The sequence below is a fragment of the Pandoraea pnomenusa genome, from assembly GCF_040391475.1.
Classification (GTDB): domain Bacteria; phylum Pseudomonadota; class Gammaproteobacteria; order Burkholderiales; family Burkholderiaceae; genus Pandoraea; species Pandoraea pnomenusa_C.
The window spans coordinates 1-55,856 of record NZ_JBEBXS010000027.1; the positions used below are offsets into that span (position 1 = coordinate 1).

Annotated in this window: 53 protein-coding genes and 1 other RNA gene (1 of these 54 running past the window's edge); 11 read left to right on the forward strand and 43 right to left on the reverse strand. The window is 64.2% G+C overall.

The window, feature by feature from the left end; translation table 11 throughout:
- The first annotated feature begins 193 nt into the window (after nucleotides 1-193).
- Both ABWO90_RS21350 and ABWO90_RS21355 read left to right on the forward strand, forming a co-directional pair.
- Nucleotides 194-967 (forward strand): 5'-methylthioadenosine/adenosylhomocysteine nucleosidase, encoded by a 774-nt coding sequence (locus ABWO90_RS21350; protein WP_353193231.1) that lies wholly within the window; start codon nucleotides 194-196, stop codon nucleotides 965-967.
- A gap of 134 nt (nucleotides 968-1,101) precedes the next feature.
- Nucleotides 1,102-2,241 carry a hypothetical protein gene (locus tag ABWO90_RS21355; RefSeq protein ID WP_353193232.1) on the forward strand — a complete coding sequence of 380 codons (1,140 nt, stop codon included), beginning with the start codon at nucleotides 1,102-1,104 and terminating at the stop codon, nucleotides 2,239-2,241.
- Between the two features lie 74 nt (nucleotides 2,242-2,315).
- Here ABWO90_RS21355 and ABWO90_RS21360 read toward each other — a convergent pair whose 3' ends face one another.
- The 5 genes from ABWO90_RS21360 to edd all read right to left on the reverse strand — a co-directional run bounded on the left by ABWO90_RS21360 (nucleotide 2,316) and on the right by edd (nucleotide 8,265).
- Nucleotides 2,316-3,647 (reverse strand): THUMP domain-containing class I SAM-dependent RNA methyltransferase, encoded by a 1,332-nt coding sequence (locus tag ABWO90_RS21360; RefSeq protein ID WP_353193233.1) that lies wholly within the window; start codon nucleotides 3,645-3,647, stop codon nucleotides 2,316-2,318.
- Between the two features lie 49 nt (nucleotides 3,648-3,696).
- Nucleotides 3,697-4,230, reverse strand: coding sequence for a gluconokinase (locus ABWO90_RS21365; protein WP_353193234.1), 534 nt, complete (start codon nucleotides 4,228-4,230; stop codon nucleotides 3,697-3,699).
- A gap of 70 nt (nucleotides 4,231-4,300) precedes the next feature.
- Nucleotides 4,301-5,656, reverse strand: a complete 1,356-nt coding sequence (locus tag ABWO90_RS21370; protein ID WP_353193235.1) for a GntP family permease — start codon at nucleotides 5,654-5,656, stop codon at nucleotides 4,301-4,303.
- Between the two features lie 110 nt (nucleotides 5,657-5,766).
- Nucleotides 5,767-6,393: a bifunctional 4-hydroxy-2-oxoglutarate aldolase/2-dehydro-3-deoxy-phosphogluconate aldolase gene (gene eda, locus ABWO90_RS21375; protein WP_353193236.1), complete on the reverse strand. Its 627-nt coding sequence runs from the start codon at nucleotides 6,391-6,393 to the stop codon at nucleotides 5,767-5,769.
- A gap of 36 nt (nucleotides 6,394-6,429) precedes the next feature.
- On the reverse strand, nucleotides 6,430-8,265 hold the full coding sequence (gene edd / locus ABWO90_RS21380) for a phosphogluconate dehydratase (protein WP_353193237.1): 1,836 nt from the start codon (nucleotides 8,263-8,265) through the stop codon (nucleotides 6,430-6,432).
- Nucleotides 8,266-8,674: 409 nt separating this feature from the next.
- Between edd and ABWO90_RS21385 the strand changes: the two genes are divergently transcribed.
- A complete protein-coding gene (locus ABWO90_RS21385) occupies nucleotides 8,675-9,520 on the forward strand; it encodes a MurR/RpiR family transcriptional regulator (RefSeq protein ID WP_353193238.1) in 846 nt (281 codons plus the stop codon).
- 76 nt (nucleotides 9,521-9,596) lie between these two features.
- Here the strand turns inward: ABWO90_RS21385 and ABWO90_RS21390 are convergent, their stop codons facing one another.
- The 6 genes from ABWO90_RS21390 to ABWO90_RS21415 all read right to left on the reverse strand — a co-directional run bounded on the left by ABWO90_RS21390 (nucleotide 9,597) and on the right by ABWO90_RS21415 (nucleotide 13,714).
- A complete protein-coding gene (locus ABWO90_RS21390) occupies nucleotides 9,597-9,995 on the reverse strand; it encodes a MarR family winged helix-turn-helix transcriptional regulator (RefSeq protein WP_353193239.1) in 399 nt (132 codons plus the stop codon).
- A gap of 106 nt (nucleotides 9,996-10,101) precedes the next feature.
- Nucleotides 10,102-10,491 carry a DMT family transporter gene (locus ABWO90_RS21395; protein WP_353193240.1) on the reverse strand — a complete coding sequence of 130 codons (390 nt, stop codon included), beginning with the start codon at nucleotides 10,489-10,491 and terminating at the stop codon, nucleotides 10,102-10,104.
- Nucleotides 10,492-10,549: 58 nt separating this feature from the next.
- A complete protein-coding gene (locus ABWO90_RS21400; protein WP_353193241.1) occupies nucleotides 10,550-10,870 on the reverse strand; it encodes a DMT family transporter in 321 nt (106 codons plus the stop codon).
- A 618-nt stretch (nucleotides 10,871-11,488) separates the two neighbouring features.
- Nucleotides 11,489-12,469, reverse strand: a complete 981-nt coding sequence (locus ABWO90_RS21405; RefSeq protein ID WP_353193242.1) for an NAD(P)-dependent oxidoreductase — start codon at nucleotides 12,467-12,469, stop codon at nucleotides 11,489-11,491.
- 96 nt (nucleotides 12,470-12,565) lie between these two features.
- A complete protein-coding gene (locus ABWO90_RS21410; RefSeq protein WP_353193243.1) occupies nucleotides 12,566-13,180 on the reverse strand; it encodes a 2-hydroxychromene-2-carboxylate isomerase in 615 nt (204 codons plus the stop codon).
- 117 nt (nucleotides 13,181-13,297) lie between these two features.
- A complete protein-coding gene (locus ABWO90_RS21415; RefSeq protein WP_023597487.1) occupies nucleotides 13,298-13,714 on the reverse strand; it encodes a CopD family protein in 417 nt (138 codons plus the stop codon).
- Nucleotides 13,715-14,132: 418 nt separating this feature from the next.
- On the opposite strand from ABWO90_RS21415, the gene ruvC reads away from it, so the two are divergent.
- From ruvC to ABWO90_RS21430, 3 genes are read left to right on the forward strand one after another with little or no spacing between them, the layout of a single operon-like run.
- Nucleotides 14,133-14,675 (forward strand): crossover junction endodeoxyribonuclease RuvC, encoded by a 543-nt coding sequence (gene ruvC / locus ABWO90_RS21420; protein WP_353193244.1) that lies wholly within the window; start codon nucleotides 14,133-14,135, stop codon nucleotides 14,673-14,675.
- Nucleotides 14,676-14,723: 48 nt separating this feature from the next.
- Nucleotides 14,724-15,794, forward strand: a complete 1,071-nt coding sequence (ruvB, locus tag ABWO90_RS21425) for a Holliday junction branch migration DNA helicase RuvB (protein WP_353193245.1) — start codon at nucleotides 14,724-14,726, stop codon at nucleotides 15,792-15,794.
- Between the two features lie 39 nt (nucleotides 15,795-15,833).
- Nucleotides 15,834-16,820 carry an oxygenase MpaB family protein gene (locus ABWO90_RS21430; RefSeq protein WP_502922675.1) on the forward strand — a complete coding sequence of 329 codons (987 nt, stop codon included), beginning with the start codon at nucleotides 15,834-15,836 and terminating at the stop codon, nucleotides 16,818-16,820.
- An 82-nt stretch (nucleotides 16,821-16,902) separates the two neighbouring features.
- On the opposite strand, the gene ABWO90_RS21435 is transcribed toward ABWO90_RS21430, so the two are convergent.
- The 4 genes from ABWO90_RS21435 to tyrS all read right to left on the reverse strand — a co-directional run bounded on the left by ABWO90_RS21435 (nucleotide 16,903) and on the right by tyrS (nucleotide 20,302).
- Nucleotides 16,903-17,640: a histidine phosphatase family protein gene (locus ABWO90_RS21435; RefSeq protein ID WP_353193246.1), complete on the reverse strand. Its 738-nt coding sequence runs from the start codon at nucleotides 17,638-17,640 to the stop codon at nucleotides 16,903-16,905.
- A gap of 84 nt (nucleotides 17,641-17,724) precedes the next feature.
- A complete protein-coding gene (locus tag ABWO90_RS21440; protein ID WP_353193247.1) occupies nucleotides 17,725-18,351 on the reverse strand; it encodes a YbhB/YbcL family Raf kinase inhibitor-like protein in 627 nt (208 codons plus the stop codon).
- Between the two features lie 203 nt (nucleotides 18,352-18,554).
- Nucleotides 18,555-19,022 (reverse strand): D-aminoacyl-tRNA deacylase, encoded by a 468-nt coding sequence (dtd, locus tag ABWO90_RS21445; RefSeq protein WP_353193248.1) that lies wholly within the window; start codon nucleotides 19,020-19,022, stop codon nucleotides 18,555-18,557.
- A gap of 35 nt (nucleotides 19,023-19,057) precedes the next feature.
- Nucleotides 19,058-20,302, reverse strand: a complete 1,245-nt coding sequence (tyrS, locus tag ABWO90_RS21450; protein WP_353193249.1) for a tyrosine--tRNA ligase — start codon at nucleotides 20,300-20,302, stop codon at nucleotides 19,058-19,060.
- Nucleotides 20,303-20,502: 200 nt separating this feature from the next.
- On the opposite strand from tyrS, the gene ABWO90_RS21455 reads away from it, so the two are divergent.
- Complete coding sequence (locus ABWO90_RS21455; RefSeq protein ID WP_353193250.1) at nucleotides 20,503-21,873, forward strand: peptidoglycan DD-metalloendopeptidase family protein; 1,371 nt, start codon at nucleotides 20,503-20,505, stop codon at nucleotides 21,871-21,873.
- A gap of 134 nt (nucleotides 21,874-22,007) precedes the next feature.
- Complete coding sequence (locus ABWO90_RS21460) at nucleotides 22,008-23,162, forward strand: anhydro-N-acetylmuramic acid kinase (RefSeq protein WP_353193251.1); 1,155 nt, start codon at nucleotides 22,008-22,010, stop codon at nucleotides 23,160-23,162.
- Between the two features lie 168 nt (nucleotides 23,163-23,330).
- On the opposite strand, the gene erpA is transcribed toward ABWO90_RS21460, so the two are convergent.
- The 4 genes from erpA to rplM all read right to left on the reverse strand — a co-directional run bounded on the left by erpA (nucleotide 23,331) and on the right by rplM (nucleotide 25,845).
- Entirely contained in the window at nucleotides 23,331-23,696 is a 366-nt protein-coding gene (gene erpA / locus ABWO90_RS21465; RefSeq protein WP_058377438.1) for an iron-sulfur cluster insertion protein ErpA, read from the reverse strand.
- 97 nt (nucleotides 23,697-23,793) lie between these two features.
- Nucleotides 23,794-24,837: an N-acetyl-gamma-glutamyl-phosphate reductase gene (gene argC, locus ABWO90_RS21470; RefSeq protein ID WP_353193252.1), complete on the reverse strand. Its 1,044-nt coding sequence runs from the start codon at nucleotides 24,835-24,837 to the stop codon at nucleotides 23,794-23,796.
- 173 nt (nucleotides 24,838-25,010) lie between these two features.
- The gene (gene rpsI, locus ABWO90_RS21475; RefSeq protein WP_353193253.1) at nucleotides 25,011-25,406 is read right to left on the reverse strand and encodes a 30S ribosomal protein S9; all 396 of its coding nucleotides are present in this window, start codon (nucleotides 25,404-25,406) and stop codon (nucleotides 25,011-25,013) included.
- Between the two features lie 10 nt (nucleotides 25,407-25,416).
- Entirely contained in the window at nucleotides 25,417-25,845 is a 429-nt protein-coding gene (gene rplM, locus ABWO90_RS21480; RefSeq protein ID WP_010805091.1) for a 50S ribosomal protein L13, read from the reverse strand.
- A 653-nt stretch (nucleotides 25,846-26,498) separates the two neighbouring features.
- Between rplM and ABWO90_RS21485 the strand changes: the two genes are divergently transcribed.
- Nucleotides 26,499-26,921: an OsmC family protein gene (locus tag ABWO90_RS21485; RefSeq protein WP_353193254.1), complete on the forward strand. Its 423-nt coding sequence runs from the start codon at nucleotides 26,499-26,501 to the stop codon at nucleotides 26,919-26,921.
- Nucleotides 26,922-27,011: 90 nt separating this feature from the next.
- Here ABWO90_RS21485 and rnpB read toward each other — a convergent pair.
- From rnpB to pyrC, 3 genes are all read right to left on the reverse strand, one after another.
- An RNA gene (gene rnpB / locus ABWO90_RS21490) (RNase P RNA component class A) lies at nucleotides 27,012-27,420 on the reverse strand.
- Nucleotides 27,421-27,511: 91 nt separating this feature from the next.
- Complete coding sequence (locus ABWO90_RS21495) at nucleotides 27,512-28,366, reverse strand: DUF3025 domain-containing protein (RefSeq protein ID WP_353193255.1); 855 nt, start codon at nucleotides 28,364-28,366, stop codon at nucleotides 27,512-27,514.
- Nucleotides 28,363-29,400, reverse strand: coding sequence for a dihydroorotase (pyrC, locus tag ABWO90_RS21500; protein ID WP_353193256.1), 1,038 nt, complete (start codon nucleotides 29,398-29,400; stop codon nucleotides 28,363-28,365). The genes ABWO90_RS21495 and pyrC overlap by 4 nt, the downstream gene beginning before the upstream one ends.
- A gap of 195 nt (nucleotides 29,401-29,595) precedes the next feature.
- On the opposite strand from pyrC, the gene ABWO90_RS21505 reads away from it, so the two are divergent.
- Nucleotides 29,596-30,426: a class II glutamine amidotransferase gene (locus tag ABWO90_RS21505; RefSeq protein WP_353193257.1), complete on the forward strand. Its 831-nt coding sequence runs from the start codon at nucleotides 29,596-29,598 to the stop codon at nucleotides 30,424-30,426.
- A gap of 90 nt (nucleotides 30,427-30,516) precedes the next feature.
- Here ABWO90_RS21505 and ABWO90_RS21510 read toward each other — a convergent pair whose 3' ends face one another.
- From ABWO90_RS21510 to ABWO90_RS21540, 7 genes are all read right to left on the reverse strand, one after another.
- Nucleotides 30,517-31,242 carry an amino acid ABC transporter ATP-binding protein gene (locus ABWO90_RS21510; protein WP_353193258.1) on the reverse strand — a complete coding sequence of 242 codons (726 nt, stop codon included), beginning with the start codon at nucleotides 31,240-31,242 and terminating at the stop codon, nucleotides 30,517-30,519.
- Complete coding sequence (gene gltK, locus ABWO90_RS21515) at nucleotides 31,239-31,919, reverse strand: glutamate/aspartate ABC transporter permease GltK (protein WP_023597506.1); 681 nt, start codon at nucleotides 31,917-31,919, stop codon at nucleotides 31,239-31,241. Before gltK ends, ABWO90_RS21510 begins: the two co-directional genes overlap by 4 nt.
- A complete protein-coding gene (locus tag ABWO90_RS21520) occupies nucleotides 31,919-32,659 on the reverse strand; it encodes an amino acid ABC transporter permease (protein ID WP_353193259.1) in 741 nt (246 codons plus the stop codon). Before ABWO90_RS21520 ends, gltK begins: the two co-directional genes overlap by 1 nt.
- Nucleotides 32,660-32,778: 119 nt before the next feature.
- Complete coding sequence (locus tag ABWO90_RS21525) at nucleotides 32,779-33,690, reverse strand: glutamate/aspartate ABC transporter substrate-binding protein (protein ID WP_353193260.1); 912 nt, start codon at nucleotides 33,688-33,690, stop codon at nucleotides 32,779-32,781.
- A 165-nt stretch (nucleotides 33,691-33,855) separates the two neighbouring features.
- Nucleotides 33,856-35,142 (reverse strand): Glu/Leu/Phe/Val family dehydrogenase, encoded by a 1,287-nt coding sequence (locus ABWO90_RS21530; RefSeq protein WP_353193261.1) that lies wholly within the window; start codon nucleotides 35,140-35,142, stop codon nucleotides 33,856-33,858.
- A gap of 135 nt (nucleotides 35,143-35,277) precedes the next feature.
- Entirely contained in the window at nucleotides 35,278-36,234 is a 957-nt protein-coding gene (locus tag ABWO90_RS21535; RefSeq protein WP_353193262.1) for a LysR family transcriptional regulator, read from the reverse strand.
- A gap of 135 nt (nucleotides 36,235-36,369) precedes the next feature.
- On the reverse strand, nucleotides 36,370-38,274 hold the full coding sequence (locus ABWO90_RS21540; protein ID WP_353193263.1) for an ABCB family ABC transporter ATP-binding protein/permease: 1,905 nt from the start codon (nucleotides 38,272-38,274) through the stop codon (nucleotides 36,370-36,372).
- A 131-nt stretch (nucleotides 38,275-38,405) separates the two neighbouring features.
- Between ABWO90_RS21540 and ABWO90_RS21545 the strand changes: the two genes are divergently transcribed.
- Nucleotides 38,406-38,825: an acyl-CoA thioesterase gene (locus ABWO90_RS21545; RefSeq protein ID WP_353193264.1), complete on the forward strand. Its 420-nt coding sequence runs from the start codon at nucleotides 38,406-38,408 to the stop codon at nucleotides 38,823-38,825.
- A gap of 127 nt (nucleotides 38,826-38,952) precedes the next feature.
- Here ABWO90_RS21545 and ABWO90_RS21550 read toward each other — a convergent pair whose 3' ends face one another.
- The 14 genes from ABWO90_RS21550 to ABWO90_RS21615 form a co-directional block, all read right to left on the reverse strand.
- Nucleotides 38,953-39,720 (reverse strand): enoyl-CoA hydratase, encoded by a 768-nt coding sequence (locus tag ABWO90_RS21550; protein ID WP_353193265.1) that lies wholly within the window; start codon nucleotides 39,718-39,720, stop codon nucleotides 38,953-38,955.
- A gap of 180 nt (nucleotides 39,721-39,900) precedes the next feature.
- Nucleotides 39,901-41,100 carry an acetyl-CoA C-acyltransferase gene (locus ABWO90_RS21555; protein ID WP_353193266.1) on the reverse strand — a complete coding sequence of 400 codons (1,200 nt, stop codon included), beginning with the start codon at nucleotides 41,098-41,100 and terminating at the stop codon, nucleotides 39,901-39,903.
- A gap of 17 nt (nucleotides 41,101-41,117) precedes the next feature.
- Nucleotides 41,118-43,562 carry a 3-hydroxyacyl-CoA dehydrogenase/enoyl-CoA hydratase family protein gene (locus ABWO90_RS21560; protein ID WP_353193267.1) on the reverse strand — a complete coding sequence of 815 codons (2,445 nt, stop codon included), beginning with the start codon at nucleotides 43,560-43,562 and terminating at the stop codon, nucleotides 41,118-41,120.
- Nucleotides 43,563-43,579: 17 nt separating this feature from the next.
- Entirely contained in the window at nucleotides 43,580-45,367 is a 1,788-nt protein-coding gene (locus tag ABWO90_RS21565; protein WP_353193268.1) for an acyl-CoA dehydrogenase C-terminal domain-containing protein, read from the reverse strand.
- Between the two features lie 48 nt (nucleotides 45,368-45,415).
- Entirely contained in the window at nucleotides 45,416-46,009 is a 594-nt protein-coding gene (locus ABWO90_RS21570; RefSeq protein WP_353193269.1) for a TetR/AcrR family transcriptional regulator, read from the reverse strand.
- 201 nt (nucleotides 46,010-46,210) lie between these two features.
- Nucleotides 46,211-47,368, reverse strand: a complete 1,158-nt coding sequence (clsB, locus tag ABWO90_RS21575; RefSeq protein ID WP_353193270.1) for a cardiolipin synthase ClsB — start codon at nucleotides 47,366-47,368, stop codon at nucleotides 46,211-46,213.
- Between the two features lie 9 nt (nucleotides 47,369-47,377).
- Nucleotides 47,378-47,842 carry a dihydroneopterin triphosphate diphosphatase gene (gene nudB / locus ABWO90_RS21580; protein WP_353193271.1) on the reverse strand — a complete coding sequence of 155 codons (465 nt, stop codon included), beginning with the start codon at nucleotides 47,840-47,842 and terminating at the stop codon, nucleotides 47,378-47,380.
- Between the two features lie 219 nt (nucleotides 47,843-48,061).
- Nucleotides 48,062-49,864: an aspartate--tRNA ligase gene (gene aspS / locus ABWO90_RS21585; protein WP_353193272.1), complete on the reverse strand. Its 1,803-nt coding sequence runs from the start codon at nucleotides 49,862-49,864 to the stop codon at nucleotides 48,062-48,064.
- Between the two features lie 47 nt (nucleotides 49,865-49,911).
- Nucleotides 49,912-50,556, reverse strand: a complete 645-nt coding sequence (locus tag ABWO90_RS21590; protein WP_353193273.1) for a DUF502 domain-containing protein — start codon at nucleotides 50,554-50,556, stop codon at nucleotides 49,912-49,914.
- Nucleotides 50,557-50,607: 51 nt separating this feature from the next.
- Nucleotides 50,608-50,952 carry an FmdB family zinc ribbon protein gene (locus tag ABWO90_RS21595; RefSeq protein ID WP_353193274.1) on the reverse strand — a complete coding sequence of 115 codons (345 nt, stop codon included), beginning with the start codon at nucleotides 50,950-50,952 and terminating at the stop codon, nucleotides 50,608-50,610.
- 287 nt (nucleotides 50,953-51,239) lie between these two features.
- Entirely contained in the window at nucleotides 51,240-52,685 is a 1,446-nt protein-coding gene (locus ABWO90_RS21600) for a high affinity choline transporter 1 (protein WP_353193275.1), read from the reverse strand.
- A 423-nt stretch (nucleotides 52,686-53,108) separates the two neighbouring features.
- Nucleotides 53,109-53,804, reverse strand: a complete 696-nt coding sequence (locus tag ABWO90_RS21605; RefSeq protein WP_353193276.1) for a methyltransferase domain-containing protein — start codon at nucleotides 53,802-53,804, stop codon at nucleotides 53,109-53,111.
- An 85-nt stretch (nucleotides 53,805-53,889) separates the two neighbouring features.
- Nucleotides 53,890-55,449, reverse strand: coding sequence for a ubiquinone biosynthesis regulatory protein kinase UbiB (ubiB, locus tag ABWO90_RS21610; protein WP_353193277.1), 1,560 nt, complete (start codon nucleotides 55,447-55,449; stop codon nucleotides 53,890-53,892).
- A 3-nt stretch (nucleotides 55,450-55,452) separates the two neighbouring features.
- Nucleotides 55,453-55,856, reverse strand: the 3' portion of a protein-coding gene (locus ABWO90_RS21615) for a ubiquinone biosynthesis accessory factor UbiJ (RefSeq protein ID WP_353193278.1). It continues 250 nt past the right edge of the window; only the last 404 of its 654 coding nucleotides appear in the window; the start codon falls outside the window, past its right edge; the stop codon is at nucleotides 55,453-55,455.

A 55,856-nucleotide genomic window follows, 5' to 3' on the forward strand; every position in this document is an offset into this window, starting at 1 on the left:
TCTATCTCGACAAGACGATGATGGTGTTCGGCGACGCGAAGAAGGTCGTCGAAGAGATGGTCAAGGCCGTCGAGTAACCGACGCGTCGACGCGAGTCGACCCTCCCCCGGCCTGCGCGGCCGGGCATGACGCGGGGCTGCCAAGGCAGCCCCGCGCTACAATGCGCGCTTCTTATCGCCTCCGGAACTGCGCCATGAACCGCGCCACGACGCTCGGCATTGTCGCCGCCCTGCACGAAGAAATCGCCGATCTGCTCACTGAGATGGCGCCGGGCGCTCGCGTCGAACACATCGGCATGCGCGACTATTACGTCGGCAGCCTGTACGGGCACGACTGCGTCATTGTGCTGGCACGCGTGGGCAAGGTTGCGGCGGCGGCCACCACCGCGGCACTGATTCACCGGTTCAACGTCGACGAGATCGTGTTTACCGGCGTGGCGGGCGGCCTCGCCCACGGACTGTCGGTCGGCGACGTCGTCGTGGCCGACACGCTGGTGCAGCACGACATGGATGCCAGCCCCATCTTTCCCCGCTTCGAGATCCCGCTGCTCGGCCGTGTCTCGTTCGACGCCGAAGCCGTCCTGCGCGATGCGCTCGCGCAAGCCGCGCGCGAGTGGCTGATGAACGACATGCCCGACGAAGTGCCCGCAGCCCTGCGCACCGAATGGCATATGAGCGCGCCGCGCGTGCATGTCGGGCAGATCGCCAGCGGCGACCGGTTCGTCTCCAGCGCTGTCGAAGTCACCCGTCTGCGCGACGCGCTTGCGCAAACCCTTGCCGTGGAAATGGAAGGCGCCGCCGTAGCGCAGGTCTGCCATGAATATGGCGTTCCGTTCGCGGTGATGCGCACCCTCTCCGATGCCGCCGACGACGATGCGCATGTCGACTTCCCGCGCTTTCTGCGCGAGGTGGCCAGCCACTATTCACACGGCATCCTGCGCCGCTTCCTGCTGGCGCGTCGCGCTTAGGCCGACGCCACTGCGGCGCGCCGTCTCGCCCCGACGCGTCTGCGTTTCGAAAACTTCCCCGGGCAAACTCGACATCCTGCGTGTGAATCCGTCACGACAATGCGGGTTCCGCATTTGTCCGCAGGAGTTCGTCGATGCCTTTCGAATGTTCCCTCTCCGGTGCCGGTCCGGCAAACGCGCCCGACCTTCCGGGCCTACCGGGCATTGATCCGGTCTATCGCGCCATGAGCTGGCGCGACCTGATCCGGATCCGCACGCTCAGCCCCAAGTGCAACGTCACCAAGGCCGTGATTACGCGCGCTGCCGAGCATCCGGAGAGCGCACTCGCGCAGGAGCTCGCCCCCTATATCGGCAAGACGCTCACGGGTGCGCCCTCGCGTACCCCGCAGCAGATCATGGCGCTACAGCGTGTGGCCGTGCTCGAGAATCATGAAGTCACCATCGATGCCCTGCGCGACACGGGTCTGCCGCTCGAGATCGCCGTCGATCTGATGTGTCGGCTGCTGGCGCACCCGTCCGCATGGAGCATCGCCGACCGTCTGATGGCGACGCCAACGCTCGACAAATGGGCCCACACCGTCATGCATCGCAGCAGCGATGCCGGGGAAACGCATGTGGCCGACGACATCCTGACGTTGCGCGTGCTGCAGGCATTCGGTCACGACGTGGCCACGCCGTGGTCGTTCGACCTGACGAACAAATGGGTGTACTTCTACAACGCCACGCCGGGCGACACGCACAACCTCACGCGACTGCTCGATATCGCAACGATCGACCGGACGGACGATCTTCGATTGCGCCATGTCTGCCGAAAGGCGTATCAGGCGATCGCGCACACCCACCTCGGTGTCGGAGACAGCCTTTGGCCGCACTGGGCAAGGAATGGCAATCTCTGGGAAATCCAGCCTACGTCCCACGGCGGCACGCGTCACGGCTTTATCGTGGCGCATCACGGCGTGACGTGCGAGACCGAGCGATGGCTGCGAAGCGTCACGCCGACCGGCTGCCTGCTCGTCTCCGGATGCGCGCCGCGCCTCGGTCCCGGGCACGAGAGCGACCTGTCCGATCCCGAAAACTTCGTGGGGGCACCCGCTCGCCCACGCATTGCGCCGGACGTGCTGCGCAGACGTCGGGACGCCGTCGCGGCACACCGGCGCGCGACGGCGCGGGCGCGCTTGCCGCCACTGCCCCTGGCACAACTTCGACCGGAACCGGTGGCCCCCGAGGCGCCCGCTACGCCCGGCGAGGCCACACGACCGGACAACACGCCCTGACCCGGCGCCCACAATGCAAAAGACCGGCCAATGGCCGGTCTTTTTTCACAGGGCGTCGAACGTCGACGACCCGCTTACGCCTGCGGCGCGCCGTCGTCCTGACCGGCTTGCGTGTCCGCACGTTGCTCGCCGCCCTCGCGCTTGCGCACGGAACCCGCGATCAGATCGAAGCGGAACAGACGGCATTCGAGCGCACCGTTGTACAGCGGCGTGCGACGCGATTCGCGCAAACGCATCTGCCCCGGCAGACTCATGTCCGCAGTCAGCAGGAATGCGCTCCAGCCGGTAAAGCGCTGCTTGAGCGCGTCGCCGAACGCACGGAAAAACGCGGCGTCGACGCCGTCGGGTTGATTGCGCTGGAAACCTCCGCGATTGCCCTGCACATCGGGAGAATAGCCATCGTCGGCATCGCGCGGCGCGCGGCGGCCACGCACCTCGATACGCTCACCGTAGGGCGGATTCGCGACAATGATGCCCGGCCGATCGATCGGCGGCGACATGTCGCGGGCATCCACCTGCTTGAGGCCGATGTCGCCCACGCCGGCGCGTTCCAGATTGGCGCGGGCCTTGACCAGCATGTCGCCCGAAATATCGCTGCCGAAGATTGTCGACGGCACACCGCGCACGCGTGCATCGCGCTGGGCGTCCATCGCCTGCACCTTCAACGTCTGCCAGGCGGTGACGTCGTACCCCTTGAGCTTCTCGAAGCCGAAGCGACGCCCGGCACCGGCGGGCACGCCTTGCGCGATCTGGGCGGCTTCCGCGAGGAAGGTGCCGCTGCCGCACATCGGGTCGTACAGCACCATGTCGGCGGCCGTGTCCGCGCGCCAGCCTGCCAGACGCAGGATGCCTGCCGCCAGATTCTCGCGCAACGGGGCCGCGCCCTTGTCCAGACGCCAGCCGCGCTTGAACAGCGGTTCACCGGAGGTGTCGAGGTACAGGGTGGCGTCAGTGGCGGTCAGGAACGCGAACACGCGCACATCAGGCTGCATCGTGTCGATGTTCGGACGCGCACCGGTCTTCTCGCGCAGCCGGTCGCACACGGCGTCCTTGACGCGCAGCGTGACGAATTCGAGGCTGCGCACCGGCGCCTTGATGCCCGTGACGTCCACGCGCAGCGTCTGCTGATAGCCGAACCAGTCTTCCCAGCGCTGCGCCAGCGCAAAGGCGTAGATGTCCTGCTCGGTGCGGTAGCCTTGCTGCGCCACGCGCAGCAGCACACGACTCGCAATGCGCGAATGCAGGTTGGCGGCCATACCGGCTGCCCACGGACCGGCAAAATGCACGCCACCGGGCACCTGTTTACCGACAGACACCGGCGCCAGGCGGCCCAGCTCGGCAAGCTCTGTGGCAAGCGCCTCTTCCAGTCCGCGAGGACAGGGCGCGAAGAATTCGAAGGAAGCCATTTCGATGCGTACGGCCGGCACATGACGTGCCGGCGGAGGGAATAAAACGCTATTGTACGCGCGCTGCGCCAGCCGCCATCAACGGCACGCCGCCCGGGCAGGCGGCGAGTTTGTGCAGCAGCATTTCCACGATGGCGTCGGGCGATTCGCGGATGTCGATCACCAGCGCGTCGCGCGGCTCTTCGAGCGTATCGAACTGGCTTTGCAGCAGTGCCGGGTCGAAGAAATGGCCCGAGCGCGACGCAAGCCGCTCGCCGATCACCTCGGGCGCGCCTTTCAGATAGACGAACACCACATCGCCGTCGTGCTCGCCGAGCACGTCGCGATAACGCGAGCGCAGCGCCGAGCAGGCGAACACGTGATGACGCCCCGCCAGACGGCGCGCGACGATGGCTTCGCGAATCGACGCGAGCCAGGGCGCGCGGTCGTTGTCGTTGAGCGCTTCACCGCGCCGCATCTTCTCGATGTTCGCGGCGCTGTGAAACGAATCCGCGTCGGAAAACCCGCAGCCCAGCCGGTCGGCCAGCATCTGCCCGACCGTGCTCTTGCCGCTGCCCGATACGCCCATCACCACGACGATCATGGCTCGTCTCCTTGTCACCTGCCGACTTGCGTCGGCGTGTTGCCGGTGTTGCTCGCCCTGCATCGCGACCTCAGACCACCGTCGCGAGGCCGAGCGTGAACAGCAACGCCACTACCGAAATGATCGTTTCGCAAACCGTCCAGGTCTTGAAGGTCTGCGGCACGGTCATGTTGAAATATTCCTTCACCAGCCAGAAGCCACCGTCGTTCACGTGCGACAGGATCAGCGACCCTGCGCCGGTCGCGAGCACCATGAGTTCCGGCTTGACGGTCGAACCGGCGGCCGCCGCGATCGGGGCGACGATACCGCACGCCGTCGTCATGGCTACCGTGGCCGAGCCTGTGGCGATACGGATCAGCACGGCCACCAGCCAGCCCAGCAGCAGCGGCGAGAGGTGCGCGTTGTTGGCCAGGTCGACGATCGCCTTCGACACGCCGCTATCCATCAGGATACGCCCGAAACCGCCACCCGCCCCCACCACCAGCGTGATCGTGGCGATCGGCGCCAGACACTCGTTGGTGAACTTCAGGATCTGGTCGCGGTTGAAGCCGCGTTGCTTGCCGAACGTGAAGAAGCTCACGAGCGTGGCGATAAGCAGCGCCATGACTGAATTGCCGATCAGACGCAGGAAATCGTTGGCGAACGTCTTCGGTGCGAAGAACAGGTCCGCCCAGCTGCCGAGCAGCATCAGAATGACCGGCAGCAGAATCGTGAACAGCGTGATGCCGAAGCCCGGCAGCTTGTCCAGCGGACGGTCGCTGTCGACGAATTGGGCCAGCAGGGGATTGTCCGGATTGGGCACCACGTAACGCGTCATGAGCTTCGCGAACAGCGGGCCGGCAATGGCAGCGGTCGGAATGCCCACGATCAGCGCGTACATGATGGTATGACCGATGTCGGCGTTATAGGCCGTCACGGCCAGCAGCGCCGCCGGGTGCGGCGGAATCAGGCCGTGCACGACCGACAGACCCGCGACCATCGGCAGGCCGACGAGGATCATCGACGTGCCGGTGCGTTTGGCCACGTTGAAGGCAATCGGAATCAGCAGCACGAAACCGACTTCGAAGAACACCGGCAAACCGACGATGAAGGCGATCACGACCATCGCCCAGTGCACGTTCTTCTCACCGAAGAAGCCGATCAGCGTGCGCGCAATGCGCTCCGCGCCGCCCGACTCGGCCATCATCTTGCCGAGCATCGTGCCAAGCCCCACCACGAGCGCGATGTGCCCCAGCGTATTGCCCACGCCGGTCTCGAACGCCTTGACGATCCCGCCCATCGGCATGCCCACCGCCAGCCCGAGCACGAGCGAGACGACGATCAGCGTGATGAACGGATTCAGTTTGAAGCGCGCGATCAGCAAGATCAGCGCGATTACCGCGACAAGCGCGTACACCAGCAGCAAGTTGCCTTGCACCGCGACCATGGGGGTCTCCTCGTTTGGCTAGTTGGGCGGATGCCCGATGGGCTTGCGCCCGTTTATTGGAATCCTGCTTCCTGTTATTCGATGCAACCGGTATTGCCTTTGATCGGCGATCAGCCGCGCGGCAGTGCGCTGGCAGCGCGCGCCAGACGCGTGATGCCGCCCCAGTCCTTGGCGTCGACGAGCGCCTTGGGGGTGAGCCACGAGCCGCCCACGCACACCACGTTCGGCTGTGCGAGATACGACGGCGCCGACTCGGCGCTGATACCGCCCGTCGGGCAGAACCGCACCTGACGGAACGGGCCGTACAACGCCTTGAGCATGGGCACGCCACCGGACGGTTCGGCCGGGAAGAACTTCACCGTGTCGTAGCCGTCGGCCAGCGCCGTGAGAATGTCGGACGGCGTGACCACGCCCGGCAGCAGCGGCAGACCAGCCGCCTTGGCCGCCGCGCCCAGCGCGCTCGTGTAGCCCGGCGACACGCCGAAGCGCGCGCCTGCCGCAACGGCCTGCGCCATTTCCTCGGGACGCGTGAGCGTACCCACGCCCACGATCAGTTCGTCCGACAGGCCTGCCACGTGACGAATGACCTCCATCGCCGCCGGGGTACGCAGCGTGATCTCGAGCACCCGAACGCCGCCTGCGAGCAGCGCACGCGAGACCTGCTCGCCTTGCTCGATGTTGTCGAACTGGAGCACCGGAACCACGGGGCCGGCACGAACGATGTCATTGATGTCCATTACGTTTTCCTTGAATGCAGCGACGCGCGTGGCGCGTCACTCGGTACCGAAGAACACGGAAGCGCCGGTCTCCGCCGCGCCCACGGCCGCACGCATGTGGCCGAAGAGCACTCGCCCGGTGTCGTCGCCCGAGGGCGTGACGGGTGCGGGCTCGCGCGCCAACCAGTCCTGCGTGGACACGTCGGCATGCAGTACGCCGACGTTGGCGTCGAGTACGATCGGATCGCCGTCGCGCACGAGGGCAAGCGGACCGCCGCCGGTCGCTTCGGGCGACACGTGAATCACGGCGGGCACCTTGCCCGATGCGCCGGACATCCGGCCGTCGGTCACGAGTGCCACGGCGAACCCTTCGTCCTGCAAGACACCGAGCAGCGGGGTGAGGCGATGCAGCTCGGGCATGCCGTTCGCGCGCGGCCCCTGGCCACGCAACACCACGACCACGTCGCGACGCAGCTCGCCTGCATCGAACGCGGCCTGAACCGCTTCCTGCGAAGTAAATACGCGTGCCGTTGCGGCCACGCGCCGATGTTCCGGCTTGACCGCCGACACCTTGATGACGCCGCGCCCCAGATTGCCTTGCATGAGCCGCAGTCCGCCATCGGGGGCGAACGGCTCGGCATGGCCGCGCAATACGTCACGATCACCACTGTAGGCGCTCCCGGCGCGCCACGCCAGCCCTTCGGGCGAGAGCCACGGCTCGGCGCGGTAGCGCGCCAGGCCCGGACCGGCCACGGTTTTCACGTCAGCGTGCAGCAGGCCCGCGTCGAGCAATTCGCCGATCAGGAACCCCATGCCGCCTGCGGCGTGGAAGTGGTTCACATCGGCCTTGCCGTTCGGGTAGACGCGCGCCATGAGCGGCACCACGGCCGACAGCGCGTCGAAGTCGTCCCAGTCGATGACGATGCCCGCCGCCCGGGCCATCGCCACGAGATGCAGCGTGTGATTGGTCGAGCCGCCCGTGGCCAGCAGGCCGACGATGCCGTTGACGACCGCGCGCTCGTCGACCACGTGGCCGATGGGCGTGTACTCGGCGGTATCCGCGCCGATGGCGAGCACGCGCCCGAGCGCGGCGTCGGTCAACGCGTCGCGCAACGGGGTGTGCGGATGCACGAAAGCCGCGCCCGGCAGGTGCAGCCCCATGATCTCCATGAGCAACTGATTACTGTTGGCGGTGCCGTAGAACGTGCACGTACCGGCGCTGTGATACGCCTGCGACTCGGCTTCGAGCAGCGCGTCGCGGCCCACCTGACCGGTGGCGTATTGCTGGCGGATCTTCGCCTTGTCGTCGTTCGACAGGCCGCTCGCCATCGGGCCGGCCGGCACGAAGATCGTCGGCAGATGCCCGAACTGCAGCGCACCGATCACGAGACCCGGCACGATCTTGTCGCACACGCCGAGCATGAGCGCCGCGTCGAACATGTTGTGCGAGAGGGCGACTGCCGTGCTCATCGCGATGATCTCGCGCGAGAACAGCGACAGTTCCATGCCCGCGTTGCCCTGCGTCACGCCATCGCACATGGCGGGCACGCCGCCGGCGACCTGTGCCGTGGCACCGAGCTTGCGCGCGGCTTCGCGAAGGCGCGCCGGGTACTGCTCATAGGGCTGGTGTGCCGACAGCATGTCGTTGTAGGCCGTAACGATGCCCACGTTCGGACGCCGTTGCTCGCGCAGCATCAGTTTGTCGTTGGCCGGCATGGCGGCGAAGCCATGGGCCAGATTTGCGCAGGACAGCGCGCCTCGTTGCGGGAAGCGGCCCGCGCTCGCATCGATGCGCGCCAGATAGGCCACACGCGTGTCGCGGCTGCGCGCGGCAATGCGTGCTGTGACAGCCATTACGGCCGGATGCAGGGGCTTCGTTTGCTCAGTCGTCATGCCGATGAGGGGGATTGCAACGCGCCCAGGGCGGGTGCGATTGGGAGCGGAGTTTAGTAGAAATTCTACATCCCATCAATCCAAAAGCCATCACCTACGGGGTTTTACTTAGTAATTTCTTGTGGTTACGGGACTTTATGCCGTATTGAGAAAAGCCAATCCGTAATGTGAAATCCTGATTTTCTGTAGTTTTTGTACAAATCAGCCGGTATCGGTCACATTTCCCAAGGCCGTGCATGCCGCGGCGACAGGGTTTGCGGGTGCTATAGTGGGCGCAAGATGCCGGATTCGCCGCGCGCCCGACCAAAGCGGCGCGCGCGATTGCGGCGATACGGGGAAACGGCGGGGGAAACGGCGCGTGGCGATAGCCTGACGTCTCCCATCCGCCCGCTTTTGTTGGTGCCTGCCAATGCTTAACCGAATTGAAGCCACGCTGACCCAGTTGCGTCCGTCCGAGCGCAAGCTTGCGACCTATGTGCTCGACGCGCCTCGCGAAGTCGTCGACCTGTCGATGAACGAACTCGCCGAACGGGCCAACGTCAGCCAGCCGACGATCGCACGCTTCTGTCAGGCGGTCGGCTGCAGCGGCTATCGCGAGTTCAAGATCCGTCTGGCGCAGGGCATTGCGCAGGGCGTGCCGTTCGTGCACCGCGACGTGCGGCCCGACGAGCCGGTGCCCGGCATTGCCAGCAAGGTGCTCGACCGCACCATCGGCAGCCTGATGCAGGTGCGCAACAACCTCTCTCCCGACAGCATCGGACAGGCGATCGACCTGCTCGCCGGTGCCCGACGCATCGAGTTCTACGGCGCGGGCGCCTCCGGCATTGCCGCACAGGACATGCAGCACAAGTTCTTCCGCCTCGGCGTGCCTGCGGTCGCGTACAACGACCCGCACGTCTATGGCATGTCGGCCGCGCTGCTGGGCGAAGGCGACGTCGTCGTGGCGATCTCGAATACGGGGCGAACCCAGGATCTGCTCGAAGCCGTGCAGCTGGCCCGTGCGGCGGGGGCGAGCGTGATCGCGATCACGCACAGTAACTCGCCGCTCGCGCGTCAGGCGAGCGTGGCGTTGTTTGCCGATGTGGACGAAGACACCGATGTGTACTCGCCACTGACCTCGCGTATCTCGCACCTGGCCATTGGCGACGTGCTGGCCGTCGGCATGGCCCTGCGCCTCGGCGATCGCCTGCCCTCGCAGCTCGCGCGAGCCAAGGAAGTCATCAATCGGCGACGCACTGCCAGCGAAGGGAAGTAACAGGCCCGGGGAGAAAAGAAAAAGGACGAAGCCGATGCTTCGTCCTCTCTCACAATTTCGCGCCGCTGCCAGTCCGTTATTTCTGGCTCAGCAACTTCTGGCCGTCATGCGCCTTGAGCGCGACGTCGAGCGCCTTCTCGAAGTCGGGCTGGGCGCGCCCGAGGGCCGCGCGTCCTTCTTCCGTCAGCACCGTGTACACGCCGCGTTTGTCGTCGGGGCACAGGTCGCGAACGGTGTATCCGGAGCGCTCCAGTCGTTCGACCATCCGCGAGACCGAACTTTGGTTCAGACGCAGATGCGCGGCCAATTCCTGCATGCGCAACTCCGAAGCCGGCGTCCGTGCCAATACTTCCAGCGCGCGGTACTCCGAGAGTCCCAGCCCGTGCTGCGCCTGCAGCATCTTGCCCAAATCGGCCTCGACATTCGCCACGACCTGAATCACCCGGAGCCATGCATCGCTCTTCTTTGACTTCACTGCAAGGCACTCCTCTTGAATACGCGAGCGTTCATTCTCTCATATGCATGCCCATACAAGCAGATCAAGACGCGTGCATGCAGCGATGTCATCCGCGATGACGACCTTACACCGACACCCGAGGCTTGCCGGCCCGCACCGTCACACTGTCGGCAAGTTTCAGCCACACAACACCGCCGATAATGACGGCCAGCCAGAAGGCTTGCACCAGCGTGATCGGCTGATCGAGCAGCACACTGCCGAAGACGGCCGCGCCGACCGATCCGATACCGGCCCACGCGGCGTAGCCAATGCCCACGTCGATGGTCTTGAGGGCGACGCTCAGGGCGTACAACGTCAGCAGGAAAAACACCGCAGCCGCCACCGACCAGCTCAGTACCGAGAAGGCTTTGCTACCGGCCACGCTAAGCGCGTAGCCGATTTCGAAAGCCCCGGCCAGCAGGAGCATGACCCATGCCCGGCCATTGCTGGCGCTGGCTTCTTTGTTGATAGTCATTTTGGAATCCTTATCAATTAAATGACGAATTGACATATGAAAACAGTTTGTCGGGGCTTCATGCAGCGCCGCTAAGTCTCAGACCGACGACACCGACGATCACCAGCGCGATGCCGAGCCCTTTGCTCCAGGTCAGCCGCTGACCGAAGAACAATGCGCCGAGAACAACGACGCCCACACCGGCGATGGAAGTCCAGATCGCGTAGCCCACGCCAACATCGAACGTCAGCAAGGCCAGACTGAGAAAGAGTGTTGCGATGGCGCCGCACACCAGCGTGGCGAGTGTCCAGCCCAGACGGGTAAAGCCTTTTGCGTTGCCTGCGGAGATGGCGACTGCGATTTCGAAGATCACGGCAGCGCCGAGGTAGAGCCAATGCATGATGAATCCCTTTCGTTGATATGCCCTTGCGAGGGCGGTTGAAGAACGATGTTCAGATCCCGTAGGACGAACGCGAAGGTTCCCCCGCCACCTCGACGGCGAGCGGGTTGGCGGTCCGTTGCAGTTCGTTCATGAGAACCCCATTTACTTGCATGTGCATGCATAATAGTGAGCACGAATGCGGTTGTCAATGTATTTGCACGTGCATGAATTTTTATCAGGAAGATAGGTGGCTCAGAACTCGTCCAGACTGAAGGACAAGCCCGCGCGGCATCCACGCGCGACGTCCTGCGGCGCCTGATGGGCAGCCATCAACGCGCAGAAACGGGGGGCAGGAGGCTTCGGGGAGACGTTGGGGGAGACGTTGGGGGAGACGTTGGGGGAGACGTTGGGTGAGCCGGAGGCGAATGGAAGCGCTTCCCTCGGCGACGCGGACCCCGAGCGGAGCGAGGTCGCGCCGTCACGCGACGACTACGCGCCCTTGGGGAAATCGGAATTCGGGGCGACGCGGGCAAGATGTCGCCGTAGCGATCGGGAACGCCAGGCGAGTCTGTCTGCCGCCCACCCGGCAAAACGTGACGACAGACTCAGGCGTTGTCGTCACGTCCTGTCGCGCGATCAGGCTTTTCGCGCTTGCGGATTCACCACGTTTTGCAGCGGCTTGCCAGTCAACGCGGCGATCAGATTGTCTGCTGCGCACGACGCCATGGCATGGCGTGTCTCGTGCGTGGCCGACCCGATATGCGGTAACGCCACCACGTTTTTCATCTTCAGCAACGGCGAATCGACCGACACCGGCTCACGCTCGAACACGTCGAGCCCCGCTGCGCGCAGGTGACCCGACGCGAGCGCATCGATCAACGCGGCTTCGTCGATGACCTTGCCGCGCGCCGCGTTGATGAAGATCGCGCCGCGCTTCATCTGCGCGAACTCCTTCGCACCGATCAAACGCTCCGTCTCTGGCGACAGCGGCACCAGCGTCACCACGAAATCGGCCGCTGCGAGCAGATCCGGCAGTGCCCGATACTCGGCGCCGTAGGCCTTTTCTGCCGCGTCGTTGCGCGAACGATTGCTGTACAGCACCTTCATGCCGAAACCGAGCGCCGCACGACGCGCCACCGCGCCGCCGATGCGCCCCATGCCGACGATGCCGAGTGTCTTGCCCTGCACGTCGGTGCCGAAGTGCGCCTCGCCAAGACTCGCTGTCCAGCCCCCGGCCTTCACCAGTTCCGCAAGCTCGACCACGCGGCGCGCGCTCGCCAGAATCAGGGAAAAGACGGTATCGGCGGTGGTTTCCGTCAACACATCAGGGGTATTCATCAGCACGATGCCCCGACGCGTGAGATCGGGCACGTCGAACTGGTCGTAGCCCACCGAAATGGTGGCCCACGCCTGCAGCTTCGGCGCTGCATCGAGCATCGCAGGTGTCGCGTTCACGCCCACGCCGATGGCGCCCTGCGCACGACTCAGCGCCGCCGTGAATGCCGCACGATTGGCATCGTTCACACCGTCGAATTCCGAGAGCGTGAACGCCTCGGCCAACCGCGCACGCACGTCTGGCGGCACGCCCTTGTACAACACCACTTCCGGACGACTCATCCTGTTCACTCCTGGGGGTTGCCGTTGCCAGCACCCGCAGGCAACGGACGAAATGTTCGATGGCCCACTTTAGGCCCGGGCATTAAGCGCCATACGTCATGCGCCGCGCGCTTCGGCAAATGCGCGCTCGAGGAAGTCGAGACGGTCCTGCCCCCAGTACGGCTGTCCCTCGAAGACATACCAGGGTGCACCGAACACGCCGGCGTTCGCCGCGTCTTCGGTGTTGGCGTCGTAGGCCGCCTGCACGCTCGCGCCGTTCGATGCGGCGAGCAACGACTTGCCGTCGAACTTCAGGCTATCGGCAATGGCTTGCAGCGTGGCGTCGTCGGCAATGTTGCGCTCCTCGGCCCAGAGCGCTTTGGAGATGGCGCCGGTCAGCGCCAGCGCTTTGTCAGTGCCGAGTGCCAACTGCGCGGCGACGATCAGACGTGCCGCAGGATCGCCCGCCACCGGGAAGAACTTCGGCTGCACGTTGAGCGGCACATCGAGATACTTCGACCAGCGCGCCAGTTCGACCAGACGATACGCCTGACGCTGCGGCGGACGCTTGGCCAGCGGCAGACCGCCCGAGCCCGCGAAGATGCGACCGATATCCATCGGCTTGAGCTGGATCTGCACGTCGTAACGGCGCGCCAGTTCGATAAAGCGCGCGTGTCCCATGTAGACATAGGGCGACGGCGGGGCCATAAAGTATTCGCAGGTCAGGCTCACGGCAGACTCCTCTCGACGATTCACGATTGACGGTTGGCGCTCGGATCGGCGCCTGTTTTGCAGCGTTCATTGCGTTGCGACCTAAGCGGCAACGCAGGCATCGGATGCCTGGGACGCTCAGAACGGCTTGACGACGGCAAGGATCACCGCGCCGAGCAATCCCAGCACAGGGAATTCGTTGAAATAGCGATACCAGCGATGCGAATGGGTATTACGACCGGTTTCGAACTTGCGCAGCAAACGGCCGCACGCATGGTGATAACCGAGCAGCAGCACCACGATGAGCAATTTCGCGTGCAGCCAGCCGCCGTGACGGCCAATGCCGTAATACAGCCAGAGGATCAGTCCGAAAGCGAGCGCGGGCACGGCAAGTATCGTCATGAAGCGATACAGCTTGCGCGCCATGAGCAGCAGGCGTTGGGTGGCGGCGGGGTCGCTCTCCATCGCGAGATTGACGAAGATGCGCGGCAGATAGAACAGGCCGGCGAACCATGAAGCGACGAAAACGATGTGAAACGCTTTGATCCAGAGCATCGGGGACAGGCGACCCGCACGCAGGCCGTCGAATATTTTGAACAGCAAGCAATGTACAACAATCCGCCGCATCGCGAAGCGCAGTGCGCCGCGCGCCCGGCGGCACGGCCTGCGGCAAATCGACGCGATCGGCAGGCGCTGAGCCGGCGGCGTCTCGGCGAATGAAACGGCGCGCTTCGATGGCGACCGGATACGCCGACGATGTCGTGGCGCGCAAGGTCGCGCGACGATAACGGATCACGGCGGGAATCACGGCGAGAAGCACGGCGGGAATCAGGGCAGGAATCACGGCGAGAGGCGCGGCGGGAAGCGCGGCGGGAAGCACGGCGGCGACGCCTGCGCGCGGCTGTGCCAGAATACGGGCCATATTGGCTTCTTTGCCTGCATCGGCGTCACACGCCGGTCATGGGCCCAGCGCATGAGAATTCTTGGCATCGACCCCGGGCTGCGTGTCACCGGCTTCGGCGTGCTCGAAAAGCACGGCAATCGTCTGCAATATGTGACGAGCGGCGTCATTCGCACCGGCGAAGGCACCCTGCCCGCACGGCTGCGCATCATCTTCGAAAGCGTGGCGGAACTGGTCGACACCTACCGTCCCGATCAGGCGGCCATCGAAAAGGTGTTCGTGAACGTCAACCCGCAATCGACGCTATTGCTCGGTCAGGCCCGCGGCGCCGCCATCACCGCGTTGTCGGTCGGCGGGCTCGAGGTCTTCGAATACACGCCGATGCAGCTCAAGCAGGCCGTGGTCGGTTACGGGCGCGCCCGCAAGGAGCAGGTGCAGGAGATGGTCACACGCCTGCTCACACTCTCGGGCACGCCGGGCAAGGACGCCTCCGACGCCCTCGGCGTGGCCATTTGCCATGCCCACAGCGGCGAGACCTTCTCGGCACTGGCCGAAGTCTCCCCCACGCTCGCGGCCAAGGGCCTGCGCGTGCGGCGCGGACGGCTGGTCGGATAAGCGCCGCCGGGCCCGGGCAAGCAACGTCCGAAGCGCTACAATGCAGCCATGATCGAAACCGACAAACTCGCCGCCGAGCGCATCATTGCGCCGACCCCGGCCTCGCCCAACGAAGAAGCCTTCGAGCGCGCATTGCGCCCCAAGCTGCTCGACGAATACGTCGGTCAGCGCAAGGTGCGCGAGCAGCTCGAGATTTTCATCGAGGCGGCCCGCAAACGCTCGGAACCGCTCGACCACGTGCTGCTGTTCGGGCCGCCCGGGCTGGGCAAGACGACGCTCGCGCACATCATCGCCCGCGAAATGGGCGTGCATCTGCGCCAGACCTCTGGCCCCGTACTGGAGCGCCCGGGCGATCTCGCCGCACTGCTGACCAACCTCGAAGCCAACGACGTCCTGTTCATCGACGAAATCCACCGGCTCTCGCCGGTCGTCGAGGAAATCCTGTACCCGGCGCTCGAGGACTATCAGATCGACATCATGATCGGCGAGGGTCCCGCGGCCCGCAGCGTCAAGCTCGATCTGCAGCCGTTCACGCTCGTGGGAGCCACCACCCGCGCGGGCATGCTGACCAACCCGTTGCGTGACCGCTTCGGTATCGTCGCGCGTCTGGAGTTCTACACCGCCGAAGAGCTGTCGGGCATCGTACGGCGCTCGGCCGGGCTGCTCGGCGCGGTCATTGCCGACGACGGCGCGTTTGAAATTGCCCGCCGTGCACGCGGCACGCCGCGTATCGCCAACCGGTTGCTGCGGCGCGTGCGCGACTACGCCGAAGTGAAAGCCGACGGGCGGATCACCGCCGCCGTGGCCGATGCCGCGCTGTCGATGCTCGACGTCGATCCGGTCGGTTTCGACGTGATGGACCGCAAGCTGCTCGAAGCCGTGCTGCACAAGTTCGACGGCGGCCCGGTCGGTGTGGACAACCTCGCCGCCGCAATCGGCGAAGAGCGCGACACCATCGAAGACGTGATCGAGCCGTACCTGATCCAGCAGGGGTTCCTGCAACGCACCCCGCGCGGGCGCGTTGCGACACTGGCCGCATACCGCCACTTCGGACTCGCCGCGCCGGGCAGCACGCCGGACAGCGGCTCGCTCTGGTCGCCTGACGGCGCCGGCAAGTGACGCACGGTACGTCTACCGTTCAGCCGGATCGATAAGCGCATGGCCTCGCACGACGATCTCCCGACCCCGCCTCCGGCAACGCCCTTGCGTCCGGCCGGCCCGATCGTCGGCGTGTCGGGGCACGTGCGACACGCCATCGCCATGCGGCTCGTGAGCCTGACCTCCGGGCCCGGCGCACCCCGACTGAACTACGACACGCCAGCCGGCGACCCCGGCCTGTTCGGCCCCGAGGCCGCGTGCTGGCATGTGCACGGCGACTTCACATCGATGATGATTGGCGGCGTCAGCGCCCTGCTCATGCAGTCGCTGCATCCGCTGGCGATGGCGGGGGTCTGGGATCACTCCACCTTCCGGCAGGACGTCATCGGACGTCTGCGCCGTACCGCGACGTTCATCGGCGGCACCACGTTCGGCAATACGGCCGATGCCGAGGCGCTGCTCGAACGCGTGCGGCGCATCCATTTGCAAGTCACCGGCACGGCGCCGGACGGACGTCCCTACGCGGCTTACGACCCCGATCTGCTGACGTGGGTCCACGTGGCGGAAACGTCGAGCTTTCTGCGCAGCTATCTCGTCTACAAGGATCCCGCGTTTTCACGCTGCGACCAGGATCGCTACTACGCGGAAGTCGCACGCATCGCGGTGGCGCTCGGCGCGCGCAACGTGCCGACGAGCGTGGCGCAGGTCGACGACTATCTCGCCAACGTCCGCGCACAGTTGTGCGCGAGCGAACGCACCGAAGAAGTCGTTCGCGTGCTGCGCAATCTGCCGGCACCGTTTACGGGCGCGCGAGTCTTCAGTGGATTGTTGTTCCGCGCGGGGATCGATCTGCTGCCCGACTGGGCGCAAACGATGCTCGGCTTCGAAGAACGGTCGGCGGTGCGACGCCTGACGGTGCGGCCTGCCGTGCGCCACATGGCCCAGCTTGCCCGTTGGGCGATGCGCAACAGCGTCGCGCATCGCGCGCGTCGCCGGGCGTTGGCCTCGCCGGATGTCGCCAATGGGGAGCCGTCGCTGGAGCGTTGAGCGCCCGGTGCCCCGGCCACCCTCGCTGCACAACGATCAGAAGGTATTTATCGGCGTGTGCCGCGTGCGACGCGAAACGCCATCACACCACGCGCGGATCGACGCGATCCGACGCGCCCGACGCGCCCGACGCGCCCGACGTCGCGGATTGTCCCGGTTTGTCGTTGCTCTCGTCGCGCACGGCGTCGTCCAGATGCGCGACGTCTCCCCAGCTCACTACGTGCCAGCGCTCACCGTCAAAGGCCAGGCGATTCACGCTTGCGTTGAGCAACGGATACGATCGCGGCTCGGAGAGCGCCAGCCCCGTGGCCAGCCGGTAGCAGCAATCGAGCACGCCGCCGTGCGCCACGAGCGCCAGACGCTGGCCCTCATAGTCACGCAGCAGTTGTGCGACGAACGCGGTGATGCGCGTGTAGAAGCCACGTGTCGACTCCCCGCCCGGAATCACGAAGTCCGGATCGCGGCGCTGCCAGTGCGCGTAGTCCTGCGGAAAATCCGCCTGAATTTCGTCGGGCACACGCGTCTCGAACACGCCGTAATGGCGCTCGCGCAGTTGCGCCGTGCGCACAAGCGGCAAACCGCAGGCACGCGCGACAGGCTCGGCCGTCTGCACCGCGCGCTGCAAATCGCTCGTGAGCACGTGATCGAACACGCGTCCGTGCGCCGCCACCTCACGCGCAATACGCTCGCCCAGCAACACGGCCTGATGCTCGCCTTCGGACGACAGCGGAATGTCCGTATGCCCCTGAATCCGTTTGACGCGGTTCCAGTCGGTCTCGCCGTGGCGAATCAGGGTGAGGAAGGTCGTGTTGCCAGTCATCGATGCAATTGCGAAATACGCGGGTTATGAATATGACGAAGCACGTCCGGATCGACGCGCGAGCGCCGACACGGGCACTGCCGCTCAGGCCACTTTCGGATTGAGCGTGTAGGTGCCGGTCACGTGCGCGCTGCCGAGCACGTGCGGCTTGATCGCGGCGAGCACGTCGTCGCCACCGAAGCGACCGTCGAGCGGCAAACGCGCAATGTCCAGGGCATACACGGTGAAGTGATAGTGGTGGAGGATCGCGTCGTTCCACGGCGGGCACGGGCCGTCGTAGCCGTAGTAATCGCCCTGCATGGTCTCGTCGCCCGCGAACCAGGCGGTGTAGTCGTTCACGCCATGGCGCATGCCGTCGAGCGCATCGGGACCGAACTTGCCGCGCGGCGTGACGTGATTGCTGTGGCTGGCTGCCGGAATCTCCGTGGCCGACGCAGGCACGTCCACGAGCACCCAGTGGTAGAAGTCCACTCGCGGCAGATCGGCCGGCACTTCGCGGCCTTCCTTGTTCACGTCGTCGCCCTTGCTGGGCACGTCGCTGTCGGTACAGATCACGACGAACGAACGCGTGCCTGCCGGCACATCCGACCAGGCGAGATGAGGATTCTTGTTCTGCGACAGCGCAACGTGCGCTTGTGCGTCCGGCTTGCCGAAGGCGAACTGTGCATCCATTGCCGCGTTGTCGGCAAACGAGTCACTCCAGACTTTCATCGGTTTCTCCCAAGCAGTGTCATTTCGGAACCGGTCGACGGTATCACACCGATGCGAATCGCGTGCAGTAGCGAAGGCCGATCAGGCGGATTCCGGATAATTCCGAGCGATTTTCGGGATGCGTCGGGCATCCCGTGGAGACAAAGGACTCGGCGCCACTGCGCGCGCCAATGGTGCACAAGCGGCGCAGAGGTGCACCGGTTTCAGGCCGCGTCGGGCCGAGTTTGCAACCAGAATGTGACCGGCCCGTCATTGACGAGCGAAACACGCATGTGCGCGCCGAATTCGCCCGTTTCCACGATGGGATGGCGCACGCGCGCCTGTGTCACGAAGTGCTCGAAGAGTCGCTTGCCATCGGCCGGACTGGCTGCGGGGGTAAAGCTAGGACGCGTGCCGCTGTTGGTGTCGGCCGCCAGCGTGAACTGGGAGACGAGCAACAAACCGCCCGCCTGCCCGTTGCCGTCCAGGCTCGACACGCTGCGGTTCATCTTGCCCGCGTCGTCGGAGAACACACGATAGCCGAGCAGCTTTGCGAGCAGTTTGTCGGCGCTCGCTTCGGTATCGCCGCGCTCGGCGCACACCAGCGCGAGCAAGCCCGGGCCAATGGCGCCGACGGTGCGGCCGTCGACCGTCACCGCGGCTTCGAGCACGCGTTGGATCAGCGCGATCATGGACGCAATACGCCGGAACGACGCAACGCTGACACTCAGGCGAGCGTCACGCGCGCAAAGCGGCGCTTGCCCACTTGCACGACGTAAGTGCCCGCTTCGATCCTGGCGCCCTTGTCGGACACGGCTTCGCCATCGATACGCACACCACCCTGCTCGATGTTGCGGTTGGCTTCGGACGTCGACGGCACCAGACCGGCCTGCTTGAGCAGTTGGGCAATGCCCAGCGGCGCGCCTTCGAGGGAAACTTCCGGAATGTCATCCGGCACGCCGCCCTTGGCGCGCGCGTTGAAGTCTTCGAGCGCACGTTCGGCGTCGGCCTGCGAATGGAAACGGGCCACGATTTCCTGCGCGAGCAGCACCTTCACGTCGCGCGGATTGCGTCCGCCTTCCACGTCGCGGCGCAGCTGTGCGATCTCTTCGAGCGTGCGGAACGACAGCAGCTCGTAGTAACGCCACATCAGGTCGTCCGAGATGCTCATCAGCTTGCCGAACATCTCGCTCGGCTTCTCGCTGATGCCCACATAGTTGCCCTTGGACTTCGACATCTTTTCAACGCCGTCGAGCCCTTCAAGCAGCGGCATCGTGAGAATGCACTGCGGCTCCTGGCCGTATTGCTTCTGCAGTTCGCGGCCCACCAGCAGGTTGAACTTCTGGTCGGTACCGCCGAGCTCCAGATCCGACTCCAGCGCCACCGAGTCGTAACCCTGCATCAGCGGGTAGAGGAATTCGTGAATCGCGATGGGCACGCCGCCCTGGAATCGCTTGGTGAAGTCCTCACGCTCGAGCATGCGGGCCATGGTGTAGCGCGATGCCAGCTTGATCATGCCGTCGGCGCCCAGCTTCATCGACCATTCGCTGTTGTAGCGAATCTCGGTCTTCTCGCGGTCGAGCACCAGGGCGGCCTGCTCGAAATAGGTCTTGGCGTTCGACTCGATCTGCTCACGCGTGAGCGGCGGGCGCGTGTTGTTGCGGCCCGACGGGTCACCGATCAGCGACGTGAAATCGCCGATCAGGAAGATGACCGTGTGGCCCAGATCCTGCAACTGGCGCATCTTGTTGAGCACCACGGTGTGGCCGATATGGATGTCGGGCGCCGTCGGATCCAGACCCAGCTTGATACGCAGCGGCTTGCCGGTGGCTTCGCTGCGCGCCAGCTTCTGCAGGAATTCCTCTTCCACGAGCAACTCGTCGCAACCGCGCTTGGCGATCGCCAATGCGGCCCGCGTGGCATCGGTTACGGGGTACTTCTTTTCCGAGGTGAGTGCGTGTTCACTTGTCATAACATCATTGTCCAGACTGGTTCGGGGGTATGTCCCTATCCGGTCAGTAAAGGCGGAGGCAGCGGCGGGTCTGCTATAATCGCCGCTCAATTCTCGGCTCGGGCCGAAGCGACGCCGGGTTGCCCCGGAATTCCGGCAGGCAATCTCGAAGCGTGTCGCTCCGCCCGGGCTTTTTTGTAAGTTGCGCAGAATTTTACGTGATGTGGCCAAAACTCCGTGATTTTTTTGCGCGTGAACTGCTGACCCTGATCGATCCCACGCAGCCGAAGCACCGTCGCAGAAAGGTGCAAATCGTGGCAACGGTCGGTTCGGCCCTGACGTTGGGAATGGTGACCGCTTTCGGCGTGGCGCCCATGGTGCCCGAAGCGGCACGCAACGGTGCGAGCGTGACGTTGCCGCTCACCTTCCCCGACCTGGCCAAACAGATCCAGCAGCTCGACGCGCAGTCCCAGACCTTCATCCACCAGGTAGCGCTGCGGCGCGGCGAAACCTTGGGCGACATGCTTTCGCGGCTGTCGATCCAGGACCCCGCCGCCGAGCGGTTCATCCGCGATAACGCCGTGGCCCGGCGCCTGATCGGCGTGCCCGCCGGGCAGGTCGTGCAGGCCGAGACCGACGACGACGGCAAGCTCGTCTCGCTCTCCACCGTGCTCTCGAGCAGCGGCAACGGCGCCCAGCAACTGGTGATCGAGCGAAACGATGCCGGCGCCTTGCGCGCGCGCATGGAGCAGCTCGCCAACGATACCGAGTGGGCCATGCGCTCCGGGGCCATCGCGGGCAACTTCTTCACGGCGATGGACGACGCGGGCGTGCCCGATGCCGTCGTCGCGCAGATGGTGAACATCTTCTCGGGGGTGATCAACTTCCAGCGCGACGTGCGCCGCGGCGACCGCTTCCGCCTCGTGTACGAAGTGGTCAAGCAGCAGGATCGCACCGTGCGTACGGGCCGCGTGCTTGCCATCGAGTTCATCAATCAGGGCAAGACCCATCAGGCGATCTGGTACGCCGATCCGCACGGCGCGCCCGACGGCGCGTACTACGGTTTCGACGGCCGCAACCTGAAGCAGGCGTTCCTGCGCACGCCGGTCGAGTTCTCGCGCATTTCGTCGGCATTCGGCGGACGCGAGCACCCGTTCCAGCACAAGTGGAAGAAGCACGAAGGCGTGGATCTGGCGGCGCCCGTCGGCACGCGCGTGTTCGCGGCGGGCGACGGCGTGGTCAAGTTCGTCGGCACGCAGAACGGGTACGGCAATCTGGTCGAGATTGATCACGCCGGCAATTACCAGACGCGTTATGCCCACCTTTCCGGCTTCGGCCAGGGCCTGAAGGTCGGCACGCGCGTCACGCAGGGGCAGGTCATCGGCTTCGTCGGTCAGACAGGCTGGGCGACCGGACCGCACCTGCATTACGAACTGCGCCTGAATGGCGTACCGCGCAATCCGTTCTCGACGGACGTGGCCGCCGTCGCACCGCTCTCGGGCCCGCGCCTGAAGCTGTTCGACATGTACGCCGAAAACCTGCTCAAGCGCATCGACCTGATGCGCACCGTGCAAGTCGCCGAGCGCGATTGAGGTATGCTGGAGACCGCATTGCGCGGGGCGAGACGTGATGTCGACGTCGGCCCCGTCAGTGCGGTTTTGACTTCTCCGGCAGCCGTCGCCCGCTCTCGGCCGCTTTCGGTTTCTCGCACGCAAGCCCTCTGCAAATGACCGACCACGCTCGTCATCCTGCCGCTCTGGCATCCGCAGCCCCGTCCCATTTCATCGGCCTGATGTCCGGCACCAGCCTCGACGGTGTCGATGGCGTACTCGTCGATTCGACCGACGGGCGGGTGCTCGCCGAAGCTTATCTCCCCTTCCCGAACGATCTGCGCGAGACGCTGATGGTGTTGCAAGCGCCATCGGAGAACGAGTTGCACCGGGAAGCGCTGGCGGCCAACGCGCTGGTGCGCATCTATGCGGATTGCGTGCGCGACCTGCTGGATCAGGCCAAGCTGCCCGCCTCGGCGATCGCGGCCGTGGGCGCGCACGGACAGACGATTCGCCATCGCCCGGGCGAGTTCGACGGCATCGGTTATACCCGTCAGCTCAATGCGCCTGCGCTGCTCGCCGAATTGACCGGCATCGATGTCGTGGCCGATATCCGCAGCCGGGATGTCGCTGCCGGCGGTCAGGGCGCACCGTTGGTACCCGCCTACCATCAGGCGATGTTCGCCAGCGCGGGCGAGACCCGCGTCGTCTGCAATCTGGGCGGCATCAGCAACGTGACCATCCTGCCTGCCGCCGCATCGGGACAGCCGGTGTCCGGCTTCGACTGCGGCCCGGGCAACGCGCTGCTCGACGGCTGGGCCGCCTGGCATCTCGGGAAGGCTTACGACGACGGTGGCGCCTGGGGTGCGAGCGGGCGTGTGAGCGATGCGTTGCTCGCCGCCATGCTGGCAGCACCCTATTTCAAGCAAACGCCGCCGAAAAGCACCGGACGAGACCTTTTCCATGCGAAATGGCTGGAGGCACATCTGAGCGCGCATCCGGGGGTGTCGCCAGTCGATGTTCAAGCCACGCTCGTCGCGCTGACGGCACAGTGCGTGGCAGACGACGTGCTGCGCTATGCGCCCGACTGCCGGGGCTTCTACGCCTGCGGTGGCGGCACGCGCAATCAGGCGCTGATGCAGGCCATTGCGTCGCGTCTTCCCGGGATGACGGTCGCCACGACCGAAACGCTCGGCGTACCGCCGCAGCAGGTCGAAGCCCGCGCATTCGCGTGGCTGGCCGAGCGGTGTCTGGCACGGCAGCCGGGCAACCTTCCCTCCGTCACCGGCGCGAAGGGTCCCCGAATTCTTGGCGCCATCTATCCGCACTGACGAAACGGTCGCCGGAAAAGCAGTCACGCACTGGCGTGCCGGCACCGCCCGCTATTCCTCGCCCGACGTCCGTCGACGGCTAACGAAGGCCGTTAAGGAACGCCGTTAACGAGAAAAGGGCCCTTCCGGGCCCTTTCTCTTACCGCTGACAGTCGACAGTCGTGCCGCTCAGACCGAGAACGAGGAGCCGCAGCCACAGGTCGTGGATGCGTTCGGGTTCTTGATCACGAACTGCGCGCCGTTGATGTCTTCCTTGTAGTCAATCTCGGCGCCGACGAGGTATTGATAGCTCATCGAGTCGATCAGCAGCGATACGCCGTTCTTGTCGAGCACGGTATCGTCTTCGTTGACGTCTTCATCGAAGGTGAAACCATACTGAAAGCCGGAGCAACCGCCGCCCTGCACGAAAACGCGCAGTTTCAGCTCGGGGTTGCCTTCTTCGTCGATCAGTTGCTTGACCTTGTCCGCGGCGCTGTCGGTAAAGACCAGGAACGCGGGCATTTCCGTGACGGCGGCCTCAAGCGGTGCGTTCATCGCAAATCTCCATAAATCGGTTCGGTATCATTCTATTCCTAATCCCCAAATTGTGCCGACGCTCGGAAAATCAAGGGTTTAGCGACGATAAATACCGTTACGGCAGTACGGGAATATGGGTCAGGCCCATGTTTTCCGGCAAGCCGAACATCAGGTTCATACACTGCACGCCCTGACCGGACGCGCCCTTGACCAGATTGTCCTCGACAACGAGGATCACCAGCGTGTCTTCATTGCCCGGACGGTGCACCGCCATGCGCACATAGTTCGACGCACGCACCCAACGCGTTTCCGGCATCGAACCGGCCGGCAGCACGTCCACGAACGGCTCGCCCGCGTAGTACGTCTCGAACAGCGCCTGGAAGTCGGTGTCGCGGGCTTCCGGCAGGATCGTCGCGTAGAGCGTCGAGTGAATGCCACGAATCGTCGGCAGCAGGTGCGGCACGAACGTCAGGCCCACATCGTAGCCGGCAATCGCCTCCAGACCCTGCTTGATTTCCGGGTGATGGCGATGGCCCTTCACACCGTAGGCCTTGAAGTTGTCCGCCGTCTCCGCGAGGATCAGCGACGTTTCACCCTTGCGGCCCGCACCGCTTGCGCCCGACTTGGCGTCGGCGATCAGGTGCTTCGGGTCGACCAGCTTGCGGCCACCGGCGAACAGCGGCGCGTAGCCCAGCTGCACGGACGTCGGGTAGCAGCCGGGCAGGCCGATCACGCGCGCGGCCTTGATCTTCTCGCGGTTGATCTCCGGCAGGCCGTACACGGCTTCTTCGAGGATGTCCGGGCAGGCGTGCGGCATGCCGTACCACTTCTCGAACGTCGCCGTGTCCTTCAGGCGGAAATCAGCGGCCAGATCGATCACGCGCACACCGGCGGCGAGCAACTCGCGCGCCTGCGCCATGGCGACACCGTGCGGCGTGGCGAAGAACACCACGTCGCAATCGGTCAGACGAGCGTCGTCGGGCGTGCAGAATGCCAGGTCGACACGGCCTCGCAGGTTCGGATACATATCGGCGACCGGCGTACCCGCTTCCTTGCGCGAGGTGATCGCCGTCAACTTCACTTCCGGGTGCTGCGCCAGCAAACGGAGCAGCTCCACACCGGTATAGCCGGTGCCGCCTACGATACCTACCTTGACCATGTCCTACCCCTTTCAATCGGAATCGCGATTCTATCAAGCTTCCGCGACACGTGTGGGACGGCGACGCGGATGACGCGACGTGCCGCCAGGCACGCCGCCAAAAGAAAAAAGGCCGCGCGAGGCGGCCTTTTCTTGCATCCGCCAGAGGCAGATGCACACAAGCACTCGGGCGATTAACGCTTCGAGAATTGCTTGCGACGGCGGGCCTTGTGCAGACCAACCTTCTTACGTTCGACTTCACGAGCATCGCGGGTAACGAAGCCAGCGGTCGACAGCGTCGGCTTGAGCGTCGCGTCGTAGTCGATCAGTGCGCGGGTGATGCCGTGGCGAACCGCACCGGCCTGACCCGTTTCACCGCCGCCCGAAACGTTGACCTTGATGTCGAACGTTTCGCCGTGGTTGGTCAGCTCGAGCGGCTGACGAACGATCATCAGCGACGTTTCGCGAGCGAAGTACTCTTTGATCGGCTTGCCATTGACGACGATGTCGCCCTTGCCAGCCTTGATGAACACGCGAGCAACTGCGCTCTTGCGACGGCCGGTGCCGTAATTCCAATCGTTTTTGAACATGGCGTGGCCCTTAGATCTCGAGCGACTTCGGTTGCTGCGCTTCGTGCGGATGATTACCGTCGGCGTAAACCTTCAGCTTCTTGATCATCGCATAGCCCAGCGGACCCTTCGGCAGCATGCCCTTCACGGCTTTCTCGAGCGCACGGCCCGGGAAACGCTCTTGCATCTTGCCAAACGTGGTTTCGTAGATACCGCCCGGGTAACCCGTGTGGCGATAGTACTTCTTGTCAGTTTGCTTTGCGCCCGTAACTTTCAGCTTGGCAGCATTGACGATGATGATGTAATCACCCGTGTCAACGTGCGGCGTGAATTCAGGTTTGTGCTTGCCGCGCAGACGGCGTGCCACTTCGCTGGCGACACGGCCGAGGACTTTGTCCGTCGCGTCAATCACAAACCATTCGCGCGTCACCTCTGCCGGCTTAGCGGAAAACGTCTTCATGATCGATCCAAATAAAATGCGTTTGCCCCATTAACACCAACTTCCTGCTTGTCTGCCGGCCGCGTCCTGGCGAATCGAGTCGCATGGCGCAGTCCTGTGCTTGCAGGCTCTCCCTGATGCTTTTTCCGTGGGCATTTCCGGAAAAGCCGTTGATTATACAGAAAAATCGACCCACCGGTAAACCATGCGCCGGCAAACCGCGTTTCCCGGCGCACAAAAAAAAACCCGAACCTCAAGGGGTCCGGGTTAAATCCACCAAAGGAGGAGGGTGGAGGAGACACTTGCAGCGTTGCTGTGAAGCACAACAACCAATGACTGAAGTGTAGCAAAGCCAATGGTGCGACGCAAGAAAATTTATAGTGCGAAATACGACATCACGATATGAAATGCAAAAGTTGCACGCAAAACCAATTAAATTCCATAAAAATCAAATGGTTATGCAACAAATAACGTCTCACATTCGCCTATCGATAGAGTCGAACGCCTAAATTTAGGGTTTATCCCCCTGAAAATGCGATCAAAAAAGCGCCAATATTGCGATGCAGCAACCGAGCCCGATATTGACGACGGCCGACGGTTGCAAGCGGCGTCGTACGCAGGTTTGCGGAAGCCGCTACAATTTTTGCTTGAATGGGATATCGGGGTTTCAAAATATGGAATGCAAGGTTAGCTGGATGGGGCAGGACGGCATGGCCTTCGTCGCGCAGACGGGCAGCGGACACATCGTCGCCATGGACGGCGCGCCGGAAGGCGGCGGTCACAACCAGGCAGCGCGTCCGATGGAAATGCTGCTGGTCGGCACGGGCGGCTGCACGGCGTACGACGTGGTGCTGATTCTCAAGAAGAGCCGCGCCGAAGTGAAGGGTTGCAGCGTCACGCTCAAGGCCGATCGTGCCAGCGAAGATCCGAAGGTCTTCACGAAGATCCACTTCCACTTCACGGTCACGGGCCGCAATTTGAACCCCGCCACCGTGGAGCGTGCCGTCACGCTCTCGCACGACAAGTACTGCTCGGCGTCGATCATGCTCGCCAAGACGGCGGAAATCACGCACAGCGTCGAGATCGTGGAAGGCTGAACGCCAGCCGCAGGCCGCACTTGCGGTCGCGACGTGACGTTGCCAGAAGCACAAAAGGCTCCCATCGGGAGCCTTTTGCATTTTGTTGGGATGCAGAGCCGGCCGATAAGCCGGATTCTGTGAACGCGACTCGCGCCGCGCCTGACAATCATTCCTCTAGGCGACGCATCACTACGCCGCTCAAGCTTCCTACCCGCAGGCTCCCGGGGGCCCCGTTGCCGACACACGCACGAGGCGCATGCCGTTCACCTGCCTATTTGGAATTGCTCCGGGTGGAGGTTACCGTGCCGTGTGCGTTGCCGCACGCCGCGGTGCGCTCTTACCGCACCGTTTCACCCTTACCTGATCCCCTGACTTTCGCCAGGGGCCATCGGCGGTCTGTTCTCTGTTGCCCTGTTCCGCGTCTCACGACGGATGGCCGTTAGCCATCACCCTGCCCTATGGAGTCCGGACTTTCCTCCCCCTCCCAAAGGGAGGCGGCGATTGTCTGGCCGACTCTGCGGGCCGAAGTGTATCACGCGCACCGCGGTCGTTGCCCGGACGCGGTCGCGGGGATCGGGCACATTGCGACCGACCTGCCGACAATGGCCTCAGGCCGATGGTTGGCGTCGACGCCCCGGGCGGAAAACTGTCGCGTCCGCGTAGAACGTGGGATCGTCGTTCTCCGGCCACCAGCCGGGGACGCCCAGAACCGGCAGCGGCGCGAAGTCGCGCGTGGTAAGCAACGCACTGGCGAGCACCGGCGTGATCTCATCGTCGAGCCACGCACGACGGGCTGCCGGTTCCGCGTCGAAGTAGGTTTCGGGGACGTCCACGATCCAGGCATGCGCGGTCACGGACTTGTAAGGTGCGACGAGCTTTTCGAGCAGCGCGTGCCCGAACGGCTGCACTTCGCAGGCGCGCCCCCACTCGGCACGGCGCGTGACGAACAGCGTCCGCCAGTCGAATGCCCGCAGCGCGGCGCTCAGCGCGGGGTCGCTGCAGGCGAAAAGCACGGCATTCTCGTCGAACAACGTTGCGGCGTCGCGCGTTGCCCCACGGGTCGCTTGCACGCCGTCGCGCGCAATGGCCGTGGCCTGACGCCGATTGAGGGCCGCCTTCCCCTTCGGAAAGGTCAGCCAGATCAGCGCATTGAAGAAGTCGTGCAGATTGTGGCGCGTCGGCACGCCGCCGGACTCGGCAATGAACGCCTCATACGCCGTACCGGCGGGCAAATCGTCTTGCGCGACGAACCGGAGCGGGCGCCCCAGTCCGCTCGTCAACCCGGCAGAGGCAGCCTGCGCCGAGAGGGCATTTCGCCAATCGCCGCGGGCCAGCGCCCCCTGCCCCGGATGCGCGACCGGTCCGAACCAGGGGTGTGCCCAGTCGATGTCCGGCAAGCCGGACACCGGGCAAACCGGCTCGGGCGCCAGCACCTGCACCGGCGAGGCCCCCGTCAGACTCACCCCTTGAGCTTCCAGCCGATGACTTCGCCGCCACGCAGCGGCACCACCGTGGCGTCGCCCATCGGCAGCTCGGCCGGCAGTTCCCAGTCTTCACGCACCAGCGTGATCTTGTCGGTGTTGCGCGGCAGTTCGTAGAAGTCCGGGCCGTGGAAGCTGGCAAAGCCTTCCAGCTTGTCGAGTGCACCGGCCTTGTCGAACGCCTCGGCATACAACTCCACCGCGTGCAGCGCCGTGTAGCAGCCCGCGCAACCGCAGGCGGCTTCCTTCACGCCGCGTGCGTGCGGTGCGCTGTCGGTGCCGAGGAAGAAGCGGGTGCTGCCCGAGGTGGCGGCCTTCACCAGCGCTTCGCGATGCGTTTCGCGCTTGAGCACCGGCAGGCAGTAGTAATGCGGACGGATCCCGCCCGTGAAGATCGCGTTGCGGTTGTACAGCAGGTGATGGGCCGTGATCGTGGCAGCAATCGGGCCTTCGGCGCTCGCGACGTACTCGGCGGCGTCCTTGGTCGTGATGTGCTCGAACACCACCTTCAGGCCCGGGAAATCACGGCGCAGCGGCGACATCACCTTGTCGATGAACACCTTTTCACGATCGAAGATGTCGATGTCGGCGCTCGTCACTTCACCGTGCACCAGCAGCGGCATGCCGACTTCCTGCATGGCTTCGAGCGCGCCGCGGCACTTGGCCAGATCGGTCACGCCGGCGTCCGAATTCGTTGTTGCGCCGGCCGGGTACAGCTTCACACCGTGCACGATGCCCGACGCCTTCGCACGACGAATCTCGTCGGCCGGCGTGTTGTCGGTCAGGTACAGCGTCATGAGCGGCTCGAACGTGTTGCCGGCCGGACGCGCCGCCAGAATGCGCTCGCGATAGGCCTCGGCGAGTTCCAGCGTGGTTACCGGCGGCTTGAGGTTCGGCATGATGATCGCGCGGCCGAACTGGCGGGCGCTGTCGGGCAGCACACTCTTGAGCACGGCGCCATCGCGCACATGCAGGTGCCAGTCATCGGGACGGGTGATGGTCAGTTCGGTGGTCATGGGCGTTTTCCGGGGGCGGGGGAAGCACCTCGCCCGATGAGAACGATGCGGCGCGGTGACGCGTCGGCGCGACGGACTCGATGGGCGGGGAATGTACGTGCACAGGGGCCGGTGCTATCCTTGTGCAACCCCATATTGTAACGGTTGCGGCGCTCCGACACGACGTGCGCAGCCAATCATCGATTTGCCCGCCCCATGTGCCAACTTCTCGCGATGAACTGCGCGGAACCGACCGACATCACGTTCTCATTTACCGGTTTCGCGGCGCGCGGCGGCGGCACCGACAGTCATGCCGACGGCTGGGGCATCGCGTTTTTCGAGGACAAGGCCTGCCGCCTGTTCATCGACCATCAGGCCGCGGCCAACTCGCCCATCGCCGAACTGGTGAAGAAGTACCCGATCAAGTCCAAGAACGTCATCGCGCATATTCGCAAGGCGACGCAAGGGGTCGTTGAGCTGGAGAACTGCCATCCGTTCCAGCGCGAACTCTGGGGACGCCACTGGATCTTTGCCCACAACGGCGACCTGCACGATTACGACCCGTTCCTCTCCGGCGTCTATCAACCGGTGGGCACAACCGACAGCGAGCGCGCGTTCTGCGACATCATGCAGGGCCTGCGCAAGCGCTTCCCCGGCTCGCAACCGCCGCTCGACGAACTGTTTCACGCGGTCGAGGACATCACCCGTACGATCACGCGCCACGGCGTATTCAATTTCGTGCTCTCGAACGGCCAGGCACTGATCGCTCATTGCTCGACGCGTCTGCACTTCATCGCGCGCCAGTGGCCGTTCACGAAGGCGCACCTGATCGACGCCGACTGGGAAATCGACTTCGCCAAATTCACCACCCCGGCCGACCGCGTCGCCGTGATCGCCACCGCCCCGCTCACCGACAACGAAGTCTGGACGACCTTCGAGCCGGGCGAGCTGATCCTGTTCGAAAAGGGAATGCCGACACTGCGCACGGTCGTCCCGATCCCGGAAGCGGTTCGCCTGCGCAACGCGCAGAACACGGCCTGCCTGTAAGCGGCCGTCGCGCGAGGTCCACGGCTTCGGCTGCGGACATAAAAAAAGCGTGCCCGAGGGCACGCTTTTTTACTGCGCCGCTGACAACGATCAGTGCAGGATCTTGGCCAGGAAGTCCTTGGCGCGATCCGACTTCGGATTCGCGAAGAACTCGTCCTTGTTGTCGTCTTCGACGATGATGCCCTGATCCATGAAGATCACGCGGTTCGCGACCTTCTTGGCGAAGCCCATTTCGTGCGTGACCACCATCATGGTCATGCCTTCCTGGGCCAGTTCGACCATCACGTCGAGCACTTCGTTGATCATTTCCGGGTCGAGTGCCGAGGTCGGCTCGTCGAACAGCATGGCGATCGGGTCCATGCACAGGGCACGGGCGATGGCCACACGTTGCTGCTGACCACCCGAAAGCTGGCCCGGGAACTTGTGCGCATGCGCCGTCAGACCCACGCGATCGAGGAGCTTCAGGCCCTTCTCGCGTGCAGCGTCCTTGTTGCGGCCGAGCACCTTGACCTGCGCGAGCGTCAGGTTTTCGGTGATCGACAGGTGCGGGAACAGTTCGAAGTGCTGGAACACCATGCCCACGCGCGAGCGGAGCTTGGCCAGGTTCGTCTTCGGATCTGCCACGGAGGTGCCGTCGACGATGATCTCGCCTTGCTGGATCGGCTCCAGACCGTTGACGGTCTTGATGAGCGTGGACTTGCCCGAACCCGACGGGCCGCACACCACCACGACTTCACCCTTCTTGACCTCAGTGGAGCAGTCCGTGAGCACCTGGAACTGGCCGTACCACTTGGAGACGTTTTTGAGGGAAATCATTTCGCCAACCTCTTTTGAAGACGTTTAACCAACATCGAAACCGTGAAGCAGATCACAAAGTAGACCGCTCCGGCAAACACAATCATGGCAGGCAGCGTACCGTCACGCTGGCCCACTTGATACGCCATGCCGAAGAAGTCGGCCAAGGCGATCGCGTACACGAGCGAGGTGTCCTGGAACAGGATGATGCCCTGCGTGAGCAGCAGCGGCACCATGTTGCGGAACGCCTGCGGCAGCACCACGAGGCCCATCGCCTGCCAGTACGACATGCCGAGCGCAAACGCGGCCGACATCTGACCACGCGACACGCTCTGGATACCCGCGCGAATGATTTCCGAATAATACGCCGCCTCGAACAGCGAGAAGGCGACCAGTGCCGAGACCATCCGGATGTCCCACGTCGGCGGCACGTCGAGCAACGAGCGCAGCACTTGCGGCACGATCAGGAAGAACCACAGCAGCACCATCAGCAGCGGGATCGAGCGGAACACGTTCACGTAGAGATCCGCGAACCATTTCAGCACCGTCACGCCCGACAGACGCATCATCGCGAGCAAGGTGCCCCAGACGATGCCGACGATCACGGCGAGCACCGTGATCTGCAGCGTGGTGACCATGCCCTTGATGAGCAGCGGCGCTGCGTCGATGGCGCCGCCCCATGCGAAGATCTCACCCATTATTTGCCCCCGATGTAGCCCGGCAGGCGGGTCTTGGCTTCGATGAAGCGCATGAGCACCAGCACCGCGATGTTGATGATCATGTACGCGATCGTCACGGCGATGAACGACTCGTAGCTATGTGCCGTGTAATCGATGAGCTGCTTGCCCTGACCGGTCAGTTCGAGCAAGTTCACCGTCGAGATCACGGCCGAGTTCTTGAAGATGTTGACGAATTCCGACGTGATCGGCGGGATCACGACCCGGAAGGCCACCGGCAGCAGCACGAAACGGTACGTCTGCGGCAGCGTGAGGCCCATGGCCAGACCGGCATTCTTCTGACCCTTGGGCAGCGAATTGATACCGGAGCGCACCTGCTCGCACACACGTGCGGCCGTGAACAGCCCCAGGCCGACCACACCGGTGAGCAGCGAGACACTTGCCGGATTCAGCGAGAACAGCCATTGGCGCACCCCTTCCGGCAGGAAGTCGGGAGCCACGTAGTACCAGAAAAACAACTGCACCAGCAGCGGGATATTGCGGAACAACTCGACGTAAGCCGTCGCGAAGCCGGATATCCACTTGTTAGGAACGGTGCGCATCACGCCGAGCACGGAGCCGACGACAAGCGCAATGATCCAGCCGCCGAGGCCGACCTCAAGCGTTAGCTTGAGACCCGAGAGCAGCCACCCGAGGTAGGTGGTGTCCTCACCGGTAGCCACCGGCTGGAGGAAAAAACCGAAATCGAGACCGAGAGCCATGATCTCCCCTTTTTCTACTTGTCTTGCTTAAAAAGAAGCGGAAGGAATGACTCCTTCCGCTTCGGCATTACGCACATGCAGCGCTGATAATCTTCAGCGAACTACCTGCCCGGTAAGACTTACTTGGCAGGCTGAACGTCAGCATTGTCGTTCGGCGACTTCCACAGGGCAAGCATTTCAGCCGACGGCGGGAAGTCCATGTTCGGATTGCCCGGCAGTGCCTTGATCGGCTGTTCGAACCACTTGGCGTAGTCCTTCTTCGCCTGGCCCGACAGCTGGTACTCGGCGACAGCCTTGTCCACCACCTTCTTGAAGGCCGGGTCGTCCTTGCGCATCATGCAGCCGTAGGCTTCGTACGATTGCGGCGTGCCGGTGATCTTGTATTTCTTGGCGTCAGCAAACTTGGCGCGCTCGCCGGCGAGCAGTGCGTCGTCCATCATGAACGCAACGGTACGGCCCTGATGCAGCGTGATTGCTGCTTCGCCGTGGTCCTTGGCGCTGATGATGTTCATGCCCATGCTCTGCTTCTGGTTCATCTCACGCAGCAGACGCTCGGAAGTGGTACCCGCGGTCGTGGAAACGTTCTTGCCCTTCAGATCCGGGAAGTCGTTCACGCCCGAGCCTTCCTTCGTCAGCAAACGCGTGCCGATGATGAAGAACGTGTTCGAGAACGCAGCCTGCTTCTGACGCTCGGCGTTGTTCGTGGTCGAACCGCACTCGATATCGATCGTGCCGTTCTGAACCAGCGGAATGCGGTTCTGCGACGTGATCGGGGTCTGCGTGACCTTCAGGTTCGGCAGCTTCAGTTCTTTCTTGACTTCGGCCACGATGGCCATGGCCACGTCGTTGGCATAGCCCACGACATTGTGCTGGTTGTCATAGAACGAGAACGGGATCGACGACTCCCGGTTACCCAGCGAGATAACGCCGGTGTCCTTGATCTTCTTGAGGGTACCGCTTTCCTGAGCTTGGGCAGCACCAGCCACCAGGCCCACACAGCACATCGCCAATGCAATTTTCGAGAGGGTCATTCCTTGGTCTCCTTGGCACAAAACGGATGCATTTTAGCACTGCCTTTGCCCATTTTTTTATTCTCGAATGTTCGGAACGTACGTCTTTTTTGACGTAAATCGCCCCGAACATTCTGTTTTTACGCATTAATGCGTATTACTACTTAGCTGGACAGCACCGCCCGATCAGGGGTACAGGCCTCGCATTTCACGGGCTTGCAGAATACGGGTACACGCCACGATGAACGCTGCGGTACGCAGCGACACCTTGTGTTCCTGGGCCACGTGCCACACGCCGTCGAAAGCCTCGCGCATGATGCGCTCGAGACGGTGGTTGATCTCTTCCTCGGTCCAGAAGAAGCTCGAGAAATCCTGCACCCATTCAAAATACGAGACAGTCACGCCGCCGGCGTTCGCGACCACGTCCGGCACGACAAGAATATTCTTGCTGCGCAGAATGTCGTCGGCCGCCGTCGTCGTCGGGCCGTTGGCGCCTTCGACCACGACCTTGGCACGGATCTTGTCGGCGTTTTTCTCGGTAATCTGGTTTTCCAGCGCGGCCGGGATCAGGAATTCGCAGTCGAGCGACCAGAATTCGTCGTCCTTGATGGTCTCGGCCGCCGGGAAACCGCCCACGCCGCCGGTCTCGGCCACGTGTTTGAGCAGATTCGGCACGTCCAGGCCATCGGACTTGAAAATGGTGCCCGTGTGATCTTGCACGCCGATGACATGCGCGCCGGCTTCATGGAACAGGCGCGCAGCGATGCCGCCGACGTTGCCGAAGCCCTGCACGATCACGCGCGAGCCGCGCACGTCCATGCCCAGTCGGCGGGCCGATTCGCAGCTCACCACGAACACGCCGCGGCCGGTCGCTTCGCGACGGCCCAGCGAGCCACCCAGCGAGATCGGCTTGCCGGTCACCACGCCGGTGGCGGTGGAACCCTCGTTCATCGAGTAGGTATCCATCATCCACGCCATGATCTGCTCATTGGTGTTGACGTCCGGCGCAGGAATATCCTTCGTCGGCCCGATGATGATGTTGATTTCGCTGGTGTAGCGACGCGTGAGGCGCTCGAGCTCGCCGCGAGAGAGCTTGCGCGGGTCGACACGGATACCGCCCTTGGCACCGCCGTAGGGCACGTTCACCGCGGCGTTCTTGACCGACATCCAGGCCGACAGCGCCATGACTTCGGACAGGGTCACGTCCTGGTGGAAACGCACGCCACCCTTGCCGGGACCGCGCGAGGTGTTGTGCTGGACACGATAGCCCTCGAAGTGGGCAATGGTGCCGTTGTCGAGTTCGATCGGGCAGTCGACGATCAGGATACGCTTCGGGCGCTTGAGGGTCTCGACCCAGCGCGAGAGCGTGCCCAGATAGGGCGTGACGCGATCGACCTGTTGGAGGTAGTTACCCCACGGACCGAGGTGTTCGGCGTCGAGGTAGGAAGGCAAGGCATGTGACGTTTGAGACATCGTTGGATTCTCCGGCTTCAATCGGCGCCGCAGGCACATACCGTGCTTGCGACACGAATGGCTCGCACTTTACAAAAAACCCTCGAGAACAATCCAATGCCGAATAAACATGCATCTATGCATTTTGTGCATAGATTAATTCTTACCCTGCTCCCGCACGGCCTGCCAGAACGCCTCGATCGCGTCGCGCTTGGCCCGCTCGCGCCGGTGGCTCGCGTCCGTATAGGCCAGCCGGTCGCGGTACAGGCGGATTTCCATGTCCAGATGCCAGGGCGCCGCCGCCTTGCCGGGCGGCGCGAGATCGACCAGCTCGCCACGGGCGACCGAGTCGACGACCGCACTCTCCGGCAGGAACGCCACGCCGTGGCCGGCGAGCACCATCGACTTGAGCGCCTCGGCCATGTCCGTTTCGTAGACCTTGTCCAGATGCAGCCCGCTGGAGGCATCGCCCGTCAGCAAATCGGCCATGCGCCCGAGATAAGCGTTTGAAGTGTAGGCGAGATATGGCACCTGTGCCTCGCGCGTGCCGGGGAGCTTGAAACGGGCACGCTTTTGGGACGTTGGCGCACTATAGGGGCTAAAGCGCTCACTACCGAGCACGATCATCTCGTAACGCGACGCATCGAGTTGCAGCGGCTGACTCGGGTGGTAGTAGCACATCAGCAGGTCGCAGCCGCCGTCGGTGAGCGACATGGCCGCGTCGTGCACGTTGAGGGCACGCAGCCGGCTGCGCAACAGGCCGAGACGCTTTTCCAGCGTCTTGAGCCAGCGCGGGAAGAACGTCATCGAGAGCGTGTGCGGCACGGCGAAATCGATCACCGAGTGATCCGCCGAGCGTTGCTCGCGCAGCAACGCCCGCGCTTCCTGCGCCTGCGAGAGCAGTGCCAGCGCCTGCTCGTAGAACACCTCCCCTGCCGGGGTCAGGCGCGTGGGATAGCTCGAACGGTCGATCAGCTCGCTGCCGAGCCACGCTTCGAGCGATTGAATGCGACGCGAGAACGCGGGTTGCGTCACATGACGCAACTCGGCCGAACGGCTGAAGCTGTTCGTCTTGGCGAGCGACACGAAGTCCTCGAGCCATTTGATTTCCATGCGGCGCTCCCGCGTCGGCGATGTCAGCGCGCTAGTCTACTCAATCGCCCGCCGGGATGACAAACTCGCCCCATTCCGAGCTACCGACGTTTCCGCCTCCCAGCCCGACTGCCTTCGACGCCCGAACTCACGACCTCACGAGACAACCGTTGCGAAGTGCGACGCCTCCGCATCGCCCTCATCGCTGCGCCGCTGCTGCTGCAACGCCCACATCTGGGCGTAGAGGCCCTCGGCGCGCAGCAATTCGTCGTGCGTGCCGCGCTCGACGATCCGGCCCTTGTCGAGCACGATGATCTGCGCGGCGTGCACGACCGTGGAGAGGCGGTGCGCGATCACGAGCGTGGTACGCGAGCGTGCAATGCTGCGCAACTCGGACTGGATCGCCTGCTCCGAGCGGGAGTCCAGCGCCGAGGTCGCTTCGTCGAAGATCAGGATGTGCGGGTTCTTGAGAATCGTGCGCGCGATCGCCACACGCTGCTTCTCGCCGCCCGAAAGCTTTAGGCCGCGCTCGCCGACCATCGACTCGTAGCCGGCCGGCAGGCTTTCGATGAAGTCGTGGATATGCGCGGCGCGCGCTGCGGCGATCACCTGTTCGCGCGACGCCGACGGGTTGCCATACGCGATGTTGTAGTAAATCGTGTCGTTGAACAGCACCGTGTCCTGCGGCACGATCCCGATGGCCGCGCGCAGCGAGTCCTGTGTGACATCGCGGATATCCTGCCCGTCGATGGTGATGCGCCCGGCGGACTCGCCGGGAAAGCCCACGTCGTAGAACCGGAACAGCAGGCGCGAGAGCGTCGATTTTCCCGAACCGCTGTGGCCGACGACCGCCGTGGTCGTTCCGGCGGCAATGCTGAAATCGACGTCATGCAGAATCTGGCGCGACGCCTCATACCCGAAATTCACGTGATCGAAACGCACCGCGCCGCCCTGGCACACGAGCGGCTGCGCACCCGGCGGATCGGCAACCTCGCGATTGACGTCGAGCAGCGTGAACATTCGGTCCATGTCGGTCATGGCCTGCTTGAGTTCGCGATAGATCACGCCGAGGAAATTCAGCGGAATATAGAGTTGCAGCATGAACGTGTTGACGAGCACCAGATCGCCCAGCGTCATGCTGCCGTTCATCACCCCCTGCGTGGCATGCCAGAGAATCAGGATCAGGCCCGTCGCGATGATCGCCTGCTGGCCGAAGTTCAGCACGGACAGCGAATTCTGCGAACGAATCGCCGCCGCCCGGTAGCGTTTGAGGTTTTCGTCGTAGCGCTGTGTCTCGAACGCCTCGTTGCCGAAGTACTTCACCGTCTCGTAGTTGATGAGCGAGTCGATGGCACGCGCGTTGGCCTTCGAGTCGAGTTCGTTCATCGTGCGGCGAAAGTGCGTGCGCCACTCCGTGACCTTGACCGTGAAGACGATATAGCACGCGAGCGCAATGAGCGTGACGATGGCGTAGAACGCGTCGTAGCGCACGACGAAGAAGCCCAGCACCAGCGCCACTTCGATGAGCGTGGGCAAGATGCTGTAAAGCGAGTACGAGATCATCGACTGGATGCCGCGCGTACCCCGTTCGATGTCTCGGCTCATGCCGCCGGTCTGGCGCTCCAGATGGAAGCGTAGCGAGAGCGCATGCAGGTGGCGAAACACCTTGAGCGCGATTTGCCGCACGGCGCTTTCCGTCACCTTCGAGAAGAAGATCTCCCGCAGCTCGGTGAAGAGCGACGTGGACAGTCGCACGATCCCGTAGGCCACGACCAGCATGCCGAGGCCGCCCACGACAATGAGGCTGGGATCGTTCGATGCGCGCGCCGTTGCCGAGAGCGTCGCCACGGGGCCGAGCGCGTCGACGATGTGCTTCATGATGATCGGCACGCCGAGGTTGGCGACCTTGGCCAGGATCAGGCACGACAGCGCGAGCGTGACGCGTCCGCGAAACTCGAGCAGGTAGGGAAACAGCGATTTGATGACCTGCCAGTCGCCGCGGGGCGCCCTGGGCGCACTGGAAGCCGCCGGCGCGGGCTCGGCCGGAGTGAAACGTCTCATGATGGGGTAGAGCGGCGTCCGGCTCGCGCGAGGGCTTTCCGCTAGAATCGTTGATGGCGTATTTTCGCAGAACCCGGCGTCTCATGCTGAGCCGACGCCGGGCGGCCTCCCCGGCTCACGCAAGGAACATCATGAGTACCCCGACCCCGGCCCTCACGGCCCTGCCCGAAGAAAAAGAACTGGCATTGCGTGTCATGCCCATGCCCGCCGACGCCAACGCCCATGGCGACGTGTTCGGCGGCTGGATCATGTCGCAGGTCGACATCGCCGGTTCGATCCCGGCCGCCCAGCGCGCCAACGGCCGCGTGGCGACCATTGCCGTCAACTCGTTCCTGTTCAAGGAGCCGGTGTTCGTGGGCGATCTGTTGAGCTTCTACGCCACGATCGTGAAGACCGGCAACACCTCCATCACGGTCTATGTCGAGGCCTATGCGCAGCGCATGCGTCTGTCGCACGAAATCGTGAAAGTCACCGAGGCGATGGTCACCTACGTGGCGACCGACGAAGATCGCCGCCCGCGTCCGCTGCCGAAGCTCGACACCGCAAGCTGAGCCTGACGCATGGCTCCCCCTGCCCTCGGGCGGGACTGCCCTGCCCCTGAGCACAAAAAATGCCGCCGTCTCGATTCGAGACGTGCGGCGTTTGTTTTTTTGCCGGACGGCCCGGCAACGGCAGGACTTACGAGAACTGCGAGAAGTCCGGTTTGCGCTTCTCGAGGAAGGCCGTGAACGCTTCCCGGGCTTCCGGCGAGATCAGGCGCTTGCCGAACTCCAGCGCCTCCTCGCGAATCCGCTCGTTCACGTCGCGCGCACTGTCGCCCTTCATCAACTGCTTGGTCGCGCGCAACGACGCTGCCGGCATGGCGGCAAGCTGGGCGGCGCGCTTGGCCGCATACGCCGTAAGCTCCGCAGCCGGCACCACGCGATTGACGAACCCCATCGCCACGGCTTCGTTCACGTCGAACGGCTCGCCGAAGAGCAGCTTTTCCGCCGCCCGCTGGTAGCCCGCCACGCGCGGCAGCAGCCAGCTCGACGCCGCCTCCGGGCAAAGGCCCAGTTGCGTAAAAGGCAGCGCGAAGCGCGCCGTCTCGGCGGCGTAGACCACGTCGCAGTGCAGCAGCAGCGTCGTGCCCACGCCCACGGCGTTGCCCGCCACGGCAGCGACGATCGGCTTGGTCGCCTGACTGATCGCGTACAGGAACTGAAAGACGGGCGCGTTGCCGTCCGTCGGCGGATGCTTCAGGAAGTCTTCGAGGTCGTTGCCTGCCGAGAAGGCTTCCGCGTGGCCCTGAATCAGGATCACGCGAAGCGACGGATCGGCCTCCGCCTGGAGAATGCCCTCGGCGAGCGCCGAATACATGGCCGCCGTAATCGCGTTCTTCTTGTGCGCACGGTTGAAGCTGATGACCTGCACGGCGCCGTCGCGCTGTACCAATACGTCGTCCATCTCGTGTGTCTCCTTGCGTTTTGTCACCGCCGCGCCGAGGCATCCGGCCACGTCGCGGCGTCGATCCGCTGTCGTCAAAAAAGCGCCGGGGTGCCGCCGCGCTTTCGCGAGACCGCACCCCGGCGCTCAGGGCTGCCGCCGGCACGACGCGCCGGACGTGTCATGCGACGGCCCGCCCGATTACATACGCTCGATAATGCCCGCAGCGCCCATGCCCGTGCCAACGCACATCGTCACCATGCCGTACTTCAGGTTGTGACGACGCAACGCATGCACCACGGTCGCCGCACGGATCGCACCGGTGGCGCCCAGCGGGTGGCCGAGGGCGATCGCGCCGCCCATCGGATTGACCTTGCTGGTGTCCAGGTCCAGATCCTTGATGACGGCGAGCGCCTGTGCGGCGAACGCTTCGTTCAGCTCGATCCAGTCCATGTCCTGCTGCGACAGACCTGCGGCACGCAGAGCAGCCGGAATCGCTTCCTTCGGGCCAATGCCCATGATCTCGGGCGGCACGCCGCGCACGGCGAACGACACGAAACGCGCGAGCGGCGTGAGGTTGAATTGCTTCAGGATCTTCTCGCTCACGACGAGCAGTGCACCGGCACCGTCCGACGTCTGCGAGCTGTTCCCGGCCGTGACCGATCCCTTGTTCGCGAAGACCGGGCGCAGCTTGCCGAGGCCTTCGATCGACGTATCCGGGCGCGGACCTTCGTCGAGCGAGAGCGTGCGCGTCTTGACCGACACTTCGCCCGTCGCCAGATTCGGGAAGCGCTCGACGATCTCGATCGGCGTGATCTCGTTCGTGAACTCACCGGCCTGTTGTGCCTTGATCGCCTTCTGGTGCGAGGCCAGCGCGAAGGCGTCCTGCGCCTCACGCGTCACGCCCCACTGCTGCGCGACCTTCTCGGCCGTCAGCCCCATGCCGTAGGCGATACCCACGTTCTCGTCGCGCTCGAAGATCGACGGCGAGAGCGACGGCGTGTTGCCCATCATCGGCACCATGCTCATGCTCTCGATGCCACCGGCGAACATGGCGTCGGCTTCGCCCACACGGATGCGGTCGGCCGCCATGGCCAGCGCGGTGAGACCCGAGGCGCAGAACCGGTTGACGGTCACCCCGCCGACCGTGTTCGGCAGGCCGGAGAGCAGCGCACCGATACGCGCCACGTTCAGGCCTTGCTGGGCTTCGGGAATGGCGCAGCCGATGATCGCGTCTTCGATCACCTTCGGATCGAGATCCGGCACCTGGGCGAGCGTGCTCTTGAGGATGGTCGCGAGCAGATCGTCCGGACGCGTGTTCTTGTAGCTGCCCTTGGGAGCCTTGCCGATCGGCGCACGCGTGGCGGCAACGATGTAGGCGTCTTGCAGTTGTTTGCTCATGTCAGTCTCCGATCGGCTTAGTTGCGCACCGGCTTGCCGGTCTGCAGCATGCCCATGATGCGTTCCTGGGTCTTCGACGTGCCCAGCAGTTCGATGAAGGCGCGGCGCTCGAGCGCCAGCAACCACTCTTCGTTCACGAGGCTGCCCGCTTCGACGTCGCCACCGCACACGGCTTCGGCAATGCGCGAGGCGATCAGGAAGTCGTGCGACGAGATGAAGTTGCCGTCGCGCATGTTCACGAGCGACGCCTTGATCGTCGAGACACCCGAGCGACCCGCCACCGGAATGCCGGCCGGCTTGAGCGGCGGACGGTAGCCGGCGAGCGACAGCGCACGCGCTTCGTTGCGTGCGACCGACAGCAGCTCGTGCACGTTGTAGACGATGGTGTCCGAGGCCTTCAGGTAGCCCATGTCGCGCGCGTCGATTGCCGAGGCCGAGACCTTCGCCATGGCCGCATTCGTGAACGACTTCGTCACGAATTGCAGGTACTGCACGCTGCCCGCTGCGGTGGCCGCTTCCGCCGCGCGAATCGCGGCTTCCTTCAGGCCGCCGCCGCCCGGCACGAGGCCCACGCCGACTTCCACGAGACCGATGTAGCTCTCGAGCGCCGCCACGCGCTTGGCGCTATGGAGCAGCAGTTCGCAGCCGCCGCCCAGCGCAATGCCGGACACCGCCGAGACCACGGGCACCTGCGCGTACTTCACGCGCATCATGCCGTCCTGGAACTTCTTGATGAAGGGCTCGATGCCCTTCGCGCCGCCCATCATGAAGGCGGGCATGGCCGCTTCCAGATCGGCACCGGCGGAGAACGGACCGCCCGGCGCGCCGAGCTTGAGCGACGTCGGCTGCCACACGACCACGCCGCGATACTGCTGCTCGGCGAGGTCGATGGCACGGGTCAGACCGTCGATGACGGCCGGCCCGATGGTGTTCATCTTCGACTTGAACGAGACGATGAGCACGTCGTCCTGACCGGGGGTCTCGTCGACCCACAGGCGCACCGCGTCGTTCTCTTCGATGGTCTTGCCGAACTTGCGCGGATCGGCGCTGGCGTCGCCCACGAGCGATGCCGGGAACACCTGACGCTGATAGACCGGCAGCGTGCTGCGCGGCACGAAGGCGTCCTTGGCCGGGTTGTACGACCCTTGCGCCGTGTGCACACCGCCCGCTTCGGCGACCTTGCCGCTCGTGACCCACTTCGGCAGCGGCGCGCTCGACAGGGCCTTGCCCGCGTCGATGTCTTCCTGCACCCACTGCGCGATGTCCTTCCAGCCGGCGGCCTGCCAGTCCTCGAACGGACCGGTGGTCCAGCCGAAGCCCCAGCGGATCGCGAAGTCCACTTCGCGCGCGTTGTCGGCGATCTGCTCGAGATACACGCCGATGTAGTGGAACACGTCGCGGAACACGGCCCACAGGAACTGCGCCTGCGGGTTGGTCGATTCGCGCAGCAGACGCAGGCGCTCGGCCGGTGCCTTCTTCAGAATCCGCACGACCATTTCGTCGGCCTTCTTGCCCGACTCGACGTACTCGCCCGATTGCGGGTCGAGCACCTTGATGGCCTTGCCTTCCTTCTTGTAGAAGCCGGCGCCGGACTTCTGTCCCAGCGCGCCCTTCTCCACCAGCGCCTTGAGTACCGGCGGCGTAGCGTAGGTCGGGGCGAACGGGTCGTCCTTCAGGCCGTCCTGCATCGTCTTGATGACGTGTGCCATCGTGTCCAGACCGACCACGTCGGCCGTGCGGAACGTGGCCGACTTGGCCCGGCCCAGCTTGCTGCCGGTCAGGTCGTCGACGACATCGAACGGAATGCCGTATTTCTGCGCTTCGGCGAACACCGCCAGAATCGAGAACACCCCCACGCGGTTGGCGATGAAGTTCGGCGTGTCCTTCGCGCGCACCACACCCTTGCCGAGCGTGGACGTGAGGAACGTTTCGAGCTGGTCGAGAATCGCCGGATCGGTCGTGACCGTCGGGATCAACTCGACCAGATGCATGTAGCGCGGCGGGTTGAAGAAGTGCACGCCGCAGAAGCGCGACTTCAGATCGGCGTCGAAGCCGTCCGAGAGTTCGGTGATCGACAGGCCCGACGTATTCGACGCGAAGATCGCGTGCTTGGCCAGGTGCGGCGCGACCTTCTTGTACAGGTCGTGCTTCCAGTCCATGCGCTCGGCGATCGCCTCGATCACGATGTCGCAGCCCGCGAGCTTCTCGATGTCGTCTTCATAGTTGGCGACTTCGATGTACTGCGCGTCGGCCTTGTCGGCGAATGGCGCGGGGCTCAGCTTCTTCAGGCCGTCGATGGCGCGCGTGACGATGCTGTTCTTCGGGCCTTCCTTGGCCGGAAGGTCGAACAGCACGACCGGCACTTTCGCGTTGACGAGGTGCGCTGCGATCTGCGCGCCCATCACGCCGGCGCCGAGCACGGCTACCTTGCGTACGACCAGGGGGTTGTTGGTTTGGCTCACGGTGATCTCCTGGGCTATCAGAACAGGTCGACGTCGACTTCCATCAGCGTCTTCGCGCCGGCACGGGCCATGCGAATTTGCGACGCGGTCTCCGGCAGCAGCTTGGCGAAGTAGAAACGCGCCGTGGCGAGTTTCGATTCGTAGAACTTGTCGCCGCTGCCTTGCTTGTCGAGCGCGATACGTGCCATGCGCGCCCAGAAGTACGCGAACACGAGGTGGCCGACCACGCGCTGATACGGCACCGATGCCGCACCGACTTCGTCCGGATTGGCCATCGCCTTCATGCCGATTTCCATCGTCAGCTTCTGCACCTTGTCGCCGATATCCGCGAGCGGATTGACGAACTCCTGCATCTCTTCCTTCGTGCCTTCGGCTTCGACGAAGTCCTGCACGAGCTTGCCGAACTTCTTGAGCTTCGCGCCCATGTCGCCGAGCACCTTGCGTCCAAGCAGGTCGAGCGCCTGAATCGAGTTGGTGCCTTCGTAGATCATGTTGATGCGCGCGTCGCGCACGTACTGCTCCATGCCCCATTCGGAGATAAAGCCGTGCCCGCCGTAGATCTGCATGGCGTGGTTCGTGCACTCGAAGGCGTTATCCGTCAGGAACGCCTTGATGATCGGCGTGAGCAGCGCGACCAGATCGGCCGCTTCCTTACGCTCGGCTTCGTCGCCGTGCGAAAGCTCCTTGTCGATGTGCAGCGCGGTCCAGTACGAGAACGCACGGCCACCTTCGACGTAGGCCTTCTGCGTGAGCAGCATGCGGCGCACGTCCGGATGCACGATGATCGGATCGGCGGGCTTGTCCGGCGCCTTCGGGCCGGTCAGCGAGCGCATCTGGATACGCTCCTTCGCGTACACCAGCGAGTTCTGGTAAGCGACTTCGGTCAGGCCCATGCCCTGCATGCCCACGCCCTGACGTGCAGCGTTCATCATCACGAACATGGCGTTCAGGCCCTTGTTCGGCTCGCCGACGAGCCAGCCCTTCGCGCCGTCGAGGTTCATCACGCAGGTCGCGTTGCCGTGAATGCCCATCTTGTGTTCGATGGAGCCGCACTTGATCCCGTTGCGCTCACCCGGGGCGCCGTTGGCGTCGGGAATGAACTTGGGCACCACGAACAGCGAGATACCCTTGGTTCCCGGCGGCGCATCGGGCAGACGTGCCAGCACGAGGTGGATGATGTTGGCGGCCATGTCGTGCTCGCCCGCCGAGATGAAGATCTTGGTGCCGGAGATGGCGTACGAACCGTCGCCGTTCGGCTCGGCCTTCGTGCGCAGCATGCCCAGGTCGGTGCCGCAATGCGGCTCGGTCAGGCACATCGTGCCGGTCCATTCGCCCGACACGATCTTCGGCAGATAAGTGGCTTGTTGCTCGGGGGTGCCGTGCGCGTGCAGGCATTCGTAGGCGCCATGCGACAGGCCGGGGTACATCGTCCACGCCTGGTTGGCCGAGTTGAGCATTTCGTACAGCGCGTTGTTCACGACCTGCGGCAGGCCCTGTCCGCCGAATTCGGGATCGCACGCCAGTGCGGGCCAGCCGGCCTCGACATACTGCGCATAGGCCTGCTTGAAGCCGGTCGGCGTGCTCACCACGCCGTCGCCTTCGTACTTGCAGCCTTCGCGATCGCCCACCTGATTGAGCGGGAAGACCACTTCGCTACAGAACTTGCCGGCTTCCTCGAGTACCTGATTGATGGTATCGGCATCGATGTCCGCGTGTTTCGGCATTGCCTTCAATTCATTTTCCACGCCCAGCAGTTCGTGCATCACGAATTGCATGTCGCGCAGCGGCGCGTTGTACTGTCCCATGACCTACTCCTCCGAACAAATCGACTCGAATCGCGGTCGGCTTGCGCCTCACCCGCGCTGATAAGACGAAATCAGTTTTTCCAGTGCCACCCGGGTCATGTCGACGGCGCCCGGCTCCCGAAGGAATCGCGCGTCGTGATGCAGGCCGAGTGTCAGGCTGTACATTTCAAAGAGCATCAGACGCGGATCGGTGTCCGCACGCAGATGTCCCTCCTCCTTCGCTTGCGTGATCGCGCGCAGCAGGGCCGAACGCCACAGCCGCACACTCTTCACCAAGGCTTCGCGCACCGGACTGGCCGCGCGATCGTCGTACTCGACGGCACCGCTGATATAGATGCAGCCCGTCGTGACTTCGCGAATGCGCTTGTCCATCCAGCGATCCACCAGCGCTCTGAGTCGCGGCAAGCCGCGCGGCGCTTCCATGCTCGGTGCAAACACTTCTTCTTCGAAGCGCCGGTGGTATTCCATCAGCACTTCTATCTGCAAATCCTCGCGCGAACCGAAGTGCGCGAAGACGCCGCTTTTGCTCATATGCATACGATCGGCCAGCAAGCCGATCGTCAGCCCCTCGAGTCCGTCCCGCCCCGCCAATTCAAGCGCGGCATTCAGGATTGCGGCACGTGTCTGTTCACCCTTTCGCATGTGTATGGCATCGCTCTGGTTGTCCGTTCTCCGATGCTAACCAAAAAATCGAACGGCCGTCCTATTATTGAGGGACGCCTATGGGCGAACAAGGAATTTATTAGATCGGAATACCTAATCGGTATCGCGCCCGGAGGGGGCTTGTGCGGCCTGAGAGCCAGTGCCGGCGGGCTTCGGTGAGAATTGGGATGCAGCCAGCGCTCAGTCGTACTTGCCCCGCGTGAGGACCTTCATCACGAGGCGATAGAGGCGGTACGCAGTCCATTGGCGGAAGCGCCGCCAGCGCGAACGTTCGCCGTAGCGCTCGGGATCGATCTGACGGGCGTCGGCGAACGCCTGCCGGATGTAGTCGCGCAACTGGAGCACCAGCGGATCGTCGAGCACGACCACGTTGGCCTCGTGGTTCAGGAACAGCGACAGGGCATCGAGATTCGAGGAGCCGACTGTCGCCCAGACATCGTCGACGACCGCCACCTTGCCGTGCAATTGCCGCATGTCGTACTCGCCGATGCGCACCCCGGCGTCGAGCAACTTGGCGTAGAGCCACGGCACGGCAGTATCGAGCAGACGGAATTCCTTGCGGCCGATCAGCAGGTGCACGGCCACGCCGCGCTCGGCGGCCTGCGACAGCGCGCGCCGCAAGCGGCGCCCCGGCACGAAGTAGGGGTTCGCCAGCCAGATCTCGTGGCGCGCGCGCCCCAGCGCCCGGAGATACGCCTTCTCGACCGAACGGCGATTGTGCAGGTTGTCGCGGGCCACGAACGCCGCCTGGCCGTTGTAGTTGGCATGCAATCGCCCTCGCTGTCCGCGACGTCGATGACGGAACGGTGTGCCCAGATACCCCGGCGCCAGACGCATCCACTGAATGTGAAACGCGATGGCGATTTCCGCCACGATGGGTCCCCGGCATTGCACGGCGAAGTCCCAGCGCGGCCCTTCGAGACGCACACCGCCGCCGCCGTTGAAATCGTCGATGATGTTGATGCCACCGACGAACGCAATGCCATGGTCGACGATAGCGAGCTTGCGATGCGTGCGCGAGAAGCCGAACTTGCCGAACAGTCGCGGGTTATAGATACGGTGCTTCACGCCGGCCTCCTGCCAACCGGCGAGGAATGGCAGCCGACGGCTCGTGCCGATCCCGTCGGTAATCAGTCGCACCGTGACCCCGCGCTGCGCGGCGCGCTGCAGCGCCGCAGCGACGTCCTGTCCGGCATCGTCCCCATCGAAGATGTACGTCTCGAGCGAGACTTCGCGCGTGGCGTTGTCAATGGCGTCGATCAGCGCAGCAAAGTAATCCCGGCCGAGATAGAGCAGCGTCAGATCGTTGTCGTGGGAGAACGGCAGGTACTTGCTCATCGGCCGCGGCTAGCGCACGCGTAACGGCAGTTGCCGGATGGCATCGCCGTTCGATGGAGAGAAACAACGCGCGGCGGCCTCTTCCCACGGCAGCCAGGCGTATGCCACGTGCTCGCGCGGCGCGAGCGTGACTGCCGTGTTTTCCGGCACACACAGGCCGAACCAATGTTCCGTGTTGCGCGTGACGCCGGGCGCGTAGCGATGCGCCCATCGGGCATAGATGTTGTACTGGATCTCATGCTGCCAGTCGGTCAGCGCGCCCTCCGGCACTAGCGTGCCGTTCGCCACGCGAATGCCCGTCTCCTCCAGGACTTCACGCGCCGCCGTTTCGATCAACGGTTCGTCGAGCCGGTCCTTGCTGCCGGTGACCGACTGCCAGAAGTTCTCGGCATCGGCGCGTTCGATGAGCAGCACGTCGAGCGCCGGCGTGTAGATCACGACGAGCACGGATTCGGGAATCTTGAATGGCTTCATGCAGGCAGCGGAATTCGATGACAGCGCCGACGACCGGCGCCGATGCTGCATTGTATAGGGCACTTGCGTCATTGCGGCGTCGCAATGGCTCTGCGTGGCACCGCCGAGTCGCCGCATGCGTACCCTCGCGCCAAAACAAAACCCCCTCGCGCCTTGCGGCGGAGGGGGTTCCGAGCGTCACGGGGTCACGGGGCCGGGTGAGCGGCCCCGTCGTCAACCTCAGGCCTTCGGGGCTTCGGGTTGACGCAGACGGATGTGCAGTTCGCGCAGTTGACGCTCGTCGACCGGCGACGGCGCTTGCGTGAGCAGATCCTGTGCACGTTGCGTCTTCGGGAAGGCGATCACGTCGCGGATCGAGTCGGCACCGGCCATCATCGTGATGATGCGGTCCAGACCGAAGGCGATGCCGCCGTGCGGGGGCGCGCCGTACTGGAGCGCGTCGAGCAGGAAGCCGAACTTCGCACGGGCTTCTTCCTCACCCAGCTTGAGCGCGCGGAACACCTTGCTCTGCACGTCTTCCTGGAAGATACGGACCGAACCGCCGCCGATTTCCCAGCCGTTGAGCACCATGTCGTAGGCCTTCGCCAGGCACTTGCCCGGGTCGGTCTCGAGGTAGTCGATGTGCTCGTCCTTCGGGCTCGTGAACGGGTGATGGCAGGCGACCCAGCGGGCGTCTTCCTCGTCGTACTCGAACATCGGGAAGTCGACGACCCACAGCGGGCGCCAGCCGGCTTCGAACAGGCCGTGCGACTTGCCGAATTCCGAATGACCGATCTTCAGACGCAGCGCGCCGATGCCGTCGTTGACGACCTTTTCCTTGTCCGCGCCGAAGAAGATGATGTCGCCGTCTTGCGCGCCGGTGCGCTCAAGGATCGAGGCGACGGCAGCGTCGTGCAGGTTCTTCACGATCGGGCTTTGCAGACCGTCGCGGCCCTTGGCCACTTCATTGACCTTGATCCAGGCCAGGCCCTTCGCACCGTAGATCTTCACGAATTCGGTGTAGGCGTCGATTTCGCTACGCGAGATCTCGGCACCGCCCGGCACGCGCAGGGCCACCACACGGCCGCCTTCGGTCGTGGCGGGCACGGAGAAGACCTTGAAGTCCACGTCGCCCATCACGTCGGTCAGTTCGGTGAATTCGAGCTTCACGCGCAGGTCCGGCTTGTCCGAACCGAAGCGGCGCATCGCTTCCGAGTACTCCATGACCGGCACCTTGGCGTCGAGATCGACGTCAATGGCTTCCTTGAACACGTGACGGATCATGTTCTCGAACAGATCGCGAATTTCCTGCTCCGAGAGGAACGAGGTTTCGCAGTCGATCTGCGTGAATTCCGGCTGGCGGTCGGCGCGCAGGTCTTCGTCCCGGAAGCACTTGGTGATCTGGTAGTAACGGTCGAAGCCGGCCACCATCAGCAACTGCTTGAAGAGCTGCGGCGACTGCGGCAGCGCGAAGAACATGCCGGCGTTCACACGCGAGGGCACCAGGTAGTCGCGTGCACCTTCCGGGGTGCTCTTCGTGAGCATCGGGGTTTCGATGTCGATGAAGCCTTGCGCGTCGAGGTACTTGCGCACTTCCATCGCCACCTTGTAGCGCAGGCGCAGGTTGTATTGCATCTGCGGGCGGCGCAGATCGAGCACGCGATGCGTGAGGCGCGTGGTTTCCGACAGGTTCTCGTCGTCGAGCTGGAACGGGGGCGTCACCGAGGCGTTGAGCACTTGCAGCTCATGGCACAGCACTTCGATCTTGCCGCTCGTGAGGTTGGCGTTCTCGGTGCCGGCCGGACGGCTGCGCACCAGGCCCGTGATCTGCACGCAGAACTCATTGCGCAGGCCTTCGGCGGCCTTGAACATCTCCGCGCGGTCCGGATCGCACACGACCTGCACCAGACCTTCGCGATCACGCAGGTCGATGAAGATGACCCCGCCGTGATCACGGCGGCGATTGACCCAGCCACAAAGCTTGACCGTTTGGCCCAGTTGTTGCTCGGTCACCAGACCGCAGTAGGAGGTACGCATGGACATTTTGCTGTTCCGATTTTCAAAAAATGACGCCGACGGTTCCCGGTGGCTCACAGGAGCGGGCCGGGACGCTGTTGGCGCGGGTTGTGGGCGGGCGCCACCACGCCCATCGATACGATGTACTTGAGGGCGGCGTCGACCGTCATGTCGAGTTCGATCACGTCGCTCGCCCGCATCATCAGGAAGAAGCCTGAGGTCGGGTTCGGCGTCGTAGGGACATAGACGCTCACGTACTCGCCCTGCAAGTGATTGACCACATCGCCGCCCGGCGCGCCGGTCAGGAAGGCGATGGTCCAGGAATCCGCGTGCGGGTAACGCACGAGCAACGCCTTGCGAAACGCGTTGCCGTTGCTCGAGAGCAACGTATCGGACACCTGCTTGACGCTGCCGTACAGCGGTCCGACGACGGGAATGCGCGTCAGAACGGCTTCCCACCAGCCGACCAGCTTCTGGCCAATGAAATTATGCGCCAGAAGGCCGACGACGAACACGAACGCCAGCGTGACCACCACACCGAAGCCCGGCACGCGCATGCCGATCAGGCGCGAGGGTTGCCACTCGTCGGGCAACAGCAACAGGGTCTGATCCATCGTACCGATGATCAGACCGAGCACCCACAGCGTGATGGCCAGGGGCACCAGCACCAGCAGGCCGGTCAGGAAAATCGTCTTCAACGCGGGTTTTTTGACGCTCATGGCAGGACTCGCGAATGTTGGCGGCGACGGGGTGTGCGCGGCGTGTTCGGTTTAATGGCAGGCGCAACCGCCGCCACAGGCGGCAGGTGCGGCCGATGCGCTCGACGACTCGCCGCCCGAGGACGACGACGCGGCGCTATCGCCCGACGCTGCGGCAGGTGCCGACGAAGCAGAGGATGCCCCGCCCGTGGCCGGGGCGCTCGTGCCGCCCGAACCGCCACGGAAGTCGGTCACATACCAGCCTGAGCCCTTGAGCTGGAACCCGGCCGCAGTGACCTGCTTGCGAAACGTGTCCTTGCCGCATTCCGGGCACTGGGTGAGCGGGTCATCGCTCATTTTTTGCAGCACATCCTTCGCGAAACCGCATGTTTCGCAACGATAGGCATAGATAGGCATGATTCTTTCCGACGGAAAAAGGCGCGCAAAGCCTTGAATTATAACCGCTTCACAAGGCTTTCGGGATTTGTCCGGAGATATATGGGGCAGCATCGGGCCAGGATCAAGACGTGGCGTGCCCGCATTGGGCGTAACGCCCTTGCGCGAGACCGTGCCACATGGCGCCCCCGGCCCGCCTGGCGGGCACGGCAGGCCGGCGGCGGGTGCTGCGACCCGCCTTGCCCAATGCTTGGGGTACGGCCACTGTGGCCAACGCTTTCGCTACGGCCGAAGCGGCAAGTGCGCCCTCAGATCGTCGAGACCTGCTGCTCCGGCGGCTGGCCGCGCTCCGACGCCGGTTGCAGCAGCGAGCCGACGACCATGCCCGCGATGGAGGCCAGCAGCCCTGCCAGTTGCGGCGGCACCATGGCGTCCGGGGCAAGCGCCTCGCAGCCGATCCAGACGATCAGGCCGCTGAACACGGCCAGCGTGCCGCCCAACGAGCTGGAGCGCTTCCAGTACAGGCCGAACACGAGCGGCACGAAGCAGCACACGAGCGTGACCTTGTACGCGCTTTCCACCATCTGGAAGATCGACGCCGTCGAATTGAGCGCGTACACCAGCACCAGCGCAGTGAAGCACAGCACGACGATACGCATCAGACGCAGCAGATGCTTGTCGTCGATCCGGCCCTTGAGCATCGGCCGCACGATGTTCTCTGCAAACGTGACCGACGGCGCCAGCAGCGTGGCCGAGGCGCAGCTCTTGATGGCCGAAAGCAGCGCCCCGAAGAACATCACCTGTGCCACGATCGGCACACTGGTGAGCACCAACTGCGGCAGGATCTGTTGCGGATCGGTGCCGATGTACTTCTGCACCATCGACGGTGCGATCAGCAGCGCCGAGTACGCGAGGAAAATCGGGATGAACGTGAAGAAGAAGTACAGCACGCCGCCCGTCACCGAGCCGGCCACGGCAATGTTCTCCGACTTGGACGACATCACGCGCTGGAACACGTCCTGCTGCGGAATCGAGCCGAACATCATCGTGACGCCCGCCGCTATGAAGGCCAGGACGTCCGCCGGATTCATTTCGGGCAGGAACACGAACTTGCCTGCCTCCGAGGCATGCGCGATCACCGCGCTCGCGCCGCCGGGCACCATGCCCGAGACCACGACCGCAATGTAGATCAGCCCCACGACGATGATGATCATCTGGATGAAGTCGGTCACGGCGACCGAGATCATGCCACCCAGCAGCGTGTAGGCCAGCACCGAGACCGCGCCGATCATCATGCCCGTCGGCTCGGACATCGCACCGCCCGACACCGTATGGAACACGAGGCCCAGCGCCTTGATCTGCGCGCCGACCCAGCCGAGGTACGAGATCACGATGGCGATACTCGTCACCACTTCGACCGTGCGGTTGTACTTGAGCTTGTAGAAGTCGCCGATCGTCATGAGGTTCATGCGATACAGCTTGCGGGCGAAGAACATGCCCACCAGCACCAGACACATCGACGAACCGAACGGGTCGGCGACCACGCCGCGCAAGCCCTCGCCGATGAAGGTCGCCGGAATGCCGAGCACGGCTTCCGAGCCGAACCAGGTGGCGAACACCACGGCAATGACCATGCCGTAGGGAAGACGACGGCCGGCGACGGTGAAATCTTTGGTATTGCGGACCTTGAGGGCGGCCAACAGCCCGATGGCCACCGAAATGACCCAGTACAGAATGACAAACCAAATCAGCATAACGCGGCCCCAGCCAAGCCCCAGGGCGGCGGATGCGGCGAGGCGCCGTTGGCCGCCGGCAAGATCCGGCCGCATGAGGCCGCCCGCGAGCGCTAACGATGCCGTGCCGTCGGCCACAGCCTTCCGGGCAACAGAAATTCAGGTCGGTGCATGACGGGGCTGATGCGATTCAGCACTCGGGGGCGCCCGTTTTGCCACCTGGCGAAAAAATTTTCGGCCGATTATAGCGGCGGGGAAGTCGCGCGGGGAAAAAATCACAATTCCCGTGCGGGATCGTGGCAAATATCGGGAAATGCCTAATGTCTAAGCTGGCGTTACGTACTGTTGACGTACTGTTGACGCACCGCTGACGCAAACCGGCGGCCGTTGTCGCGGCGACGCCGTCTCCCTGGCGCCCCGGATCCGGTATCCGGGTCGTGCCGATCAGCGGCGTCGCCAGACCATCCAGTGTTCCGCCCCGGCGAAGACCGGCACGGAGTCGTCCACGAGTCGGTCGGTTTCGCAGACGAAGTCCTGGGCGAGCAGCGCGTCGAGCGCTTCGGGTGCAATGCCGAATGGCGGCCCCTTCGGCGTTTCCTTGAGGAAAAAGAACCCGGCCAGACAAGCGCCTTGCGGCAGCAGATGCGCCATGCGGCGTGCGTAGTCTTGCCAGAGATTGCGCGGCAACGCGCAGAGAAACGCCCGCTCGTAGATCACGTCGACGGCGAACGGCGGCGTGTAGGTGAAGAAATCGGCTTGTTCGACAAGGGACGCCCGCGGCCCCAACTGCGACCGGGCCGATTCGACGGCCACCGGCGAAAAATCGATCGCGCGCACCGGCCAGCCCTGGGCGTCGAGCCACGCCGCTTCATACGCGGCCCCGCAGCCGGGAATCAACGTGGCCCGCGGCACGCCTTCCTGCGTCACGAACTCGCGCAGCGCCTGCGGCACGCCGGCGGCGTCCCAGGGCATGAAGGCGCTGGCGAAGCGCTCGTCCCAAAACGCGGCGTTCGAAGGATCGCGATGCGCGAAGGTCGGCACCGACGGTGTTGCACCGCTGCCGCCCTTCCCGGCATCGTCTTCGTCGCGCGGCGCGTGAAGCGGCGTCGGCATGACGGACATCTTCGGAATCACGGGCATGGATTCGCTTCCTTTCTTGAGGCCGTGGCGGATGGCGGATGGCGGATGGCGAGTGGCGGGTAACGGGTGCCAGGTAACGGCCGACTTAGGTGTACAGCCAGATGAACGCCGTCAGCACGCCGATGGCGACGCCGCCGACCAGACAGAAGGCACCGGTCAGCAGACGATTGGTGCGGCGTTGCTCCTGAAGCAGCGCGAGCAGCAACGTGTCGTCCTGCGGGCGGGCGTGGGCGGCGAGCGCCTGATGGATGAGCCGCGGCAGTTGTGGCATCGTCTTGCTCCACTGCGGCACCTCGGCCTTCAGGCGTTCGAGCCAGCCGCGCGGGCCGATCTGCTCGGCCATCCAGCGCTCGAGGAACGGCTTGGCCGTCTTCCACAAATCCAGGTCCGGATCGAGCTGACGCCCGAGCCCTTCGATGTTGAGCAACGTCTTTTGCAGCAACACGAGCTGCGGCTGGATCTCCACGTTGAAGCGGCGCGATGTCTGGAACAGTCGCATGAGCACCAGCCCCAACGAGATTTCCTTGAGCGGACGATCGAAGTACGGCTCGCATACCGCGCGAATCGCCCCTTCGAGTTCTTCGACGCGCGTGTCCGACGGCACCCAGCCGGACTCCAGATGCAGCGACGCCACCCGGTGATAGTCGCGACGGAAGAACGCGAGGAAGTTCTGCGCCAGATAGTTCTTGTCGAACTCGGACAACGCCCCCACGATGCCGCAATCGAGCGCGATGTAGCGGCCGAGCGTTGCGGGGTTGAGGCTCACGAGAATGTTGCCCGGGTGCATATCCGCGTGGAAGAAGCCGTCGCGCAGGAACTGCGTGAAGAAGATCTCGACGCCTTCGCGCGCCAGCTTCTTCAGGTCCACGCCCGCATCGCGGAGCACGTCGATCTGGCTGATCGGCACGCCGTGCATGCGCTCCATTACCAGCACGGAACTCGAACTGAATTCCCAGTAGATCTCGGGCACCATCAGCATGCCGGAGTCGATGAAGTTGCGACGCAGTTGCGCAGCGTTGGCCGCTTCGCGCATCAGGTCGAGTTCGTCGTGCAGATACTTGTCGAATTCCGCGACCACTTCGCGCGGCTTCAGGCGTTTGCCATCCGGCCAGAGCCGTTCCACCCAACCCGCCAGGTCACGCATCAGCGCCAGATCGCTGTCGATCACGTTGAGCATGTTCGGGCGCAGCACCTTGACCGCCACCTCCTTGCCAGCGTGCTCGCCATCGCGAACGCGCGCGAAGTGCACCTGTGCAATCGAGGCGCTCGCCACCGGCGTGCGCTCGAACTCCACGAACACTTCCTCGAGCGGGCGGCCCAGCGACTTCTCGATGCTCGCACGCGCGACCTCGGGGTCGAACGGTGGCACCTGATCCTGCAGACGCGCCAGTTCCTGCGCGATGTCGGGCGGCATCAGGTCACGACGCGTCGAGAGCACCTGCCCGAACTTCACGAAGATCGGGCCCAGCGACTCCAGCGCCAGACGCAGACGCTCGCCGCGCGGGGCCTTGAGTCCGGAACGTCCGAACGTCGCTACGCGAAGCAATGCGCGCGTCACCGGGTGGGGAATGCTCGAGAGCACGAGCTCGTCGAGCCCGTATCGATAGCAGACGAAAAAGATCTTGATCAGTCGCAGAAGACGCATCGGTCAGCGGCCTCCGTGGGTACGAGCGGCCGTGGCAGGTGCCGCGCCGGGTGCACCGGGTGTGCCATTGGCCGGCGTCTGGCGTTCGAGCCTTTCGATGCGCTTTTCAAGGCGTGCGAGGTCGTCGCGCAGCGTGCCGATGTCGGCGCGCATGGCGTCGAGCCGCGCACGCGCCACCAGCATCGGATTCTCTTCGACGAGAAAGTCGGCCAGCGAGCGCGCGAGCGTGCCGCCCGTGCGGCGCGCGCCGGCAACGGCGGCCTTGCCCGTCTCGGTCACGCGATGGGCCGCGGCGTCGCCGATCACCTTGCTCAGGTCCTCGGCAACCTCCCAGCGCAGATGCTGGGCGAGATACGACACGGTATTGGCGAATTCGGCATCGCCTTCGATCTTCACGTGGCGCATGA

Excerpts from the sequence above, each read along its gene's own strand:
- ABWO90_RS21355 (WP_353193232.1), top strand. The coding sequence starts at position 1,102 with ATGCCTTTCGAATGTTCCCTCTCCGGTGCCGGTCCGGCAAACGCGCCC.
- rplM (WP_010805091.1), bottom strand. The coding sequence starts at position 25,845 with ATGAAGACGTTTTCCGCTAAGCCGGCAGAGGTGACGCGCGAATGGTTT.
- ABWO90_RS21360 (WP_353193233.1), bottom strand. The coding sequence starts at position 3,647 with ATGGCTTCCTTCGAATTCTTCGCGCCCTGTCCTCGCGGACTGGAAGAG.
- ABWO90_RS21525 (WP_353193260.1), bottom strand. The coding sequence starts at position 33,690 with ATGACCCTCTCGAAAATTGCATTGGCGATGTGCTGTGTGGGCCTGGTG.
- dtd (WP_353193248.1), bottom strand. The coding sequence starts at position 19,022 with ATGATCGCGCTGATCCAACGCGTGCTCGAAGCCGCGGTGACGGTCGAC.
- clsB (WP_353193270.1), bottom strand. The coding sequence starts at position 47,368 with ATGAGCAAGTACCTGCCGTTCTCCCACGACAACGATCTGACGCTGCTC.
- erpA (WP_058377438.1), bottom strand. The coding sequence starts at position 23,696 with ATGAACGCACCGCTTGAGGCCGCCGTCACGGAAATGCCCGCGTTCCTG.
- ABWO90_RS21565 (WP_353193268.1), bottom strand. The coding sequence starts at position 45,367 with ATGGGACAGTACAACGCGCCGCTGCGCGACATGCAATTCGTGATGCAC.
- ABWO90_RS21455 (WP_353193250.1), top strand. The coding sequence starts at position 20,503 with ATGTGGCCAAAACTCCGTGATTTTTTTGCGCGTGAACTGCTGACCCTG.
- ABWO90_RS21550 (WP_353193265.1), bottom strand. The coding sequence starts at position 39,720 with ATGGACGACGTATTGGTACAGCGCGACGGCGCCGTGCAGGTCATCAGC.
- ABWO90_RS21440 (WP_353193247.1), bottom strand. The coding sequence starts at position 18,351 with ATGAAAGTCTGGAGTGACTCGTTTGCCGACAACGCGGCAATGGATGCA.
- ubiB (WP_353193277.1), bottom strand. The coding sequence starts at position 55,449 with ATGCGTCTTCTGCGACTGATCAAGATCTTTTTCGTCTGCTATCGATAC.
- ABWO90_RS21370 (WP_353193235.1), bottom strand. The coding sequence starts at position 5,656 with ATGGTCGCGGTGCAAGGCAACTTGCTGCTGGTGTACGCGCTTGTCGCG.
- eda (WP_353193236.1), bottom strand. The coding sequence starts at position 6,393 with ATGGACATCAATGACATCGTTCGTGCCGGCCCCGTGGTTCCGGTGCTC.
- ABWO90_RS21460 (WP_353193251.1), top strand. The coding sequence starts at position 22,008 with ATGACCGACCACGCTCGTCATCCTGCCGCTCTGGCATCCGCAGCCCCG.
- ABWO90_RS21600 (WP_353193275.1), bottom strand. The coding sequence starts at position 52,685 with ATGCTGATTTGGTTTGTCATTCTGTACTGGGTCATTTCGGTGGCCATC.
- ABWO90_RS21385 (WP_353193238.1), top strand. The coding sequence starts at position 8,675 with ATGCTTAACCGAATTGAAGCCACGCTGACCCAGTTGCGTCCGTCCGAG.
- ABWO90_RS21505 (WP_353193257.1), top strand. The coding sequence starts at position 29,596 with ATGTGCCAACTTCTCGCGATGAACTGCGCGGAACCGACCGACATCACG.
- ABWO90_RS21395 (WP_353193240.1), bottom strand. The coding sequence starts at position 10,491 with ATGACTATCAACAAAGAAGCCAGCGCCAGCAATGGCCGGGCATGGGTC.
- ABWO90_RS21545 (WP_353193264.1), top strand. The coding sequence starts at position 38,406 with ATGAGTACCCCGACCCCGGCCCTCACGGCCCTGCCCGAAGAAAAAGAA.
- ABWO90_RS21555 (WP_353193266.1), bottom strand. The coding sequence starts at position 41,100 with ATGAGCAAACAACTGCAAGACGCCTACATCGTTGCCGCCACGCGTGCG.
- ABWO90_RS21530 (WP_353193261.1), bottom strand. The coding sequence starts at position 35,142 with ATGTCTCAAACGTCACATGCCTTGCCTTCCTACCTCGACGCCGAACAC.
- ABWO90_RS21350 (WP_353193231.1), top strand. The coding sequence starts at position 194 with ATGAACCGCGCCACGACGCTCGGCATTGTCGCCGCCCTGCACGAAGAA.
- aspS (WP_353193272.1), bottom strand. The coding sequence starts at position 49,864 with ATGTCCATGCGTACCTCCTACTGCGGTCTGGTGACCGAGCAACAACTG.
- ABWO90_RS21590 (WP_353193273.1), bottom strand. The coding sequence starts at position 50,556 with ATGAGCGTCAAAAAACCCGCGTTGAAGACGATTTTCCTGACCGGCCTG.
- ABWO90_RS21595 (WP_353193274.1), bottom strand. The coding sequence starts at position 50,952 with ATGCCTATCTATGCCTATCGTTGCGAAACATGCGGTTTCGCGAAGGAT.
- ABWO90_RS21485 (WP_353193254.1), top strand. The coding sequence starts at position 26,499 with ATGGAATGCAAGGTTAGCTGGATGGGGCAGGACGGCATGGCCTTCGTC.
- ruvB (WP_353193245.1), top strand. The coding sequence starts at position 14,724 with ATGATCGAAACCGACAAACTCGCCGCCGAGCGCATCATTGCGCCGACC.
- ABWO90_RS21605 (WP_353193276.1), bottom strand. The coding sequence starts at position 53,804 with ATGCCCGTGATTCCGAAGATGTCCGTCATGCCGACGCCGCTTCACGCG.
- ABWO90_RS21535 (WP_353193262.1), bottom strand. The coding sequence starts at position 36,234 with ATGGAAATCAAATGGCTCGAGGACTTCGTGTCGCTCGCCAAGACGAAC.
- rpsI (WP_353193253.1), bottom strand. The coding sequence starts at position 25,406 with ATGTTCAAAAACGATTGGAATTACGGCACCGGCCGTCGCAAGAGCGCA.
- ABWO90_RS21365 (WP_353193234.1), bottom strand. The coding sequence starts at position 4,230 with ATGATCGTCGTGGTGATGGGCGTATCGGGCAGCGGCAAGAGCACGGTC.
- ABWO90_RS21570 (WP_353193269.1), bottom strand. The coding sequence starts at position 46,009 with ATGCGAAAGGGTGAACAGACACGTGCCGCAATCCTGAATGCCGCGCTT.
- tyrS (WP_353193249.1), bottom strand. The coding sequence starts at position 20,302 with ATGACAAGTGAACACGCACTCACCTCGGAAAAGAAGTACCCCGTAACC.
- ABWO90_RS21430 (WP_502922675.1), top strand. The coding sequence starts at position 15,834 with ATGGCCTCGCACGACGATCTCCCGACCCCGCCTCCGGCAACGCCCTTG.
- argC (WP_353193252.1), bottom strand. The coding sequence starts at position 24,837 with ATGGTCAAGGTAGGTATCGTAGGCGGCACCGGCTATACCGGTGTGGAG.
- ABWO90_RS21435 (WP_353193246.1), bottom strand. The coding sequence starts at position 17,640 with ATGACTGGCAACACGACCTTCCTCACCCTGATTCGCCACGGCGAGACC.
- ABWO90_RS21510 (WP_353193258.1), bottom strand. The coding sequence starts at position 31,242 with ATGATTTCCCTCAAAAACGTCTCCAAGTGGTACGGCCAGTTCCAGGTG.
- ruvC (WP_353193244.1), top strand. The coding sequence starts at position 14,133 with ATGAGAATTCTTGGCATCGACCCCGGGCTGCGTGTCACCGGCTTCGGC.
- nudB (WP_353193271.1), bottom strand. The coding sequence starts at position 47,842 with ATGAAGCCATTCAAGATTCCCGAATCCGTGCTCGTCGTGATCTACACG.
- pyrC (WP_353193256.1), bottom strand. The coding sequence starts at position 29,400 with ATGACCACCGAACTGACCATCACCCGTCCCGATGACTGGCACCTGCAT.
- edd (WP_353193237.1), bottom strand. The coding sequence starts at position 8,265 with ATGACGACTGAGCAAACGAAGCCCCTGCATCCGGCCGTAATGGCTGTC.
- ABWO90_RS21520 (WP_353193259.1), bottom strand. The coding sequence starts at position 32,659 with ATGGCTCTCGGTCTCGATTTCGGTTTTTTCCTCCAGCCGGTGGCTACC.
- ABWO90_RS21405 (WP_353193242.1), bottom strand. The coding sequence starts at position 12,469 with ATGAGTCGTCCGGAAGTGGTGTTGTACAAGGGCGTGCCGCCAGACGTG.
- gltK (WP_023597506.1), bottom strand. The coding sequence starts at position 31,919 with ATGGGTGAGATCTTCGCATGGGGCGGCGCCATCGACGCAGCGCCGCTG.
- ABWO90_RS21415 (WP_023597487.1), bottom strand. The coding sequence starts at position 13,714 with ATGCTCTGGATCAAAGCGTTTCACATCGTTTTCGTCGCTTCATGGTTC.
- ABWO90_RS21400 (WP_353193241.1), bottom strand. The coding sequence starts at position 10,870 with ATGCATTGGCTCTACCTCGGCGCTGCCGTGATCTTCGAAATCGCAGTC.
- ABWO90_RS21540 (WP_353193263.1), bottom strand. The coding sequence starts at position 38,274 with ATGAGACGTTTCACTCCGGCCGAGCCCGCGCCGGCGGCTTCCAGTGCG.